The sequence below is a fragment of the Natrononativus sp. DTA114 genome (assembly GCF_059736515.1).
On the sequence record NZ_JCASSN010000001.1, the window covers coordinates 329,024 to 385,653 of the forward strand.

The 56,630-nt window shown below is 64.2% G+C and carries 51 protein-coding genes, 1 tRNA gene and 1 pseudogene (2 of these 53 running past the window's edge); 27 read left to right on the forward strand and 26 right to left on the reverse strand.

Going from position 1 to position 56,630, the window contains the following annotated elements; translation table 11 throughout:
• The 5 genes from AC6I6S_RS01755 to AC6I6S_RS01775 form a co-directional block, all read left to right on the forward strand.
• A protein-coding gene (locus AC6I6S_RS01755; protein WP_497947996.1) for a PrkA family serine protein kinase crosses the window boundary here: on the forward strand, nt 1-1,077 show its 3' portion. 996 nt of this gene lie to the left of the window's left edge; 1,077 of the gene's 2,073 nt are visible here — the last part of the coding sequence; its start codon lies off the left edge, out of view; the stop codon is at nt 1,075-1,077.
• Between the two features lies 1 nt (nt 1,078).
• The gene (locus AC6I6S_RS01760) at nt 1,079-3,361 is read left to right on the forward strand and encodes a PrkA family serine protein kinase (RefSeq protein ID WP_497947997.1); all 2,283 of its coding nucleotides are present in this window, start codon (nt 1,079-1,081) and stop codon (nt 3,359-3,361) included.
• Entirely contained in the window at nt 3,352-4,677 is a 1,326-nt protein-coding gene (locus tag AC6I6S_RS01765; protein WP_497947998.1) for a YeaH/YhbH family protein, read from the forward strand. The genes AC6I6S_RS01760 and AC6I6S_RS01765 overlap by 10 nt, the downstream gene beginning before the upstream one ends.
• Entirely contained in the window at nt 4,670-6,733 is a 2,064-nt protein-coding gene (locus AC6I6S_RS01770; protein WP_497947999.1) for a SpoVR family protein, read from the forward strand. The genes AC6I6S_RS01765 and AC6I6S_RS01770 overlap by 8 nt, the downstream gene beginning before the upstream one ends.
• A gap of 118 nt (nt 6,734-6,851) precedes the next feature.
• The gene (locus AC6I6S_RS01775; RefSeq protein WP_497948000.1) at nt 6,852-7,415 is read left to right on the forward strand and encodes a hypothetical protein; all 564 of its coding nucleotides are present in this window, start codon (nt 6,852-6,854) and stop codon (nt 7,413-7,415) included.
• A gap of 62 nt (nt 7,416-7,477) precedes the next feature.
• On the opposite strand, the gene AC6I6S_RS01780 is transcribed toward AC6I6S_RS01775, so the two are convergent.
• Nucleotides 7,478-8,095: an OsmC family protein gene (locus tag AC6I6S_RS01780; RefSeq protein ID WP_497948001.1), complete on the reverse strand. Its 618-nt coding sequence runs from the start codon at nt 8,093-8,095 to the stop codon at nt 7,478-7,480.
• A 110-nt stretch (nt 8,096-8,205) separates the two neighbouring features.
• The gene (locus tag AC6I6S_RS01785; RefSeq protein WP_497948002.1) at nt 8,206-8,865 is read right to left on the reverse strand and encodes a glycerophosphodiester phosphodiesterase; all 660 of its coding nucleotides are present in this window, start codon (nt 8,863-8,865) and stop codon (nt 8,206-8,208) included.
• Between the two features lie 120 nt (nt 8,866-8,985).
• On the opposite strand from AC6I6S_RS01785, the gene AC6I6S_RS01790 reads away from it, so the two are divergent.
• Nucleotides 8,986-9,942, forward strand: a complete 957-nt coding sequence (locus AC6I6S_RS01790; protein WP_497949282.1) for an NADPH:quinone reductase — start codon at nt 8,986-8,988, stop codon at nt 9,940-9,942.
• Between the two features lie 65 nt (nt 9,943-10,007).
• A complete protein-coding gene (locus tag AC6I6S_RS01795) occupies nt 10,008-10,724 on the forward strand; it encodes an SDR family oxidoreductase (protein ID WP_497948003.1) in 717 nt (238 codons plus the stop codon).
• Between the two features lie 19 nt (nt 10,725-10,743).
• On the opposite strand, the pseudogene AC6I6S_RS01800 reads toward AC6I6S_RS01795, so the two are convergent.
• Nucleotides 10,744-12,119: pseudogene (locus tag AC6I6S_RS01800) on the reverse strand (sodium-dependent transporter).
• Nucleotides 12,120-12,517: 398 nt separating this feature from the next.
• Here AC6I6S_RS01800 and AC6I6S_RS01805 point away from each other — a divergent pair.
• From AC6I6S_RS01805 to AC6I6S_RS01820, 4 genes are read left to right on the forward strand one after another with little or no spacing between them, the layout of a single operon-like run.
• Complete coding sequence (locus AC6I6S_RS01805; RefSeq protein ID WP_497948004.1) at nt 12,518-13,657, forward strand: branched-chain amino acid ABC transporter permease; 1,140 nt, start codon at nt 12,518-12,520, stop codon at nt 13,655-13,657.
• Nucleotides 13,654-14,958: a branched-chain amino acid ABC transporter permease gene (locus AC6I6S_RS01810; RefSeq protein WP_497948005.1), complete on the forward strand. Its 1,305-nt coding sequence runs from the start codon at nt 13,654-13,656 to the stop codon at nt 14,956-14,958. Before AC6I6S_RS01805 ends, AC6I6S_RS01810 begins: the two co-directional genes overlap by 4 nt.
• A gap of 35 nt (nt 14,959-14,993) precedes the next feature.
• Nucleotides 14,994-15,785, forward strand: coding sequence for an ABC transporter ATP-binding protein (locus AC6I6S_RS01815; RefSeq protein ID WP_497949283.1), 792 nt, complete (start codon nt 14,994-14,996; stop codon nt 15,783-15,785).
• A complete protein-coding gene (locus AC6I6S_RS01820) occupies nt 15,785-16,489 on the forward strand; it encodes an ABC transporter ATP-binding protein (protein ID WP_497948006.1) in 705 nt (234 codons plus the stop codon). Before AC6I6S_RS01815 ends, AC6I6S_RS01820 begins: the two co-directional genes overlap by 1 nt.
• Nucleotides 16,490-16,635: 146 nt before the next feature.
• Here AC6I6S_RS01820 and AC6I6S_RS01825 read toward each other — a convergent pair whose 3' ends face one another.
• Nucleotides 16,636-17,940, reverse strand: coding sequence for an ABC transporter substrate-binding protein (locus tag AC6I6S_RS01825; RefSeq protein WP_497948007.1), 1,305 nt, complete (start codon nt 17,938-17,940; stop codon nt 16,636-16,638).
• 231 nt (nt 17,941-18,171) lie between these two features.
• Here AC6I6S_RS01825 and AC6I6S_RS01830 point away from each other — a divergent pair, with 231 nt between their 5' ends.
• The 5 genes from AC6I6S_RS01830 to AC6I6S_RS01850 all read left to right on the forward strand — a co-directional run bounded on the left by AC6I6S_RS01830 (nt 18,172) and on the right by AC6I6S_RS01850 (nt 24,174).
• Complete coding sequence (locus AC6I6S_RS01830) at nt 18,172-19,716, forward strand: acyl-CoA carboxylase subunit beta (RefSeq protein ID WP_497949284.1); 1,545 nt, start codon at nt 18,172-18,174, stop codon at nt 19,714-19,716.
• Nucleotides 19,716-20,018, forward strand: a complete 303-nt coding sequence (locus AC6I6S_RS01835) for a DUF8022 family protein (RefSeq protein ID WP_497948008.1) — start codon at nt 19,716-19,718, stop codon at nt 20,016-20,018. The genes AC6I6S_RS01830 and AC6I6S_RS01835 overlap by 1 nt, the downstream gene beginning before the upstream one ends.
• Nucleotides 20,019-20,128: 110 nt before the next feature.
• Complete coding sequence (locus AC6I6S_RS01840) at nt 20,129-21,925, forward strand: acetyl-CoA carboxylase biotin carboxylase subunit (protein WP_497948009.1); 1,797 nt, start codon at nt 20,129-20,131, stop codon at nt 21,923-21,925.
• 103 nt (nt 21,926-22,028) lie between these two features.
• Nucleotides 22,029-23,432 (forward strand): APC family permease, encoded by a 1,404-nt coding sequence (locus AC6I6S_RS01845; RefSeq protein ID WP_497948010.1) that lies wholly within the window; start codon nt 22,029-22,031, stop codon nt 23,430-23,432.
• On the forward strand, nt 23,425-24,174 hold the full coding sequence (locus AC6I6S_RS01850) for a universal stress protein (protein ID WP_497948011.1): 750 nt from the start codon (nt 23,425-23,427) through the stop codon (nt 24,172-24,174). The genes AC6I6S_RS01845 and AC6I6S_RS01850 overlap by 8 nt, the downstream gene beginning before the upstream one ends.
• An 11-nt stretch (nt 24,175-24,185) precedes the next feature.
• Here AC6I6S_RS01850 and AC6I6S_RS01855 read toward each other — a convergent pair whose 3' ends face one another.
• Nucleotides 24,186-25,427 carry a hypothetical protein gene (locus AC6I6S_RS01855; RefSeq protein WP_497948012.1) on the reverse strand — a complete coding sequence of 414 codons (1,242 nt, stop codon included), beginning with the start codon at nt 25,425-25,427 and terminating at the stop codon, nt 24,186-24,188.
• Between the two features lie 185 nt (nt 25,428-25,612).
• The gene (locus AC6I6S_RS01860; protein ID WP_497948013.1) at nt 25,613-27,043 is read right to left on the reverse strand and encodes an O-antigen ligase family protein; all 1,431 of its coding nucleotides are present in this window, start codon (nt 27,041-27,043) and stop codon (nt 25,613-25,615) included.
• A gap of 308 nt (nt 27,044-27,351) precedes the next feature.
• Between AC6I6S_RS01860 and AC6I6S_RS01865 the strand changes: the two genes are divergently transcribed.
• The 4 genes from AC6I6S_RS01865 (at nt 27,352) to AC6I6S_RS01880 (ending at nt 32,972) form a co-directional block, all read left to right on the forward strand.
• Nucleotides 27,352-28,854 carry a sugar transferase gene (locus AC6I6S_RS01865; RefSeq protein WP_497948014.1) on the forward strand — a complete coding sequence of 501 codons (1,503 nt, stop codon included), beginning with the start codon at nt 27,352-27,354 and terminating at the stop codon, nt 28,852-28,854.
• A 103-nt stretch (nt 28,855-28,957) separates the two neighbouring features.
• Nucleotides 28,958-29,821, forward strand: coding sequence for a glycosyltransferase (locus AC6I6S_RS01870; RefSeq protein ID WP_497948015.1), 864 nt, complete (start codon nt 28,958-28,960; stop codon nt 29,819-29,821).
• 238 nt (nt 29,822-30,059) lie between these two features.
• Nucleotides 30,060-31,157, forward strand: a complete 1,098-nt coding sequence (locus AC6I6S_RS01875) for an O-antigen ligase family protein (RefSeq protein ID WP_497948016.1) — start codon at nt 30,060-30,062, stop codon at nt 31,155-31,157.
• Nucleotides 31,158-31,301: 144 nt separating this feature from the next.
• Complete coding sequence (locus AC6I6S_RS01880; RefSeq protein ID WP_497948017.1) at nt 31,302-32,972, forward strand: asparagine synthase-related protein; 1,671 nt, start codon at nt 31,302-31,304, stop codon at nt 32,970-32,972.
• Here AC6I6S_RS01880 and AC6I6S_RS01885 read toward each other — a convergent pair.
• The 4 genes from AC6I6S_RS01885 to AC6I6S_RS01900 all read right to left on the reverse strand — a co-directional run bounded on the left by AC6I6S_RS01885 (nt 32,907) and on the right by AC6I6S_RS01900 (nt 37,103).
• Nucleotides 32,907-33,821: a glycosyltransferase family 2 protein gene (locus AC6I6S_RS01885; RefSeq protein ID WP_497948018.1), complete on the reverse strand. Its 915-nt coding sequence runs from the start codon at nt 33,819-33,821 to the stop codon at nt 32,907-32,909. The genes AC6I6S_RS01880 and AC6I6S_RS01885 overlap by 66 nt on opposite strands.
• A 77-nt stretch (nt 33,822-33,898) precedes the next feature.
• Nucleotides 33,899-34,810: a glycosyltransferase family 2 protein gene (locus tag AC6I6S_RS01890; RefSeq protein WP_497948019.1), complete on the reverse strand. Its 912-nt coding sequence runs from the start codon at nt 34,808-34,810 to the stop codon at nt 33,899-33,901.
• A 79-nt stretch (nt 34,811-34,889) separates the two neighbouring features.
• Nucleotides 34,890-35,672 (reverse strand): AAA family ATPase, encoded by a 783-nt coding sequence (locus AC6I6S_RS01895; RefSeq protein ID WP_497948020.1) that lies wholly within the window; start codon nt 35,670-35,672, stop codon nt 34,890-34,892.
• A 12-nt stretch (nt 35,673-35,684) separates the two neighbouring features.
• Nucleotides 35,685-37,103 (reverse strand): flippase, encoded by a 1,419-nt coding sequence (locus AC6I6S_RS01900; protein ID WP_497948021.1) that lies wholly within the window; start codon nt 37,101-37,103, stop codon nt 35,685-35,687.
• 319 nt (nt 37,104-37,422) lie between these two features.
• On the opposite strand from AC6I6S_RS01900, the gene AC6I6S_RS01905 reads away from it, so the two are divergent.
• Nucleotides 37,423-37,764 (forward strand): hypothetical protein, encoded by a 342-nt coding sequence (locus tag AC6I6S_RS01905; RefSeq protein WP_497948022.1) that lies wholly within the window; start codon nt 37,423-37,425, stop codon nt 37,762-37,764.
• A gap of 350 nt (nt 37,765-38,114) precedes the next feature.
• On the opposite strand, the gene AC6I6S_RS01910 is transcribed toward AC6I6S_RS01905, so the two are convergent.
• The 3 genes from AC6I6S_RS01910 to AC6I6S_RS01920 all read right to left on the reverse strand — a co-directional run bounded on the left by AC6I6S_RS01910 (nt 38,115) and on the right by AC6I6S_RS01920 (nt 40,828).
• Nucleotides 38,115-38,189, reverse strand: a tRNA-Glu gene (locus tag AC6I6S_RS01910).
• A gap of 207 nt (nt 38,190-38,396) precedes the next feature.
• The gene (locus AC6I6S_RS01915) at nt 38,397-39,617 is read right to left on the reverse strand and encodes a helix-turn-helix transcriptional regulator (protein ID WP_497948023.1); all 1,221 of its coding nucleotides are present in this window, start codon (nt 39,615-39,617) and stop codon (nt 38,397-38,399) included.
• Nucleotides 39,618-39,676: 59 nt separating this feature from the next.
• The gene (locus AC6I6S_RS01920) at nt 39,677-40,828 is read right to left on the reverse strand and encodes a metal-dependent hydrolase family protein (RefSeq protein WP_497948024.1); all 1,152 of its coding nucleotides are present in this window, start codon (nt 40,826-40,828) and stop codon (nt 39,677-39,679) included.
• 112 nt (nt 40,829-40,940) lie between these two features.
• Between AC6I6S_RS01920 and AC6I6S_RS01925 the strand changes: the two genes are divergently transcribed.
• The gene (locus AC6I6S_RS01925) at nt 40,941-41,519 is read left to right on the forward strand and encodes an MBL fold metallo-hydrolase (protein ID WP_497949285.1); all 579 of its coding nucleotides are present in this window, start codon (nt 40,941-40,943) and stop codon (nt 41,517-41,519) included.
• Between the two features lie 3 nt (nt 41,520-41,522).
• Here AC6I6S_RS01925 and AC6I6S_RS01930 read toward each other — a convergent pair whose 3' ends face one another.
• From AC6I6S_RS01930 to rpl7ae, 8 genes are all read right to left on the reverse strand, one after another.
• Complete coding sequence (locus AC6I6S_RS01930) at nt 41,523-42,347, reverse strand: ATPase (protein WP_497948026.1); 825 nt, start codon at nt 42,345-42,347, stop codon at nt 41,523-41,525.
• On the reverse strand, nt 42,344-42,616 hold the full coding sequence (locus AC6I6S_RS01935; protein ID WP_497948027.1) for a DUF5827 family protein: 273 nt from the start codon (nt 42,614-42,616) through the stop codon (nt 42,344-42,346). Before AC6I6S_RS01935 ends, AC6I6S_RS01930 begins: the two co-directional genes overlap by 4 nt.
• Before the next feature lie 114 nt (nt 42,617-42,730).
• Nucleotides 42,731-43,333, reverse strand: coding sequence for a superoxide dismutase [Mn] (gene sod, locus AC6I6S_RS01940; RefSeq protein WP_497948028.1), 603 nt, complete (start codon nt 43,331-43,333; stop codon nt 42,731-42,733).
• Between the two features lie 145 nt (nt 43,334-43,478).
• Complete coding sequence (locus AC6I6S_RS01945) at nt 43,479-43,847, reverse strand: DUF7344 domain-containing protein (RefSeq protein WP_497948029.1); 369 nt, start codon at nt 43,845-43,847, stop codon at nt 43,479-43,481.
• Nucleotides 43,848-43,992: 145 nt separating this feature from the next.
• Nucleotides 43,993-44,457 carry a nucleoside-diphosphate kinase gene (gene ndk, locus AC6I6S_RS01950; RefSeq protein ID WP_497948030.1) on the reverse strand — a complete coding sequence of 155 codons (465 nt, stop codon included), beginning with the start codon at nt 44,455-44,457 and terminating at the stop codon, nt 43,993-43,995.
• Nucleotides 44,454-44,834: a 50S ribosomal protein L24e gene (locus AC6I6S_RS01955; protein WP_497948031.1), complete on the reverse strand. Its 381-nt coding sequence runs from the start codon at nt 44,832-44,834 to the stop codon at nt 44,454-44,456. Before AC6I6S_RS01955 ends, ndk begins: the two co-directional genes overlap by 4 nt.
• Before the next feature lies 1 nt (nt 44,835).
• Nucleotides 44,836-45,060 carry a 30S ribosomal protein S28e gene (locus AC6I6S_RS01960; RefSeq protein ID WP_255167422.1) on the reverse strand — a complete coding sequence of 75 codons (225 nt, stop codon included), beginning with the start codon at nt 45,058-45,060 and terminating at the stop codon, nt 44,836-44,838.
• An 11-nt stretch (nt 45,061-45,071) separates the two neighbouring features.
• A complete protein-coding gene (gene rpl7ae, locus AC6I6S_RS01965; protein WP_497948032.1) occupies nt 45,072-45,434 on the reverse strand; it encodes a 50S ribosomal protein L7Ae in 363 nt (120 codons plus the stop codon).
• A 319-nt stretch (nt 45,435-45,753) separates the two neighbouring features.
• Between rpl7ae and tmcA the strand changes: the two genes are divergently transcribed.
• Nucleotides 45,754-48,045: a tRNA(Met) cytidine acetyltransferase TmcA gene (gene tmcA, locus AC6I6S_RS01970; RefSeq protein WP_497948033.1), complete on the forward strand. Its 2,292-nt coding sequence runs from the start codon at nt 45,754-45,756 to the stop codon at nt 48,043-48,045.
• Nucleotides 48,046-48,075: 30 nt separating this feature from the next.
• Here the strand turns inward: tmcA and AC6I6S_RS01975 are convergent, their stop codons facing one another.
• Entirely contained in the window at nt 48,076-48,816 is a 741-nt protein-coding gene (locus AC6I6S_RS01975; RefSeq protein ID WP_497948034.1) for an SDR family NAD(P)-dependent oxidoreductase, read from the reverse strand.
• A 112-nt stretch (nt 48,817-48,928) separates the two neighbouring features.
• Between AC6I6S_RS01975 and AC6I6S_RS01980 the strand changes: the two genes are divergently transcribed.
• The gene (locus AC6I6S_RS01980; RefSeq protein WP_497948035.1) at nt 48,929-49,414 is read left to right on the forward strand and encodes a DUF456 domain-containing protein; all 486 of its coding nucleotides are present in this window, start codon (nt 48,929-48,931) and stop codon (nt 49,412-49,414) included.
• Nucleotides 49,415-49,494: 80 nt separating this feature from the next.
• Here the strand turns inward: AC6I6S_RS01980 and AC6I6S_RS01985 are convergent, their stop codons facing one another.
• Nucleotides 49,495-50,118, reverse strand: coding sequence for a class I SAM-dependent methyltransferase (locus AC6I6S_RS01985; protein WP_497948036.1), 624 nt, complete (start codon nt 50,116-50,118; stop codon nt 49,495-49,497).
• Between the two features lie 344 nt (nt 50,119-50,462).
• Between AC6I6S_RS01985 and AC6I6S_RS01990 the strand changes: the two genes are divergently transcribed.
• Complete coding sequence (locus AC6I6S_RS01990) at nt 50,463-50,639, forward strand: DUF8014 family protein (RefSeq protein WP_497948037.1); 177 nt, start codon at nt 50,463-50,465, stop codon at nt 50,637-50,639.
• 34 nt (nt 50,640-50,673) lie between these two features.
• On the opposite strand, the gene AC6I6S_RS01995 is transcribed toward AC6I6S_RS01990, so the two are convergent.
• Nucleotides 50,674-52,500 (reverse strand): glutamate--tRNA ligase, encoded by a 1,827-nt coding sequence (locus AC6I6S_RS01995; protein WP_497948038.1) that lies wholly within the window; start codon nt 52,498-52,500, stop codon nt 50,674-50,676.
• Nucleotides 52,501-52,697: 197 nt separating this feature from the next.
• Between AC6I6S_RS01995 and AC6I6S_RS02000 the strand changes: the two genes are divergently transcribed.
• Nucleotides 52,698-53,144 (forward strand): twin-arginine translocation signal domain-containing protein, encoded by a 447-nt coding sequence (locus AC6I6S_RS02000; RefSeq protein ID WP_497948040.1) that lies wholly within the window; start codon nt 52,698-52,700, stop codon nt 53,142-53,144.
• Nucleotides 53,145-53,319: 175 nt separating this feature from the next.
• On the opposite strand, the gene idsA3 is transcribed toward AC6I6S_RS02000, so the two are convergent.
• Both idsA3 and AC6I6S_RS02010 read right to left on the reverse strand, forming a co-directional pair.
• Entirely contained in the window at nt 53,320-54,396 is a 1,077-nt protein-coding gene (gene idsA3 / locus AC6I6S_RS02005; protein WP_497948042.1) for a geranylfarnesyl diphosphate synthase, read from the reverse strand.
• Between the two features lies 1 nt (nt 54,397).
• Nucleotides 54,398-55,747, reverse strand: coding sequence for an RNase J family beta-CASP ribonuclease (locus AC6I6S_RS02010; protein WP_497948043.1), 1,350 nt, complete (start codon nt 55,745-55,747; stop codon nt 54,398-54,400).
• A gap of 429 nt (nt 55,748-56,176) precedes the next feature.
• On the opposite strand from AC6I6S_RS02010, the gene AC6I6S_RS02015 reads away from it, so the two are divergent.
• Nucleotides 56,177-56,630, forward strand: partial view of an amino acid permease gene (locus AC6I6S_RS02015; RefSeq protein ID WP_497948044.1) — the beginning only. It continues 1,769 nt past the right edge of the window; the window shows 454 of its 2,223 coding nt (coding positions 1-454); the start codon lies at nt 56,177-56,179; its stop codon lies off the right edge, out of view.

A 56,630-nucleotide genomic window follows, 5' to 3' on the forward strand; every position in this document is an offset into this window, starting at 1 on the left:
CGGATCGACATCGACCAGGTGATCGTCGGGCGGACGAACATGCCCGAATACAAGGATAAGAAGGGCGACGAGAAGATGGAGGCGTTCAACGACCGCACGAAGCGGATCGACTTCCCGTACGTCCTCTCCTACGAGGACGAGGCGTTGATCTACCAGAAGATGCTGAACAACGCCGACGTTCCGGACATCAACGTCGAACCGCACACCTTAGAGATGGCTGGACTGTTCGGCGTCCTCACGCGCGTCGAAGAGCCCGACAACGAGACCGTCGACCTGCTCTCGAAGGTGAAAGCGTACAACGGCGAGATCGACGAGGGCGACGACATCGACGTGAAGAAGCTCCGGGAAGAGGCGGCCATCAAAGCCGAGATCGGTGAGGGGATGGTCGGGGTCTCCCCCCGTTTTATCGGCGACGAGATCGCCGAAGCGATCATGGACTCGAAACACCGCCAGCGCGGCTTCCTCTCGCCGCTGACGGTGTTCAACTTCTTCGAGGAGAACTTAGAGCACCACGGCTCGATCCCCGAGGAGAACTTCGAGCGCTACTACCGCTACCTCGAACTCGTCCGCGAGGAGTACCGCGAGCGCGCCATCGAGGACGTGCGCCACGCGCTGGCCTACGACCTAGACGAGATTCAGCGCCAGGGCGAGAAGTACATGGACCACGTGATGGCCTACATCGACGACGACACGATCGAGGACTCCCTGACCGGACGGGAACAGGAGCCCGACGAGACGTTCCTCAGGTCGGTCGAGGAGAAGCTGGACGTTCCCGAGGACCGCAAGGACGACTTCCGCCAGGAGGTATCGAACTGGGTCTCCCGCCGGGCCCGCGAGGGGACGACGTTCAACCCCCAGGACAACGAACGCCTGCGCCGCGCGCTCGAGCGCAAGCTCTGGGAGGACAAGAAACACAACATCAACTTCTCCGCGCTGGTGAGCGCCAACGAGTTCGACGACGACGAGCGCAGCGCCTGGATCGACGCGCTGATGGAACAGGGCTACTCCGAAGCCGGCGCGAAGGAGGTGCTCGAGTTCGCCGGCGCGGAGGTCGCCAAGGCGGAAATCGAAGACTAACATGACCAGAGGAGACGAGTACGTCCGCGACGCCGACCGCGCCCTCGCCGAGACCTACGAGGAGCCGATGAGCCTCGGCGCGTACGTCGACCGGCTGTTCGAGTCGCCGACGATCGGCTCGCACGCCTCGAAGTACCTGCTCGAGGCGATCGAGGCCGCGGGGACGCGAACCGTTATCGAGGAAGGCGAGGAGAGGCGGCGCTACCGCTTCTTCGACGACCCGTACAACGACGGGGAGCACGCCATCCTGGGTAACACCGGGGTGTTGAACGGGTTCGTCGCCGACCTCCGATCGATCGCCGCCGGCCGAGGGAAAGACGAGAAGATCGTCTGGTTCGAGGGGCCGACCGCGACCGGGAAATCCGAACTCAAGCGCTGTCTGGTCAACGGGCTCCGGGAGTACTCGAAGACGCCCGAGGGCCGCCGGTACACCGTCGAGTGGAACGTAAACACCGTCGACGCCGACAGCCGCGGGTTGAGCTACGGCGGCGACGTCACCGCCGGCGACGACGAAAACTGGTACGAGAGCCCCGTACAGGCACACCCGCTCTCGGTGTTCCCTCCCTCGGTTCGCGAGGAACTGCTCTCCGCGCTCGACGACGAAACGCACGTCCCCACCCGCGTCGAAGGGCGACTCGACCCGTTCTCGCGGGAGGCGTACGACTTCCTGGAAGAGCGCTACCGGCGGGAGGGCACCGATGGGCTGTTCTCGGCGATCACTGACGGCAACCACCTGCGGGTGAAAAATTACGTCGTCGACGTCGGCCAGGGCGTCGGCGTCCTCCACAGCGAGGACGACGGCTCGCCCAAGGAGCGGCTGGTCGGCTCGTGGATGCACGGCATGCTCCAGGAACTGGACTCGCGCGGGCGCAAGAACCCGCAGGCCTTTTCCTACGACGGGGTGCTCTCGCAGGGCAACGGCGTGCTCACCATCGTCGAGGACGCCGCCCAGCACGCCGATCTGCTCCAGAAGCTGCTCAACGTCCCCGACGAGCAGTCGGTGAAACTGGACAAAGGGATCGGGATGGACATCGATACGCAGCTCCTGATCATCTCGAACCCCGACCTCGAGGCGCAGCTCAACCAGCACGCCGACAGAAACGGGATGGACCCGCTGAAGGCGCTCAAGCGCCGGCTGGACAAACACGAGTTCGGCTACCTGACGAACTGCAGCCTCGAAGCCGAACTGATTCACCGAGAACTCACCAACGAGACGACGATCTGGGAGTCGGAGGCTGGCAGTGGGCTGGTTGATCGCATCCGTGAACCGGTGGTCGTGCCGGTCAAAGACGGCGACGGAACGGTGAGAGAGCGCGAGTTCGCACCACACGCCATCGAGGCGGCCGCCCTGTACGCGGTCGTCACTCGCCTCGACGAGGAGGATCTCCCGAACGGTCTGGACCTGGTCGACAAGGCGCTGATCTTCGACCAGGGCTACCTCCAGGAGGGTGATACCCGACGCCAGAAAGACGAGTTCGAATTCGCCGAGGAGACGCACGACGGCGAGCACGGCATCCCGGTCACCTACACTCGAGACACGCTCGCCGAGTTGCTACAGGCCGACCGTGATCGCCACCATCCCGACCTCCCCGTCGAGGACGTCATCATGCCGCGAGACGTCCTGAACGAGATGGCGAGCGGGCTGGCCGACGCCCCGGTCTTCTCGACGGGTGAACGCTCGGAGTTCGAAAATCGCGTGGTACCCGTGAAAAACCACATCTTCGACCAGCAGGAGTCCGACGTCATCGAGGCGATCATGCACGACAAACGCGTCGACGAGGACACCGTCGCGGAGTACGTCGAACACGTCTACGCGTGGGAAACCGGCGAGGCGTTGTACAACGACCGCGGCGAGGAGATCGAACCCGACCCGCTGAAGATGAAACTGTTCGAGGTCGAACACCTCGGCCGGTTCAGCGAGGAGTCCTACGAGAACAACCTCCCGCGCGAGAGCGTCCACCGCTTCCGCCGTGAGAAGGTCATCACCGCACTGAACCGCCACGCCTGGGAGCACCGCGACGACGACTTCTCGGTTTCGGACGTCGATCTGGCTGCTATCCCGATCATCCGGACGGTCCTCGAGAGCCACGACTGGGACGACGTTCGACGCACGTTCGAGGATCTCGACCCTCGCCAGTGGGACGACCCGCCGGGCGGAACCGAAACGGAGCGGGTCAAAGCCGAAACGATCGAAACGCTGGTCGATCTCTTCGGCTACTCGCCGGCGTCGGCCGAGTTGACCAGCAGACACGTCATGGGGCAGGTGAGTTACCGATGGGACTGAGAGACGATCTGGATCGGTTCCGCGAGGTCGGCGAGGAGCGACGCGAGGACCTGGCGGAGTTCATCCAGTACGGCGATCTCGGCGGGAGCCGACCCGACGAGATCCGGATCCCGGTGAAGATCGTCTCCCTCCCCTCCTTCGAGTACGACCAGCGCGACAAGGGCGGCGTCGGCCAGGGCGACGGCGACACCCCCGACGTCGGCCAGCCGGTCGGTCAGCCACAACCCCAACCGGGCGACGGTGAGGACGGCGACGAACCCGGCGAGGAGGGCGGCGGCGAGCACGAGTACTACGAGATGGACCCCGAGGAGTTCGCCCAGGAACTCGACGAGGAACTCGGCCTCGACCTCGAGCCGAAGGGGAAGAAGGTAATCGAAGAGAAAGAAGGCCCCTACACCGACCTCACCCGGAGCGGCCCCGACAGCACGCTCGACTTCGAACGGATGTTCAAAGAGGGGCTCAAGCGCAAACTCTCGATGGCCTTCGACGAGGAGTTCCTGCGCGAACTCTGCAAGGTCGAGGGAATCACGCCCCGAGAGGTGTTCGAATGGGCCCGCGAGGAGAGTCTCCCGGTCTCGATGGCCTGGGTCGAGGAGGCCCACGACGAGGTGGCCGACGAACGCGGTGTCTGGCCGTCGATCGAAGCGGTCGAGGCGAACGTCGAACGCGAAACCGTCCAGCAGCGCATTCGCCGAGAGGGAATCAAACACGTCCCCTTCCGCCGGGAGGACGAGCGCTACCGCTACCCCGAGATCGTCGAGGAGAAAGAGAAGAACGTCGTGGTGGTCAACATCCGGGACGTCTCGGGCTCGATGCGCGAGAAGAAACGCGAACTGGTCGAGCGCACGTTCACGCCGCTGGACTGGTACCTGACCGGGAAGTACGACAACGCTGAGTTCGTCTACATCGCCCACGACGCCGACGCCTGGCGGGTCGAGCGCGAGGACTTCTTCGGCATCCGAAGCGGTGGCGGGACGAAGATCTCGAGCGCGTACGAACTCGCCGCGGAACTGTTAGAGGAGTACCCCTGGAGCGACTGGAACCGCTACGTCTTCGCCGCGGGGGACTCCGAGAACTCGAGCAACGACACCGAAGAGCGGGTGATCCCGCTGATGGAGGCGATTCCGGCGAATCTTCACGCCTACGTGGAAACCCAGCCCAGCGGTAACGCGATCAACGCGACCCACGCCGAGGAACTCGAACGCCACTTCGGCGAAGGTTCCGAGGACGTGGCGGTCGCCTACGTCAACGGCGAAGAGGACGTTACCGACGCCATCTACCGGATCCTCTCGACGGAGAGTGAAACCAATGAGTAACGCAGACAGATTCCGCAAACAGGCGATCGCGACCGATCTCGAGGAACCGGTCCTGGAGGCGAGAAACCTGGCACAGAAGCTGGGACTCGAGCCCTACCCGGTGAACTACTGGATCGTCGACTACGACGAGATGAACGAACTCATCGCCTACGGCGGGTTCCAGTCGCGGTACCCCCACTGGCGGTGGGGGATGGCCTACGACCGCCAGCAGAAACAGGGCCAGTACGGCGGCGGAAAAGCCTTCGAGATCGTCAACAACGACAACCCGGCCCACGCGTTCCTCCAGGAGTCGAATACGCTGGCCGACCAGAAGGCGGTCATCACGCACGTCGAGGCCCACTCCGATTTCTTCGCGAACAACGAGTGGTTCGGCCTGTTCACGAGCGACCGGATCGACCAGGATGCGGTCGACGCGGCGGCGATGCTCGAGCGCCACGCGCGAGCGATCGGCGAGTACATGCAGGACCCCGAGATCGACCGCGCGGAGGTCGAGAAGTGGGTCGACCACTGTCTCACGCTCGAGGACACCATCGACCAGCACCAGGTGTTCACCCATCGGTACGACGCCGAGGGAACGACGCGTGAGATCGACGACGACCTCGCGGCCAAACTCGACGAACTCGGTCTCTCCGAGGAGGTCAAAGGAGAGGTGTTCGACGAGGAGTGGCTCGAGGCCGTCGAGGGCGACGACGGAACGGCGACGTTCCCCGAAACGCCCCAGAAGGACGTGCTCGCGTTCGTTCGCGAACACGGCAAGCAGTACGACCCCGAGAGCGGACGGGCCGTCGAGATGGAGCCCTGGCAGCGCGACGTCCTCGATATGATGCGCGCGGAGGCGTACTACTTCGCCGCCCAGAAGATGACGAAGGTGATGAACGAGGGGTGGGCTGCCTACTGGGAGTCGACGATGATGGCCGACGAGGCGTTCGCCGGCGACGACGAGTTCATGAACTACGCCGATCACATGGCGAAGGTGCTCGCCTCGCCGGGGCTCAACCCCTACAGCCTCGGCCTCGAACTCTGGCAGTACGTCGAGAACACCGCGAACCGACAGGAGGTGCTAGAGCACCTGCTCCGGATCGAGGGCGTTTCCTGGCGGAACCTCACCGACGTCATCGACTTCGACGAGGTGCTCGACCATCTCGAGGTGCCGCCGGCGCTCGACCGCATCGCGGCTGATTCCCTCGACGATCTCGAGGGGCTTCCCGACGAGTGGATCGACCGCGAGGCGCTCGAGGCCGCCCGGGCGGATGAGATCGACGAGGCGGCTGCAGCCGCCAGTCCAGAACGGGCCAGCGGGCCCGTGGACGTGGATCGGTACCCCTGGAAGGTGCTCACCTACGAGGGGCTGGCGCGGCGTCACTACTCGCTGGTCAAGCGCCAGCACCGCGGGTTCCTCTCGAGAGTGAGCCAGAACGAACTCGAGCGGATCGGCCGCTATCTCTTCGACGACGCTCGCTACGCGTCAGTCGAGGAAGCGCTCGACGAGGTCGAGTTCACTGCCGGCTGGGACCGGATGTTCGACGTCCGCGAGAGTCACAACGACGTCACCTTCCTCGATGAGTTCCTCACCACGGAGTTCATCAGCGAGAACAACTACTTCACCTACGAGCACTCGAAGGCGACGGGCCAGTTCCACGTCGCCAGCGACGCCGCCGAGGACGTCAAAAAGAAGCTACTGTTGCGGTTTACCAACTTCGGCAAACCGACGATCGCTGTCTACGACGGCAACTACGACAACGCGAACGAACTGCTGCTGGGCCACCAGTACAACGGGGTCATGCTGGATCTGAGCAAGGCCAGGGGGACCCTCGAGCGCGTGTTCGAACTCTGGGGTCGCCCGGTGAACCTGCTCACGATCGTCAAGGAGGTCGACGACCACGACGTCGAAGTGGCAAAGCGTCGGAACCGCGAGCCCGAACCCGAAGAACGGGGAAAACTGCTCCGCTACGACGGGAACGACCTTACGATAGAGGACGTCCCGTGGGAGGACGTCGAGCACCTCTCGGCGGACGACGTCGATTACGACACCAAACCCGACGAGTGGCTCGCCTGATCCCCCGAAGATCGTTCGAACCGCCACGGATACACGGAGCCGTCCCGGTCGCTGACGCCCGTCGTTTCCGACGACGGCCAGAACTCCTATAGTACAGCGCTCAGTCGTAACCGACTGGATGAGGGGAGGGGAACGGCGCCTGGACGGGGGAACGGACGCTGCCGAAAGCGGAGTCTCCGAGTTCGACGTTCCGGCAGTTCTCGCCAAACTCGATGCCGAGGAGCGGGCGACGCGCCAGGAGGGAGTCGCGGCGGTTCATCGGGTTCTCGAGAACGAGCCGGGCAGGGCGATTCCAACGGTCCCGAAACTCCGCTCGTTGCTCGACGACGGATCGTGTCAGTGCCAGGGTCTCGTCGCCGCCAGCCTCGCCGAACTGGCCGCCGAGTCGGCGGACGACGTCGCGCCCTCCGTCGACGTGATCGCCTCGTTCGTCCGGTCGCAGGGCGGCGCCGACCGACCGGCGGCAACGGCGGACGCGCTCCGGTGTCTGACGTACGTCGCCAGGGAACGTCCGGACGCCGTGGTCGATCACGTCGACGACGTCGCCCGCGGACTCGGGGCGAGCGAACAGTCGACGAAGTGGGGTCGGGAAACGCTTGCGGCCGTCTCCGCGGCGTATCCCGAGCGCGTCGACGCAGCCGTCCCGGAGCGGGCACGGGGGTCAAAGCGCGACCACGAGTAGAACCCGGGCGTTCTCGCGGATCGAATCGGTACAGAACGGGTCGAAAGAACCGTCGGCCGGAACTACGCCGCCGCGTGGAAGTCGACGGTCGGTCTGTTCGGCTGCTCGAGCGTCACGAGCGTGTAGACGGGCGATCGCTTGGGGAACTCGCGAACCATCGACTTCTCTTCGGGGGTGAGGTCACCGGTCACCTCGACATCGATCTCGAGTTCGCCGTACATCTCGTGGGCCCGATCGACGCCGTGGATGCCGAACAGCATCCGGAGATCGACGGGCGCGCGAACCGTCGTCGTCACGTCCTCGACGTCGATCCCCTCGCGGAGCGCGTTGTAGGCGACCGTCCCGTTGATACAGGCGGTCAGTCCGGCCAGCGCGCCCTCGATCGCCTCGTAGCGGTCCATCGATTCGATATACCCCATCGCTCCCTCGAGTTCCGGCGGGAGGCCGAACTCGAGGGTGTGTTCGCGATCGTCGCCCATCTCCTCGCCGCCGAGCGCCCAGCCGCCGATCGTCGCCGTCGTCCGGTTTGCGGTCTCCTCCGCGACACCCGACGCGCGGAACTCGAGGGCTCCGTCCTCGGGGTGTTCCTCGAGCCACTCGATAAACTCGAGGTGATCGCCGACGCCGACACCGTGTTCGACGTCGTCCACCCGCCGGTCTCGTCGCTGTGTTGCTGTCATCTGTGCTCCCTCGGGAGTACGTAGGTCGCCAGCGGGCGTAAACACGTATTGCGACTATCGCCGACTGTCCGCCTTCCTGCCCGCACTCGAGGATCGCCGAACTCGCCCGTTTACACCCGAATATATCGGTCGGCCGAGATACAGTCGACGCCGCGCCAGCCGAGCAGCTTCGCGACCGCGCGACGCTCGATCGACCAGGCGTGGACCTCGAGGTCGACCGCCTTCGCCCGGGGCGCCAGTTGGGTGGAGAGACAGCGCCAGTAGTTCGCCCCGATGACGTCGCAGTCCAGTTCGATCGCGGTCGTTACCGGCGTCTCGAGGCGACGGCTCGCGAGCAGTCCCGTCGGCTGGTCGCGGTCGAGTTCCCGAATCGCACGCAGTTCCGGCTCGAGAAACGAGGTCGTCACGACCCTGTTGTCGACATCCCCGATGGCGTCGAGGACGTCGGCCGCGATGCCGAGTTCCTTCATCTCGAGGTTGACTTCAACGTCCGGCGGGAGGGCCTCGAGCATCTGCTCGAGGGTGGGGATGCACTCACCGGATTCGAGAACCGTCTGTGTTTTGAGTTCCTCGAGCGTGCTGTCGGCGACGGCGCCGACGCCCCCGGTGACCCGATCGATCGTCTCGTCGTGGATGACGACCAGTTCGCCCGAACCACACCGACGGACGTCGAACTCGACGGCGTCGGCGCACTGAGCGGCCGATCGGATGGCGGCGATCGTGTTCTCCGGGGCCGTCGCGGCGAACCCGCGGTGGGCGATGAGTCGCATTTCTCGGAGGAGAGACGCGCGACGCTCTTAATCGTGGCGTTGGGCGCCGAGCCGATTCCGACGCCGGGGCCCGGGGTGCGACCGTGTGGAGCTATGACACTCGAGCGAGAACGGACCGGTATGCGAGCCGTTCGCTACCACGACCACGGCGGACCGGAGGTACTGCAGCGAGAGGAGATCGACCGACCCGAGCCGGGACCGGGCGAGGTGCGAATCGCCGTTGAGGCCGCGGCGATCAACCCCGTCGACACCTACTTTCGTGAGGGGGCCTACGAGCCCGCGGAACTCCCGTGGATTCCCGGCTCCGACGCCGCCGGCGTCGTCGACGCCGTTGGCGAGAACGTCTCGGACTACGAGGCCGGCGACCGAGTCTTTGCGACCGGCCTCGGCAAGAGCCACCAGGGAACCTGCGCGGAGTACGTCGCCGTCCCGACCGACCTGCTCGCGCCGCTTCCCGAGGGCGTTGGCTTCGACGTCGGTGCCGCCCTCGGCGTCGCCGGCGTCACCTCCTGGCTGGCGCTGATCGAGTACGCCGGCCTCGAGCCAGCCGAGCGGTGTCTGATTCACGGCGGGAGCGGCGGCGTCGGCCACGTCGCGGTCCAGGTCGCCGCGGCGGCAGGCGCGGAGGTGACGACGACGACGAACCCCGACTACCGCGACCGACTCGAGGAACTCGGCGCGGAGACGGTTCTCGACTACGGCCGTGACGACCTCGCAGACGCCGTCCGGGAGGCCGGCGAGCCAGACGTGATCCTCGATCACCGGCTCGACGACTACCTCCAGTTCGACGCGGACGTCGCCGCCCAGGGTGCCCGGATCGTCGGCATCGGAAACACCGAGTCAGCCGCGGGCTTCTCGAACGTCCCTGCGGCGCGGGCGAAGGAGCTTCAGTACCGGTTCATGGTGATGTACAACTCGGATCGGATCGCGGCGAGTCTCGAGCGACTCGGCCGCCTCGCCGGACGTGGCGACCTCACCGCCGCAATCGCTCGAACGTACGACCTCGAGGAGGTGGCGGAAGCACAGCGGGCGGTACTCGAAGACAGCTTCCTCGGGAAGCTGATCGTCGAACCCTGAGACTCGACCGGTGCGGCGTCTTCGGCGACCCGCAAGTTGATTTTCCCCGCCGGTGGAGAGCCGGTATGGCGAAGACGACCACGTTCGATTTTGAGGGGACCGTCGCCGTAATCACCGGTGCGAGCGGCGCACTCGGCAGTGCCGCCGTCGACCGCTTTCGAGAGGCAGGCGCGACAGTCTGTGCCGTCGACGTCGTTTCACCGGACGACGAGGACGCGCTGCTCGAGCCGGACGAGAACACACAGTTCTACCGGGCCGATATGACCGACGAGGACGCCGTCGCCGACGTCTTCGAGGAAATCGTCGACGATCACGGCCGGATCGATCACCTGCTGAACATCGCCGGCACCTGGCGCGGGGGCGATCCGATCGAGGAAACCGACCTCGAGGAGTTCGAGTTTTTGCTGAACGTGAACCTAAAATCGGCGTTTCTCGCCTCGAAGCACGCTCTGTCGGCGCTGCACGAGTCGTCGGGTTCGATCGTCAGCGTGAGCGCGCGCTCGTCGCTCGAGGGCGGCGAGGGCGACGGCCCCTACCGAATCACGAAGGCGGGTATCCGGCTCCTGACGGAAACCCTGGCCGAGGAGAACAAGGGGACGGTACGGGCGAACTGCGTGATGCCGAGCGTGATCGATACGCCGATGAATCGGGAAATGATGCCCGACGCGGATCACGACTCGTGGGTCGCTCCCTCGGAAATCGCGGAGGTGATGGCGTTTCTCTGTAGCGACGGCGCGTCGGTTACGAGCGGCGCGGCTGTGCCAGTGTACGGCGAAGCCTAAAAGCGCTACCGCGGATGGTCTAGGGGTTCTCCTCGAACCAGCCGGCGAAGTCGGTCTGCAGGAACTCGACGTACTCGATGATGCCGAGGTACAGCGAAATCGCCAGCACGACGATGATCGGTACTCTGACCGCCCAGATCCAGGCAGTTCCGAGGCCGTTCAGCGGGCCGATCCCCTTCTCGAGTTCGTTGATCGCGACCTGTGGGACGACCCAGCCGACGAGGATCATGAGCATCATCCCGCCGAAGACGAGCAGGATGGCGTCGGCGAACCCGTCGAGCAGGTCGAGGAAGATGAGGTCCCACGTCACGGGAACGCCAAGAAGGTAGATCGTTCCACCCATTCCGAGCGCGGCCTTCCAGCGTTCGACGCCCTTCTCGTCGATGACATAGGCGGTGACGACCTCGAGCAGAGAGATCGCACTCGAGAGCGCGGCGATGGCGACGGTGCCGAAGAACAGCAGGCCGATGAGCTGCCCGCCACCTATTTCCGCGAACGCCTGCGTCAGCGCGACGAAGATCTCACCGGGGCCACCCTCGCCTGGCTCAGTCAGGTCACCGGCCCACATGATCGGGAAGACGACCAGTCCAGTGATAAACGCGATTCCGGTGTCGAAGCCGATGATCGCGGTTCCGTCTTTCGCGAGGTTACGATCTTCACCGAGATAGGATGCGTAGGTGATCATCGCCCCCATCCCGAGCGAGAGAGTGAAAAACGCCTGCCCCGCAGCGGCCGGCAGAAGCTCCATCCAGTTGCCGGCGATCACGCCGAAGTCCGGTGAGAGGTAGTACTCGTAGCCGCCCCCGGCCTCGGGGAGCGTCGCAGCCCAGACGGCCAGTCCGAGGAGCAAGACGATGATCGCCGGAACCATCACTTTCACCGCGAGTTCGATCCCCCGCCGGATGCCGAGTGCGACGATTCCGACCGTCAGCGCCATGAACACGGTGTGGAAAACGAACGCGTCGAGGCCGGTCGCAAGCTCACCGAACATCGCCGCGGGTCGCCCCCGCCGATCGTGTCGATGTGGCCGCCGTAGCTGTCGGTAAAGCCCAGCAGGAAGTACCTGATAAACCAGCCAGCGACGACGCTGTAGTACGAGAGGATGACGAATCCGGTGACGATGAAGATCCCACCGACGTACTTCCAGGCGTCTCCACCTAACTCGAGTAACGCGCCGACCGGGTTGCGCTCGGTTCGTCGGCCGACGACGAACTCGGCGAGGATCGCTGGAAATCCGATGAGCGCGACGAACAGGAGGTATACGAGCAGGAACGCAGATCCTCCCCCCTCCCCGGTTACGAACGGAAACCGCCAGATGTTACCTAGACCAACTGCACTCCCGACCGCTGCGAGGATGAATCCCGTCCTCGTGGCCCACGTTTCTCGTTGTGCCATATCACGGCATACATAATCTCCCTATATATACCTACTGTGACGGAGCGGCGATTTGCCGTGTGTTCCCCGTTCTTGCTAGCGAATTGTCGAAATTACGCATCAGCGGTTTGACGTGGAGCGACACCCGACATCCGCAGGGATGACACGTCTGGCCACCCCGCTGAACCGTCGCCTTTCTCGAGTTACTCGCATGCAAATACTGCGTTGCTGACACCCGTGTAGCAGTTGTTAATCTGTACCCACGTTCCATGGCGTCTAGTGTGAACCGGCGAGTACGCGTCTCGTGAAAACACGGACCGTGTCTCCAGGCCGACACGAGGCTGCTGATTGGTAGTATGGCTCACCGCAACATATAACACATACTCGCGGAAATAGCTCGTTGGCACGGAGGTTTATGAATGTCTACAGTAGATGAAGTGGTTAATCGGGGTCGTGAACTGACCAACGAGCAAATCTTCATGCTCGTCGTCGGATTCGGGGGGCTCCTCCTTCTCGCGGATCTGGTCATCGGGATCGCACAGGGGCGATACGGTCTCGCCCAGGTCGGTCGGTATCTCTGGCAGGGACTGATGTACGGGTTGATCATCGGTCTCGCCGGGATCGGCCTCTCGATGACGTACAGCATACTGAACTTCGCGAACTTCGCTCACGGGGATTACGTTACCTCGGGCGCGTTCATCGGCTGGGGGGTCACGTACCTCGTCGCCGGCTGGGGTGCTCTCGGGCTGAGCGGAGTGCTGGAGAACGTCGGACACCTGGCGCTCGTTGGACCCCAGCGCGGTATTGGCGGTGCACAACTCGACATCGCAATCGCGTCGACGCCGTTTGCAATTCTCGCGGGACTCGTCCTCGCGGGCGTCGGCACCGCCGCATTCGTACTGCTGATCGACCGATTCGTCTACAAACCGATGCGTGGCTCGGGCGGCATTCCGCTGTTGATCGCCAGCATCGGGGTCGCGTTCGCGCTCCGATACATCATCGTCTTCGTCTACTCCTCGCGTACGCGCGGGACGACGGCGGGTAGCGAGGTGCCGTCCACGTCGGTGTTGCTCGTCGACGGCTGGGTACAGATCAACGCACACGACGTCACGCTACTGGTCGCCGTCGTCGGACTCATGCTTGGCGTGCATCTCCTCCTCCAGCGGACGAAACTGGGGAAAGCGATGCGGGCGATGTCCGACAACCGCGATCTGGCGCTCGTGACGGGGATCCCGACCGAGCGAGTGATCCGGTGGACGTGGATCATCGGCGGCGGTCTCGCCGGCTCGGCCGGCTACCTCATGGTTCTCTGGACCGGAACGATCAACTGGCAGTTCGGCTGGCTCCTGTTGCTGTTGATCTTCGCCGCGGTGATCCTCGGTGGCATCGGATCGATCTACGGCGCGATCGTCGGCGGGCTGGTTATCGGGCTCACGATGCAGCTCTCGATGGTCTGGATGCCGAGCGCTGACTTCACGACGATCACGGCGTTCCTGATCATGATTCTCGTACTGCTGATCAAACCGTCCGGACTGTTCGGAGGGAAGACGACAGCATGAGCACCACCAACACTCGAGAACGGATGGACAAACTCTGGGAGCACGACGCGGTGAAAATCCTCGCGGTCCTCGGGGCGATCTACGTCGCCTACGCCCTCATCGGGCTGGCGCTTGGGTACTCGGTCGACGGCATCGTCAACACGCTGCGTCGACTGACCTACCTCATCGCACTGTACAGCATGGTGGTCCTGGCGTTGAACCTCCACTGGGGGTACACGGGACTGTTCAACATCGGCGTCGCGGGATTCATGGCGATCGGACTGTACGTCACGATGATGCTGGCGAAACCCGCCGATCCGACGGGTGCAGCCCAGTACGCCGGGCTCGGCCTACCGATCCCGATCGCGATGGCCGGCGGCGTGATCGCCGCGGGTCTCGCGGGGTTGATCGTCGCGATACCAGCGCTTCGACTGCGTGCGGACTATCTCGCGATCACGACCATCGCGTTCGCCGAAATCGTTCGCCTCTCGCTGACCTCGTCGGCGTTCCAGGAGTTTACGATTCTGGGGCAGTCGATGGGAACCGGCGGCGGTCGCGGCCTCATTCGCAACTACGACGATCCGATGAACGTCATCTTCCAGCTCGATGCGTTCACCAGCTTCGTCGAGCTGACCGAGAGTCTGTTCGGGTTCGGTCCCGTCCAGGCGCGGGCGCTCGCGTACTCGATGGTTCTGGTGATCGTCCTGATGGGCTTTTACTGGCTGATTCAGCGGACCAGCCGGTCGCCGTTCGGCCGCGTTCTCAAGGCGATTCGCGAGGACGAGGAGGCCGCCCAGTCGCTCGGCAAGGACACTCAGATGTTCAAGATCAAGGTGTTCGTGCTCGGCTGTGCGCTGATGGGACTCGCCGGCATCCTCTGGCGGTTCCGCCGAACGGGCGTGACGCCCGAGGCGTTCCGCCCGCACGTGACGTTCTACATCTGGATCGCGCTGATCATCGGCGGCGCCGGCTCGAACACCGGCAGCGTCCTCGGTTCCGGTCTGTTCATCGCGGTGCTGTTCGAAGGGCCGCGCTACGTCCGCCGGCTCATCGAATCGGCGATCGACGTGGGCGGTGCACCCAACACGTTCGACGGTGCGGTCGCGCCCCTCCTCTCGGCCGACCCGTTCCCCTTCCTTCGGTACGCGTTCGACGAGTTGCTGACGCTGCAGTTCGTCCTTATGGGGGTGGCGCTGATCCTCCTGATGCAACGACGCCCGCAAGGGCTGCTCGGCCATCGTGAGGAGACGGCGGCGGCGATACCGTTGATGGGGCGCCCGCCGGAGAATACCGGCGGAAAGCACGGGGGTGAGCAGTCGTGAGCGACACTACCTCCGAGACGCAGGCGACGGACGTCGTGACGACCTCCGAACCCGCGACTGACACCGAACTCGCCGTCGAGAACCTCAGAAAGAACTTCGGCGGGATCACGGCCGTCGACGGCGCGTCCTTCGAAGTGGCTTCCGGCTCGCTCACCGGCCTCATCGGTCCGAACGGCGCCGGAAAGTCGACGACGTTCAACCTGATCACGGGAATTCACCGACCCGACGCCGGAGCCGTTCGATTCCAGGGGACTGACATCACCGGCATCAAGCCCAATCAGTGCGTCGACTACGGCCTCGTCCGGACGTTCCAGATCGCCCGCGAAATGTCCGAGATGACGGTTCTCGAGAACCTGATGCTCCCCGCGAAAGATCAGTTGGGAGAGGCACTCTGGCGGTCCGTTACGCCCATCGCGAGACGCGAAGTCGAGGAACAGGAGTACGAACTGCTCGAGCGCGTCTGGGACACCCTCGAGTTCTTCGAGATCGAACACATCGCCGAGGAGAAGGCGGGGAATCTCTCGGGGGGCCAGCGGAAACTGCTCGAGATGGCCCGCGCACTGATGACCGACCCCGAGATGCTCCTGCTCGACGAGCCGTTTGCGGGGGTCAACCCCACCCTCGAGAAGAAGCTCCTGGCACACATCCACGAACTCCGCGAGGAAGGATACACGTTTCTCATCGTCGAACACGACATGGATCTCATCATGGAACACTGCGAGCACGTGATCGTCATGCACCAGGGACAGGTCCTCGCGGAGGGGACGCCCGAAGCGGTTACCTCCGACGAACAGGTGATCGAGGCCTACCTCGGGGGTGACGTCTGATGGCGATGCTCGACGTTCACGACCTGGACGCGGGCTACGGCGACCTGCAGATCCTGACCGAGGTGGACCTCGAGGTCGCGGACGAGGAGTACGTCGTGATCGTCGGTCCCAACGGCGCCGGGAAGTCGACGGCGATGAAGTCGGTGTTCGGTCTGACGACGTACATGGGCGGCACGGTCGCGTTCCAGGAGCGAGACATCACCGGTCGCTCGCCCGACGAGATCATTCACGAAGGGATCGGCTACGTCCCGCAGAACGACAACGTCTTCCCCTCGCTGACGGTCGAAGAGAACCTCGAGATGGGTGCGTACATTCTCGACGAGGTCCCCGAAGACGCTCTCGAGGCCGTCTTCGAGCAGTTCCCGGTGCTCAGGGAGCGCCGCGACCAGAAGGCAGGGACGATGAGCGGCGGCCAGCAGCAGATGGTCGCGATGGGACGGGCGCTGATGCTCGACCCCGAGTTACTGTTGCTCGACGAGCCGAGCGCCGGACTCGCGCCCGACCTGGTCGACGAGATGTTCGACCACATCGACACGATCAACGAACACGGGACCGCGGTGCTCGTCGTCGAACAGAACGCCAAGGAGGCGCTGCGACGGTGCGATCGCGGCTACGTGCTCGTCCAGGGACAGAACCGATACGTCGACACCGGCGACGCGCTGCTGAACGACGAGCAGGTTCGGCGGGACTTCCTCGGCGGATAGCGCCGGCCGATTTTTCGCGCCCAGACGGTACTGATCCTTTGTGTTGCCCGATTCACTCACGTCTCACTCGAGCGACGGACCGACGATTCTCGAACGCAGGGCTAACTGGGGGCTGTGACGCTCGAAAAAGCGGCTCCGGTCGATGCTCAGTCGGAGAGCGCCGACTCGAGTTCGCCGGTGTACGATCCCTGCTCCGGTTCGAACGAGACTTCCTGGAGGACCTCGCCTCCGTTCTCCTCGAAGGACTCCGCGAACTGCTCGGAGAGTTGCTGGCCGTAGTCGTTGTTGACGTACAGCGTCGCTGCGGTCCCCGCACCGAGTTCGTCGGACGACACGTCCGCCATGACCTGTCCCTGGAGGAGGTCACTGGGAGCGGTCCGGAAGAAGTAGCCGTCGTCTTCGATGTTCGAGAGGCTGAGTGCCGTACTCGCCGGCGAACACTGGACGACGTTCGCGCCGCTGGTGACGCCGGTCAGCGGAACCGAGTTCCCGGAGGAGGCGGCCCCGATGATCGACGGGTAACCGGCGTCGATGAGCGACTCGCCCGCGCTGATCGTCGTGTCCTCGTCGGTCTGGGTGTCCTCGACCGCGAGGTCGATGTCGAAGACGCCCTCGAACTGGTCGACGGCGAGTTCGCCGGCCTGGATCATCAGACTCCCGAGTTCGCCGAGGTCGCCCGTCTGCGGGAGCAGAATGCTGACGCTCACTTCGTCGCGGTCGGTACCACCGGTGACCTCGTCGGCCGCCTCGCCGCCCGGCTCCTGGCCCTCGAACTCCAGCGTATCGGAGGTTTCGGTGCCGTCGTCGGTGAAGTTCCAGATGTCATAGGCGGCCTCTGCGGGGTCGCCGACGTCGTCGAAGTCGACGGCGCTCGAGGCGCCCTGGTAGTTGATCGACTCGCCGTCGGCGACGGCTTCGGCAGCTTCTTCGAGTTCCCCCGGACCGTACTCGTCGCCGTTGGGATTGGCGATGTTACGCACCTGCATCTTGAGCGCCTCGCCGTCGTTGTCGCCCGCGGCGATGTTCGCGAGGATGCACACCGCGACGGCGTCGAACGTGTGTGAGTTGAAGACGCCAGCAGTCTGCCCGTACTCGTCCTCGTACAGTTCCTCGAAGGCGTCTTCGTTCGGTCCGGCCGAGGAGGGTGCCGTTCCGGTGACGTTCCCCATGTCCTGACCGACTTCCCCCGGCAGCGCATCGTCGCGAAGGCCGTCCGGAACGATGATCTCCGTCCCGGTGTCGTAATTGGAGTAGAAGTCACGGAAGATCTGGACGCCACTCTGTGGGTAACCGATGATGTTCAACACGTCGGGTCCATCCCCACCCCCGTTCCCATCCCCCGTTTCGTCGTCGTCGACCTCTCCCTCGTCACCGATACAGCCGGCGAGGGACATCGCACCGACTGCGGCCATACCCTTCACCACTGTTCGACGGTTGGTCTGCGATACCATACTCCTAAGAGTTGGCTTCTCATATATAAACGCAGTGCAGAATATCGGTTTGTTTTTATTGGATCGACGACGGATCATGATCGCTACCGGTCGATCATCCTCGCGCCACCGGCTCAAGTCCAGACCCGGCTCCGTGTCGGGGCGACCGAGCATACCAGTTGCAGAACGTTTTTCCTCCCCGTTGCCGTTGTGCCCGCCAATGACTCACCACGGGAGGGCGACGCGATGACGATGGAGGACCGCATCGAGGAACTCGAGGAACTCCGTGAGGAGGCGTTGCTCGGGGGCGGCGAGGACCGGATCGAGCGCCAGCACGAGAAGGGGAAGATGACCGCCCGCGAGCGGGTCGAGTACTTCCTCGACGAGGACACGTTCACCGAGTTCGACCAGCTTCGGACCCACCAGACGAACAACTTCGGGATGGAAGAACGGAAGATCCTCGGCGACGGGGTCGTTACCGGTTACGGCGAGGTCAATGGCCGCACCGTCTTCGTCTTCGCCCACGACTTCACGGTCTTCGGGGGCTCCCTGGGCGAGGTGTTCGCCGAGAAGATCACCAAGGTGATGGATATGGCGATGGAGGTCGGCGCGCCGATCGTCGGTCTCAACGACTCCGCGGGGGCGCGAATTCAGGAGGGCGTGAAATCGCTCGCCGGCTTCACCGAAATCTTCCGTCGGAACCAGGAAGCGAGCGGCGTCGTTCCCCAGATCTCGGCGATCATGGGCCCCTGTGCCGGCGGTGCGGTCTACTCACCGTCGATCACGGACTTCATCTTCATGGTGAAGGACACGAGCCACATGTACATCACCGGTCCCGGCGTCACGAAGACCGTCACCGGCGAGGACGTCACCCACGAGGAACTCGGCGGAGCGATGACCCACGCCGGCAAGACCGGCGTCGCCCAGTTCGCCTGCCAGTCGGAGGAGCAGGCGCTCGACGATATCAAACGGCTCCTGTCGTACCTGCCACAGAACAACGTCGAGGACCCGCCGCGGGTCGATCCCTGGGACGACCCTGATCGGCGCGACGACGAGTTAAAATCGATCGTTCCGGACAGCCCCCAGAAACCGTACGATATGACGGACGTTATCGATAGCGTGGTCGACGAGGGCTCTTTCTTCGAGGTCGCCGACAACTTCGCGAAGAACATCGTCGTCGGCTTCGGCCGGCTCGACGGCCGCTCGGTGGGGCTCGTGGCGAACCAGCCGCGGGTCAACGCCGGCACGCTGACCGTCGACGCCTCGATGAAGGGCTCGAGATTCGTCCGCTTCTGTGACTCGTTTAATATCCCGATCGTCACCTTCGTCGACGTCCCCGGCTACATGCCCGGCACCGACCAGGAACACAGCGGGATCATCCGTCACGGCGCAAAGTTGCTCTACGCCTACTCCGAAGCGACGGTACCCTTGCTGACGGTCATCACGCGTAAGGCCTACGGCGGCGCCTACTGTGTCATGGCCTCGAAGAACCTCGGCGCGGACGTCAACTACGCCTGGCCGACCGCCGAGATCGCCGTCATGGGGCCCCAGGGGGCGGTCAACATCCTCTACCGCGAGGAACTCGCAGAGTCCGACGACCCAGACGCGCTCCGGGACGAACTCATCGAGGAGTACCGCGAAGAGTTCGCGAACCCGTACACCGCGACCGACAAAGGCTTTCTCGACGACGTTATCCACCCCACCGAAACCCGGCTTCGGCTGATCGACGACCTCGAGATGCTCGAGACGAAGCGCGAACAGAACCCCGACAAGAAACACGGCAACATCCCCCTCTGATGGCCCGACAGACGGAGACACCCGACGCGGAGTCGGCGGTGGTCGAACGCGAGGCGGTCAGCCTCGAGATTCCCGACGACGCAGACGACGACGAGGCGGCCGCCATCGTCGCCGCCATCGGTGCGCACGTCCGCGACCTCGAACTCGCGGCTGCCGCGGCCGAGGACGAGGAGGACGGCTGGGATGGCAAACGCTGGGCGTACGCCGGTCGACTCCGGGCGCAGCAACGACGCAGCGCGCGCGTTCCGACGACGGCACCCACGGATCCGTGGACTGCGGCGGGTCGGACGGACCGGTTCTGAGTCAGGCGATACCCGTGGGGCGGCGCGGGCGTCAACTCCTGTCTGCAACTCGGTTGACAATCCTCGTTACGAAAAAGTAAGGTAGGGCGCCACTGACGATTCGAACAGGAATGTTCCGGAAGGTTCTCGTAGCCAATCGCGGCGAGATCGCTGTCAGAGTGATGCGAGCGTGCGAAGAGTTGAACGTCGGTACCGTTGCGGTCTACTCCGAAGCGGACTCCGAGTCGGGACACGTGCGGTACGCCGACGAGGCGTACAACATCGGTCCGGCGCGGGCGGCCGACTCGTATCTCGACCACGACGCCGTTATCGAGGCCGCACGGAAGGCCGACGCCGACGCGATCCATCCCGGTTACGGCTTCCTCGCGGAGAACGCCGCGTTCGCCGCGAAAGTCGAGGCCGAAGACGGGATCACGTGGATTGGCCCCTCGAGCGAGTCGATGGAAACCCTCGGCGAGAAAACGAAGGCCCGCCGGGTTATGAACGACGCCGACGTCCCCATCGTCCCCGGGACCACGGACCCGGTCACCGATCCAGACGAGGTTCGGGCGTTCGGCGAGGAACACGGCTATCCCATCGCGATCAAGGCAGAGGGCGGTGGCGGCGGCCGCGGAATGAAGGTCGTCGAGGACGAGAGCGAGGTCGCGGATCAACTCGAGAGCGCCCAGCGGGAGGGTGAGGCGTACTTCGACAACGACTCCGTGTACCTCGAGCGCTACCTCGAAGCGCCGCGTCACATCGAGGTCCAGATCATCGCCGACCGGCAGGGGAACGTCCGCCACCTCGGGGAGCGGGACTGTTCGCTCCAGCGCCGCCACCAGAAGGTGATCGAGGAGGGTCCCTCGCCGGCGCTCGACGACGACATGCGCGAGCGGATCGGCGAGGCCGCCCGCCGCGGGGTCAAAGCCTCCGATTACGTCAACGCCGGCACCGTCGAATTCCTCGTCGAGGGGGGCGAGTTCTACTTCCTCGAGGTCAACACCCGGATCCAGGTCGAACACTGCGTCACCGAGGAGATCACGGGCATCGACATCGTGAAGTGGCAGATCCGGGTCGCGGCGGGCGAAGAACTCGCCTTCAGCCAGGAGGACGTCGAGATCGACGGCCACGCGATGGAGTTCCGGATCAACGCCGAGAACGCGGCCAAGGAGTTCCAGCCGGCACCCGGCGGAAAACTCACGACGTACGATCCGCCGGGCGGCGTCGGCGTCCGTCTCGACGACGCCCTGCGCCAGGGCGATACGATCGTCACGGACTACGACTCGATGATCGCGAAGCTCATCGTTCACGGCGAGGACCGCAGCGAGTGTATCGCCCGCTCGCTACGCGCGCTTCGCGAGTACGATATCGAGGGCGTGACGACGATCGTCCCGTTCCACCGACTGATGCTCTCGGACGAGACGTTCGTCGCCGGCGAACACACCACGAAGTACCTGGACGAGGAACTCGATCGAAGCCGGATCGAGGAAGCTCAGGCCCAGTGGGGAACCGAAGAGGCGGCGGCTGGCGACGACGAGGAGGTCGTCGAGCGAGAGTTCACCGTCGAGGTCAACGGCAAGCGCTTCGAGGTCAACTTAGAAGAGCGCGGTGCGGCGACGCTGCCGACCGCCAGCGGTGGAAACAGCGGGAGCGGTGGGCGCCCGGAACCCGCCGGTGGCGACTCCGGCAGCGCCGAGGCCGCAATCGAGGGCGACGGCGAGCGCGTCACCGCCGAGATGCAGGGGACGATCCTCTCGGTCGAGGTCGAAGAGGGCCAGGAGGTCGCCGCCGGCGACGTGCTGGTCGTCCTCGAGGCGATGAAGATGGAGAACGACGTCGTCGCCTCCCGCGGCGGAACGGTGAGCCAGATCGCCGTCGCGGAAGGCGAAAGCGTCGACATGGGCGATCCGTTGGTCGTCCTCGAGTAACGGCGACGGCAAACCGACTCCCGGCGTCGGGAATCCGTAGAATACCATCCTGGCTTCTGTTTTCCGGGTGCAACCATTTGAGTCTCGACGGTGAACTGACGGTATGGCTGACACCAGTGGACCGTCCTCCGAGGTATCCGTCACCGACGACGCGACGCGTCACGAGGGTGGGACGGAACTCGAGCGGACGATCGGACTGAAGGGCGGACTCTCGATCGGTGTCGGGACGATGATCGGCGCGGGTATCTTCGTCTTTCCCGGTCTCGCGGCGGGACAGGCGGGCCCGGCCGCCGCCCTGTCGTTCGCACTCGGCGCCGTCATCGCTCTCCTGGTCGCGTTGCCGACCTCGGAACTGGCGACGGCGATGCCCCGAAGCGGCGGCGGTTACTACTTCATCTCCCGCGGGCTGGGGCCGCTGCTCGGCGCGGTCGTGGGAATCAGCCTCTGGCTGGGGCTGGTGTTCGCCTCGGCGTTCTACCTCGTCGGCTTCGGCGAGTACGCGCTGGCCGTTCTCATCGAGGCCGGCGTCCCGCTGGGCGGTTGGGGACCGATTGTCCCGGTCCTCGGCGTGTTCGGCGGCGTCGTCCTGACGGCGATGAGCGTCGGCGGCACCGAGAACACGACCGCACTCCAGAACGCCATCGTCGGGCTGTTGCTCGTCATCCTCACGCTGTTTCTCGCCTACGGCGGCCTCGATTCACTCGGCGTCGTCGGCGGCGAAACGGTCCCCGAGCAGTTCGCACCCTACGGCGCGTTTCCGATCCTGACGACGGCCGCGCTGGTGTTCACATCGTACCTCGGCTTCGCACAGGTCGCGACCGTCGCCGGCGAAATCACCGACCCTGGACGCAATCTTCCCCTCGCCATGGTCGGATCGGTCGTCGTCGTCGGCGTCTTTTACGTCGCCACGATCTTCGTCGCGACCAGTGCGCTGGGCAGCGAAGCACTCGAGGCGGCGGGCGAAACGGCGATCGTCGAGGTCGCCCGCGAGTTCTTCGGTCTCCCCGGCGCGATCGCAATTCTCCTCGCGGGACTGCTCGCGACCGTCTCCTCTGCGAACGCCTCGATCCTGTCGGCCTCGCGGGCGCTGTACGCGACGAGCCGGGATGCGCTGGTCCCGCCACAGGCCAGTCGCGTCAATCTACGGTACGGGACGCCTCACATCGCGCTGATGCTCGTCGGCGGCCCCGTCGTCGTGCTCGTCGCGACCGGCCAGACGGAACTGCTCGCGGAGGTCGCCTCGTTTCTCCACCTCGTTATGTACGGGCTGATCTGCGTGACGCTGCTCGTCGTGCGCCGTCGTGATCCGGACTGGTACCGGCCAAGTTTCACCGTTCCGGGATACCCGGTCGTTCCGATCGTGGGCGCGCTCGCGAGTTTCGGTCTGATCGCCTTTATGCAACCGCTCTCGATGATCATCGGTATCGGAGTGGTCGCCGGCGCCGTCGGCTGGTACAGCTATTACGCTCGAGACGTAACGTTCGAGGAAGGTGTCTCAGATGAGTGAGGACGACGGCAACAGGGTGTTGATCCCCGTCGAGATCCTTCGCGGACAGACGATACCCGATGCCGTCATCGAGACGTTCGCGTCGATTCCGGTCGTCCTGCTCGGCTACCACAAGATTCCCGAGCAGACCGCGCCCGGCCAGGCCCGTCTCCAGTTCGAATCGAAGGCCCAGACCGAACTGGCCGAACTCGAGTCGGTGTTCGAGGACGAAGGCGGCGACGTCACGACTCGACTCGTATTCACTCACAAACCGATGAAGACGTTCGAGCGGATCGCCGTCGAACTCGAGTGCGATTCGATCCTCCTGCTCAACCCGGCACCCAGACTCGAACGCGTCCTGGTCCCGATCCGCGGCGACGTCAACGTCGAGAACATCGCCCGTCTCGTCGGTCAGGTGATGGCCGGCACGCACGCGGAGGTGACGCTCCTGCACGTCGCCCCGGACGACGACCATCGGCAGTCAGGGGACGAACTTCTCGAGAGCGCAGGGCAGGTCCTGCAAGACACCGGGGTTCCGGAGCCCTGGATCGAGCAGGAGGTCGTCGTCGACGACGACCCGCTCGAGGTGATTCTGGAGGCGGCCGACGACCACGACATGGTCGTCCTGGGCGAGGACCGACCCTCGGTCCGGAACCTGGTCTTCGGCGACACCTCCGAACGGATCGCCGACAGCGCCGTCTGCCCGGTGCTGGTGGTTCGCCGTCACTACCTCGAGACCGACTCGTCGGCTCCGGAGGAGTAGCGCCCGGGCGGTTACACCCGTTCTCGGAGCGCCCAGACGTCCTCGGTCGGCTCGAGACGGTGCGGTTCACGCCCGCGCCGGGTGAGAATTCCCGTGTGGTACAGCATCGCCTTCAGCTGGAACACCGTCGGCGCGTGGTAGATCTCCCCGTTCTCGAGCGCCTCGGGACGAAGTTCGCCGTCGGAGTCGAGAACGCGACGCCGAACTGCCTCGTCTCCCCGAACGAACAGTTCGACGGTGAACGCCGGGTGAAGCACGTGAAGGTACTCGACGAGGTCGACCAGCGTCGGTTCGGGAACCCCGTCCTCGTTGAGCGCCTCGAGTTCCTCGACCAGCAGCGTCGTTGCAGGGTAAGCGAAGACGACTCGTCGGGCGAGTTCGCCCCACGCCGGTGCGAGGTCCACGAACCGCTTTCGGGAGCGGTACCAGTCGGCAAACGTCTCCAGGGCTGCCCGCGGCGAGCCGTGGTTACGAATTCCGAACCGGACGATTTCTCGCCCGAGCGGGGTCAGCGAGAGACCGCTCGCGCTCTCTTCGACGAGTCCGAGAAACGCCGCCCCGCGGCGGGCCTCGTCGACAGCACCGACGACCCGGTGCTCTGTCAGGACGTCTCCCGTCGGTTCGTCGACGACGTGGGCCAGCGGGTAGCCGAGGTAGTTCTTCGGATGATTGAGCCCGAACGACTGGTCCGTGACCCCCTGCGCACTCGCCTGAAACCGGATCGCGTTCGCGTCGCTCGTCGACCGGGCGCCGACGACCCGTGGCGTCTCCAGAGCCGACACCCGTCCCCCCGCCGAGACGCCGAGAACGCCGACGTTGAGTTCTCGAGCGAGGCTTCGATCGGTCTGTGAGATCGCCTCGTGCGGTGCTGCGAGATACGCCGCGTTTGCCTCGCCGAGCCGGTCGTACGCCTGGACGATTCCCCGGTGAGTGTCGACGCCCGCCCCCGTGGTGTACCCCTTCGCCTCGACGGCGACCAGCGGCGGGGAGTCGCCGAGCCGGTCGACGGCGAGAAGCTCCGAATCGAGCGTTCCTACGCCGACCAGGTCGGGGTAGCCGCCGCCGAGTTGGACGCGGTTGAACGGCGCGAGCGCCTCGCGGACGGACTCTGCGATCGGTTCCGCCTCGAGCCAGCGGTCGGTTGCGAACTGCGTGTCGACGACCGCGTACGTCCCCGTCGCACTCGACTCGGGAAACAGGCGCCGCTTCGCGTGTGCGAGAACGTGTGGCTCCGACAGCGCCGCAGCGGACATACGTTCAGATTCGGGAACAGTCCCTTGAACGTTCAGGTTTCGCCCCCGGTTTCCGGTCGAAGGGTCTCTGCAAACCCGTGGTTCGGTCGTCGCGCGACCGCCACCTGTACTCCAAAAACGGTACATCGGGACTGGCTAGATCGTTCCAACGAACCTGATTGAATCCCCCGATATCGTGGAAGCGGCTATTCGCGGCCGAATAGCAGGTAGCCGACGGCGAGCGTGGCCAGCACCGATCCGATCGACCACTGAAAGAGGGTGTAGGCCTCGAACAGCTGGTGAACCGCCCAGCCGATCGCGAACGCGAGCATTCCGACGTTGACCTCCCGGTAGCGAATCGTCCCGAGGACGGTGCTGCCGACGACCAGGGCGAGATATGCGAGACCGGCGACGAGCCCGCCGCGGAGGAAGATGGAGAGATAGGAGTTGTGTGGACTCCACGTCCTGTCGCCCGGCATGTACGGTTCGATGAGCAACGCTGGGTCGACGGTTCCGGCACCGAGCAACACGGGACCGTCGCGGAACGCCTGGACGCTCGCCCACCAGAGATCGAACCGATTGTTCGCGTCGATGCCGATGAGTTCGAAGTACATCGTCAAGAGAAACGCACCAAGTCCTGCGAGCAGCGTGACGACCGCGACAGGGACCGCGATTCGACCGACGGCGGCGTAGGCTGCGTAGATCCCCAGACAGATCATCGACGCCAGCATCGCCGCTCGAGCGTTCGAGAGAAAGACACCAACACCGTTGAGTACGGCGAGGACTCCAAACACTGCCGCCAACCCCACGTAACCGTCTCTGAACGTTCGGTGGAACTCGATCGCCGCACCCGTGAGTCCGGCGAAGGCGACCAGTCCGAGTGCGTTGGGGTTCACGAAGAACGACTGCATCGTGTTCACCTCGAGTTCCAGCCCCGGAACGGACGGGGAACCGTGCCACTGCTGGACCTCGAGAAACCACAGCGAGTACTCGCCGATGGCGTAGGTCAGCAAGCCGAGAACGACGGTGACCGCCGAGAGCCAGCTCATCAACCAGAGAAAGACTCGTTCCGGGACGAGCCGGGGGATCAACAGAAGGTTGCCGCCCATGATCACCGCAGCCCAGATCGGCCACCGGGCACGGGCGCTCGTGGGGTATGCAGCCAGCGTGTGGTAGAGGAAGACGCCGACGATCACGAGAAAGCAGCCGACAGCCGCCCACTCGAGCGGTGAGTAGCGTTCGGCCGCTCCGCAGGTGATGAAGAAGGCGGCGATTGCAAGAAAGACAACGAGGATCTCGAGGGAGCGACTGGGGCCGAGCCCGAGCGCGTCGGCTCGACTCTGATAGAGGATCGCCATGAGTAGAAACGCCAATCCGACGACCGTAAGAAAGGCGATCTGTAACCGGCCGGTCGTTTCGTCTCCGTCGACCAGTTGCCGCCAGCCAAGAAGCCCGACTCCCAGCAGGACGTATCCCGTTGCGATCTGCCAGGGATGGACGTTTCCAGTCGCGTGCGAAACGAACACACCGGTGAGATAGAGGGAGAAGAGGAGATATGCCGCCCCATTAATGACTTGATCGGCCTGCCAGTTCGAAAAGATTCCCCCGGTTGTAGGTGTACGTTCGATTCCGCCCATTGTCACACCCAACAGCGTTCACTCCAATAAACATTGGTTTAGAGACATTCCATCGAAACCAAAACGTTGGGGCCCACGGAGCGGTGATCGGGAGAGAGGTCGGGTTTCGCCCTGGTGGCCTGTTGCCAGTCCGAGTTATGCCCATCCTATGTACGTCGGCACCCGGTTGGCTGCTGGTCGACGGTCGAACGGAGGGGGCGCCGCCGTTCGACAGGGGGCTGCCGATTCGAAAGCCACACGTTTTAGTTGCGATCTAAATTCGTGGACTGTAACAGCTCTTATGAGACGGGGGCTGTAATCCGGGATTAATGCTGACTGGGTGGCGCTATCGGATCTTTGGTGCAACCGGAGCGGTGCTGATAGTCGTTGCTGCGGTGTTACTGGCAAATCAGGAGGCGACGCAGGTGTTGTTCACGACGTACGTTCCGGTTTTTAACCGCCTCGACCCGGAACTTCTCGAGGGGCGGGAGCTCGCGTGGGCCGTACTGCTCAGCGTGCTGGCGATGGGGCTGAGCCTGATCCCGCTGTATAAACCCCAGCCGCGGCGGTTCCTGGACACGGTCTTTATCACCCAACAGCGCGTCGTCACCGGCGGTTTCGCACTGGCTACGCTGGGCTACTTCAACTGGTCGTACCGACTTCCGCGTGCGACGCTCACGATGACCGTCGCCTCTCTCGTCGTCGCGTTGCCGACCTGGTTCGTCTGGATTCGGCTCAGACCCTCGCCATCGATGGGGCGCACGCTGATCGTCGGTAACGACATGGAACAGCTTCAGCGGGTCGTTCCCGAAATCGAGACGCCGGTGATCGGCTACCTCTGTCCGACGATCGCGGAGCCGAAGACTCACGATCCCGAGTCCGCCCCACTCACGGACGGTGGAAGCACGACCGGCGGACTGGACGCCGGAGAACATGATCTCGAGACGATAACCGACGAGATCGACGAACTCGGGCGGATCGGCGCGCTTCCCCGCCTCGGCGGGCTCTCACGGCTCGAGGACACGCTCGTCCAGTACGACGTCGATACGGCCGTACTCGCGTTCAGCCGGGCCGATCGCGCGGAGTTCTTCGGCGCGCTCGATGCCTGCCACGAACACGGGGTTAACGCCAAGGTCCACCGCGATTACGCCGACAGCGTGCTGGTTTCGGAGGGTGCAGTCGGTGAACTCGTCGACGTGGACCTCGAGCCCTGGGATCCACAGGATCACCTGTTCAAGCGGCTGTTCGACGTCGTCTTTGCCGTGTGTGGACTGATTGCGCTCGCGCCGCTGATGGCCGCTATTGCCGTTGCAATCAAACTCGATAGCCCCGGCCCGGTGCTCTACAGCCAGAAACGAACCGCCGGCTTCGGTGAGACGTTCCCCATCTACAAGTTCCGGTCGATGGTTCCGGACGGTGAATCGGCGGCTCCGACTGAAGACGAAGAGAACGATCGGATCACGCGTGTCGGACGGATTCTGCGAAAGACGCATCTGGACGAACTCCCGCAACTGTGGTCGATCTTCGTCGGCGATATGAGCGTCGTGGGTCCGCGCGCGGCCTGGACCGACGAGGAGTTGCTGCTCGAGCAGGAGGCCAGTTCGTGGCGAAAGCGGTGGTTCGTCAAACCCGGGTTGACGGGCCTGGCACAGATCAACGACGCCAAGAGTACGAACCCGGAGGCGAAGCTTCGATACGATCTCGAGTACATCGCTACTCAGTCGTTCTGGTTCGATATGAAACTCGTGATCAGACAGCTCTGGAAGGTCGCCGTCGATGTCGCGATCCTCCTTCGATCGAAAAACGAGGACTATTCCGAGGACGCTGAGTAAAATCGAGCCTTCGCAGTTGGGTGTGTCAGAGGCACAGACACAGAAGCGAGAAACACAGCGCTAATATGACCGAATCGAATGACGGAGTAGTACGGAGGCCCAGGTGACATCCGCCGATCTCTCTCGCGACGACGCCGACCGACGTCCACCAGTGTCGGCTCTCCTCTCTGTCTACGGCGGTGACGACCCGGATCACGTCGACGCTGCCCTCGAGAGTATGTTTGAGCAGACGTATGGCCCCACCGAACTCGTCGTGGTAAAGGACGGGCCGGTTGGTGCCACACTCGACCGGACGATCGATCGGTGGGCGGATGCGTACCCCGCCGTCGTTACGATCATCGCACTCGAGGAAAATCGCGGCCTCGGAACGGCGCTGCAGGTCGGCCTCGAGCACTGCTCGTACGAACTCGTCGCTCGGATGGACGCCGACGATATCGCTGTTCCGGAACGTCTCGAGACACAGGTACAGTTCCTGCTCGAGAATCCGGAGATCGACGTTCTCGGCGGCTACGTTGCCGAATTCGATGAGGACCCCGGCTGCACAAATGGGGTTCGGAAGGTTCCGTGTGAGCCAGCCAGTATCGCGCGCCTCTCCCCGTACAAGTGTCCGCTGAACCATCCGACGGTCATGTTCCGGAAATCGTCGATCGCCGCCGTCGGAAGCTACTCGAGTCGGCGTTCCATGCAGGATTACGAGCTCTGGATGCGGTTGATCGACCGAGGGTACACCATCGCGAATCTTCCCGAAGTGCTAGTGAACGTCCGCGCGGGCGATGACTTCTACACCCGACGAGGCGGACTCGAGTACGCGAAAACCGAGTTCCGCCTCCAGTGGCAGTTCCGTCGGCAACGCTACATCGGAACCGTGGCGTTCCTCGTGAACCTGCTCTTTCGAATCCCGATCCGGCTGGCACCACAGCGTGTCAGGGGTGCGATCTACTCCTGCGTGTTGAGGGATTCCGCATGACGAACGGCACGCGTCGAAAACCAGAGCGCGGACGCGAACCGGGACGGACGGGGGGTGTCTGGACGTGGCTCTGACGGTTCCGGACCGATCCGAGGTCGCGCGTCATGTGTTCTCACTCGAGTGTGTCCTCGTCCTACTGGTCTGTTACGAGATCTACGTCTCGGCGGAATACTTTGGCGGTGTACTCGAAGCGCTCCCGACCAACTACCTGTTTCTCTTGGCTATCGGGACTGCGGCAATGCTGGCGTTGTACCGATCCCCGCCTCGTGGAAACAGATTCCTTTTGATCGTCCTCTTCGGCCTGTTTACGGCCTTCTACGCGGGGTCGCTTCTGTGGGCGACGGGCGGCACGTACGCGCAGTGGAAGCTTCTGCGACTCCTCGTCGTGGTCCCGATCCTGTTTTTCGGAGGGATCGCTCTTTTCGCGGGCTCCCCGGAACGAACACACCGATTTTTCGTGCTGTTCGGTGTTGCGGCGGTCCTTCTCAGCACAGAGGTGCTCTACTCGCGACTGCTCGTCGGACGGGCCGCACACTGGCAACTGAACGTCAACTACATTCTCATCTCCCGTGTCCTCGGTGTTGGCGTTCTCGTCTGTACGTACCTGTGGCTTCGGTCGACGACCACGCGCGATCGTCTCCTGTACGGACTGTGCGCGCTATTCGTCTTCACCGCCATGCTCCAGACCGGCGGTCGAGGGCCGATAATTGCGCTCGCCGGCGGGCTGCTCGTCTACGGTGGCTGGGTGGTGATCCGAAGCGACTGGACGGTTCCGACCCACCACCTCGTCGCAGGCTCACTGGTCGGCGTGATCGGTGCCGGGACCGCAGCGTGGCTCTTCCGTGACTCGAGAACCGTCGAACGGCTTACCAGCCTGCTCGCCTGGCACGATGAACAGAGCGCGAGCAGTCGTGTCGACTACCTCTTTCGCAGCCTCGAGTACTGGCGCGAACGCCCCCTTCTCGGCCACGGCCTCGGCGAGTTTCCGCGGCTGTACTACGGTGAGGATATCCGGTACTATCCGCACAACGTCGTCCTCGAGATCGGCGTCGAAGCGGGAGTCGTCGGCATCATCTTGTTCGTCGCACTCCTCGGTTATGCCCTGTACGCTTCGGTTCGAACGAAGTCGGATCGGCCATTTCTTCACGGGCTGGTGATCGCGTTTTTCACCTACGTCCTCGCGAACGCGATGGTCACCGGCGATCTCTCGACGAACCGGCTCCTCTTCGTGACGATCGGACTGCTCCTGTTCGTCGACGACACTCCCGAAGCAGCGGTTGGCAGTCCTCTCGAGTCGATCGCCTGGCTACACTCGAGACGCCAGCCCCCGTCGTGACCGGCAACGTCTGTCCGGATCGGTAGGTAGTTACGGACACCCGGTGGCCGTAGTTAGTGAATGAGGGCCGTCGAGCTACACTGTTCGTCCGATTGGGTGTCCGTCGGCAGGACCTGGGTATCGACGCCACACGAGCCGACCGACGTGGCAACGCGAGCCAACGCGACGACCACGCGACGGGAGCTTCAGGAGCTAGCCGCGAAACTGCCCCATCCGTTCGCCCTGGTCGTCGTCCGAGGCGGGGTCGTTCACTGCCTGACCGATCACCTGCGGTCGATACCGGTGTATTACACGGTCGACGACGACGCAGTCCGGATCGGAGACGACGCTCACGCGCTGCTCGAAGGTCCCTCGAGCGCCGACGCGTCGTTTCGGAGCTACGCCGAGTTTCTCGCCACCGGTTATGTCCACGACGACCGGACTCTGTATCCGGAGATTCGACAGGTCAGGGCGGCGGAGTTTCTGACCGTCGATCGCGAAACCGGCGAGTCATGCAGCGAGCAGACCTATGAGTACAGTGTGGAGCCGCAGAGTCGATCCGATCGCGAGCTTCGAACCCAGCTGGCCGAAACCCTCGATGACATCGTCGAACGGCTGATCCGGGATGCGAACGGTCGACAACTGGTAGTTCCGCTCAGTGGCGGATACGACTCGCGACTTCTCCTCCTATTGCTGGTCAAACACGGCTACGAGAACGTCCTCACGTACTCACACGGCCGGCCAGGAAACGCGGAAGCGAAGACTGCACGGACACTCGCCGAGAACCTCTCGGTTCCGTGGATTCCCGTCGACTACCGGTCGGCGGACTGGCGGACGCTCGTCGAACAACCAGACTACCGGCGCTACGTCGCAACCGCGTTCAACGGGGACCGACTTCCGGGACTCGTCCACATGAACTGGCTGGCGGTCCGGCGGCTCACCCGTCGCGGGATCGTCGACGACGACTGCATCTTCCTGCCCGGCCACACCGTGGCCACGATGGCGGAGCACGTGCCGGCAGCGTACGCCGAGAACGCCCACGTCTCGCGAGAGCGCGTCGTCGACGACCTCGCCGAGTTGAACGTCTGGCTGTGGGATGTCGACGACGACCTGGCGACCGCCTTCGACGGCTGGCTCGACGATGCGCTCTGTATCGATGGCGACCGACTGACGCCGACGAAGGCAACGACGGCCTACGAACGCTGGGAGTGGCGCGAACGGGAGTCGAAGTGGATTCACGCGGATCTGGACGTCTATCGCCACTTCGGCGTCGAGTATCGGGTTCCGCTCTGGGATCGAGCGCTCGTCGACTTCTGGCAGACGGTTCCGCTCGCGGCGCGGATCGACAAACGTCTCGTCAAGGCGTACACGGACGAGCTGTACATGGAGTACGGCGGGGTCAACGAGGCGGACGCTACCAGTACGGAACTGGACTCGATCGTCCGGCGGGGCTACTACACCCTCCGTGACACGCCGGTGTTCGACCTGATCCGTCCGTTCAACAGCTACCTCCGGTACCGGAAGGACCCCTCGGGGTGGCCGGCAGCGCTCCCGGAAGACGTCTTCGCTGCGATCTACACCGGTACCGAGAACCGCCACTCGTTTTTCACCCTCGAGATGCTGGGACTGCTCGATTTCGAATCCGGTGAGACGCGGCTGGTCCCGACCGACGGCTCCATCGACCGCGCGTTCGTCGATCGGGCGCGGTCGGTCGCCGACCCGACGACAGTCTGGACCCGCTGGCAGCGACCGAACACCGAGAGCCAGGGGTCAGGAGAGCCGCGACCGGAGTCGAACCAGCGCCGAACGTGGGAGCAACCGGCTGAGCGCCGTTAGCGTGGGGTAAGAAGCGAGGCTGCGAGCGACGTAGGGGAGGCGCTTGAGTGAGCCGGCTCGAGCGTACTTGTCGGCGATGGCGCTATAGCGGTACGCCCGGATCCGTCGGCGCGTCCGCGCGTCGAGGGCGGCGAGTTCGTCCTCGTGTTTCGCCTCGAGGAGCGAGATCGCACGGACGTACCGATCGGGCTCGCCCGTCATCTGGTCGCCGGGGTCGGCGTGGGTCGTCCACTCAACCGTGTGCTCGGGGTCGAACCCGACGGTCGTCTCCTGGCAGAGCCGAATCCACAGCTCCCAGTCCTGCAGCGCCGGCATCTCCGGGTCGAAGCCGCCGACCGCGTCGAACAGCGGCGCACGGACGGCGACGCCGGAGGTGGTCCCGATGTAGTTCCGGACGAGGATTCGCTCTTCGAGATGCCCGCGCTCGGTCGCGTCGATCCGGTACAGCTCCTGGCCATCGTCGTCAACGGCCGTTCGTCCCGAGTAGACGAGCCCGACCTCCGGATTTTCCGCAAAGACTTCGAGCTGGCCTTCGATCTTCCGCGGCCGCCATCGGTCGTCGTCGTCGAGGAACATGTACACCGAGCCGGTCGCTGCTTCGGCGCCGACGTTTCGCGCCCGTGCAGCCCCGCCCGAACTCGAACACTCGACGTAGTTGAACTCGAAGGGATCCGTCGGTAGCTGGTCGAGGACCGCACCGTAATCGACGCTCGAGCCGTCGTTGACGACCACAACCTCCGTCGGCGTCACGGTCTGGGCTGCGACGCTTCGGACGGCCCCCAGGAGACGATCAGGTCGGTTGTGCGTCGGAATAACGACGGACGTCTCCGGCCAGTCGGCATCGGACATATCGTAACTGCACCCGGTTCGGCGTCAAATAGCTGCCGTCCTCGCCTCACGAACCGTCGTCGAGCGGCTCCGGTCGCTCAGCGGGAACTGCCGGTCGCTCCGCGGCGGTTCCGCCGGTCCCGTCGCTCGAGGAGTCGCCCTGCGAGGAGGTGGAGTTTGTAGGCGTACGAGAGCAGGTAAAACGAGAGGAGTCGAGCCAGTGAGTGCGAGCCGGAGAGCCGGTCCCGGAAGTTCCCCGGATGTGGCGGCAACACGTTTCTGGGGTCGGTCAGGGGCCTGGCGTCGCCGTGTTCGGGGTCGGTTTCTGCCAGCTGTTCGTGGCCGCGGCCGACCCGAATCGCCTTCGCCCGAAGGTCACCGAGTCTGGTACGGGCAGGGTGATACACCGTGATTTCACTCGCGAACAGCTGTGTGTAGCCCGCCGCGGCGACACGCTGGCCGAACTCGCGGTCGCCGCTGGAGACGAGGTCGGCGTCGAACGGACCGACGTCGTCGATGACGGCTCGTCGGACGGCCAGACAGCAGGTCGGCGCGAACCGCTGCTCGGTGAGGTAGTACTCGATCGGAAATCCGGTCGCGACGTTGTACTCGCCGACGACCGTTTCCCGGCCCTCGACGTACAGTTCGACGTTGCAGCCGACGTAGTCGGCCTCGTGGTCAGCGAAGACAGCGACGAGGTCCGCGAGCCAGGTCGGTGGGACGGTCATATCCGCGTCGACGAACGCAACGATGTCGCCGGTGGCGTGTTCGATCCCGGTGTTGCGGGCCGCATAGGAGCTCTGAACGTCGGTTTCCTCGTGCACGAAGACGTTCTTCGTCTCGGCTGCGACCGCAGCGGCAGTCTGTCGCGTATGGTCGGTCGACCCGTTGTCGACGACGAGAACCTCGTAGTCGGCCGTCGAGTACGTCTGCGTTCTGAGAGAGCGGAGCGTCTCGACGACGCCGGCCGGATCGTTGTAGACGGGGATAACGACTGAGACGGAGGTCACGGTCCTCGGTTCGCCGTCCGTGCTGTTAAACGTGGCTCAATGGCTCTCACACACCCATACACTGGTTCGGGTCGTCGCGCTACGGTCGTCGGAGTCTCGAGTCGACGAAGCGGTCGACCGCCGCGGACGTCTCCTGTAATTCAGCGGCGGTGTCGAACTCGACGACCTCGACATCGGAATCGGCCAGAACCGACCGTATCGCCCCCAGGCAGCGCTCGGCCCGATCGAGATACCGGTCGAAGGCGTCGTCGCTCAGATGAGCGTACTGGCCTGGTCGACCCTTCTCGCGGGCAGCCATGCGTCGTTTCCGAAGATCCCTCGGCGCCGAGACGACCAGACACGTCTCCGGGAGCGGTACCGACTCGAGGTACCCCTCGAGGTCGGCCCTCGACACGGGGGCCGTGGGCTCCGGGGGGCAGAACAGCGAGAGCGCGTAGTGGACGAACCCCTCGTCGAACAGGATCGCTTCCGACGACCGGAGACGCCGCTGTGCGCTCTGGTAGTTCGCCTGGAGCTCGAGGGCCTTCCGCGTTAGCCAGCTCTGCCGGTCGAGGTCAGAGGTGTACGCGGATATCAACTCCCCCATTCGCTCGTGGGCCTGTGGTCGGTTCAACTGGAAAGCGAGTTGCATCTCGGCTCGCCAGCCGCTCCACCGGGAGCCGGAACGGATCAGCCTCGGGGGTAGCCGCCGCCCGACCGGCACCGCTGCATCGGGAAGATATGCGCGCAAAACGCACGTTTCGTACGCCTCTCGATCGTCGTACACCGTCACGTGGTTGGTTCCCGTCGCCTCCCGGATCATCGCCGAAAGCGTCGATTTGCCGCTTCCAGGCGGGCCGACGAGTTCGATATGTGTATTCATGGTCTTCTCCTGTTAGCCGCTACTGGCCAGTTTCTTGAGTTGCTCGACGTCGATCACGTTTGCGTAGATCCCGAGGAGTCCGTAAGTTACGGCCCCGGTCGCGACGACGAGCAGCAGTGTCGCGAGTCCGCTTACCAGGGACAGCAAGCCGAACACGACGAGCGCCATCAGCACCGAGAGCGGAACCACTTTCGCGCCCATCGACACGAGCTCCGTGAGTTCGATCGAAAGGAGCCGGCACATCATGTACACGTTCCCGGCAGCGTAGATACCGTACGTCAGGACGGTCGGAATCGCCGCACCTAGCACGCCGATCTCCGGAATCAACAGCACGCCGAGACCCGCGTTCGCGATCGCCATCGTTCCCTTCAGTAAGCCTCGGAACTTGGCTTTCCCCAGGTAATCTAGTCCGCTCCCGGTTACGTTCGTGATCGAATCCGCGAGGAGGTAGATCGACAGCACCTGGACGACCGGGACCGCGCCCATGTACTCTTCGCCGAAGAGGTATCGGATCGTGGGCTCCGCGACGAGGATCAGACCGACCATCGCCGGCACGTAGAGGATCAACATCGATCGGAGCGCTCGTTTGTACAGTTCCGCGGCGCGTGAGACGTTCCCCGACGCGTACTGCTCGGAGTAGTGCGGTGACACCGAAAATCCGAGCGAACTCGAGGGGTTTGCGGCGAAACTGATGAGTTGCTTGCTGACGGTGTAGTAGCCAACTGCGACCGGGGTCATGAAGAATCCGATGAGTACGATATCGACGCGCTTCAGCAGGATGTTACTGCTGCTGGTCACCGTCAGCGGGAGACTGTACTCGAAAATACGTCGGCGAAGCCCCGGTTCGATCGGTGACGCCGTATACTGTCTGGCTGCCAGATACAGCATGACCGCACCGACCGCCGAGGCCAGCGCCAGCCCTGCTACGTAGCCGACCAGCGCCCCCGTCACCTCGTAGCCGAGCAGCACCAGACCGATCGCGGCGACAAACTTAGACACCGTGAAAATACCGGGGAGCGAGGCGCTCCATTCGACCCGCTTGAACCCCTGCAGGAACCGGCGACACAGCTCCATCGTATTCTCGAAGATCACGTAGAGGATTCCCACGATCAACAGGGCCTCGAGCGCCGGTTCACCGAACCACGCGGCGATCCGTCCACGGAGAACGAACAGCAGCGTGATACCGATGCCGATCGTGATGACGTTGATTCCGAGCGCGGTTCTGAGAATGTTCGGAATCTGTCCGGGATCCGTCTCCTCGTACTCCGTAATGTATCGGGCACCGGCTCTCGGAATTCCGAGATTGCAGAGCAGGACGACGATCGAGCAGAGATAGATCGTTAGATGGAGTACCCCGTACTGTGCTGCTGTAAGGAGGCGCGCGAGGACGACGATGAGAAGCCCGCCGGCGAGGATTTTGAGCAACCGCATCGCGAACTCGGCTTTGAATCCTGAAACGACTCGTTGCTCAACACCCATCGTTTTCCTCGATTCGACCTGCAAGTACGGCCATATCTGTCCGCGAGATGGCCGATACTACTCCCGCTCGTCCATAAAACTCGTTCGATCTGCACGCTCGGATCGACTCGACTGCCCCCACTGTGACCCTGGCGGTATCGTGGCAATGCTTTGCCGGGCTACCCGACTCGAGTTTACCACCCGGAGAGCGACGCGGCACGATCACCTATAACTAACCATCTGTTGAACCAGTATATCTACATAGAACGTTCACGTACACGAGCACATCGAGATGAGTGACTCCAACGCTATCGAACTCGAGTTGTCGACGTGTGTCTGGTGTACTAACACGCTTCACGCAGCCGAGCAGTCCGTTACCGTCTCCCCGCCGCGGGGAACCGAGTCGTCGTTTCACGAGTGGGAACTCCACCTCGAGTGCGCACGCGAATGGATCGAAGCGGTCGACAGAGTCGGTCGGTTGAAACAACTCGGGGCGGGCGCGACGTTGCTCACCGCGGCGGAACACGACGGGATCGAGGCATTGCTCTCCGAGGGAGACCTCGAATTACTCAGTGAGGAGCCCCAGGAGCAACGAGACAGAACCGAGTCGATAGAGAGCGACCCGACACATTGAACCGGCCGATTCGAGAGCGATGGTTTCGTCGACAGCGGGACGGTCGGATCTCTTCCGAGTTCTTCGGATTCCGGGATCGAAAAAGCTGGGAATAGGGGCATATTCCCAACCAGTGCATGCGATTGCGGGGAGCTGGTACGAAGCGGACGCACCGTGAGTGGAGTACCCCGCTACACAGCAGTCAGCACGCATTTGGCATGAACTTTGTGGTATGTTAACTTTATACATACAGTGTGCATGGAGTATCCGGTTCGTGGGTCGTATCTATCGTGACTGGTCGCTGTCCTCACCGAGCCCTGGTATACACTGAATCCGGATGCCAGTGACTAAGGGAGTTGTTCGCCGAGAAGTGCTCCGTCAGGGATTCGAACCCTGGTCATTGCCGTGAGAGGGCAATATGATTGGCCGGACTACACTAACGGAGCGGTCCGATGTGTGCATTCTCTCGTTGCGCCCTGTACCGTTTAAGGATTCCGTTTCGACTCGAGAGTGGCCCGTTTTCACACGGTATAGTAGTTGTCGAAACGAGTTACACCCGGTCACAGCTGAGCGGCCAGCCTCGTCGCTGAGAACGAGGCTGGCCGTCGATGATCGTGACTCGGGTGTGCACTGACTCTCAACGCCTACGATAACTACTCGTCGAACGGGGACTTGGTCGCTTCCGGCTCGAATCCCTCGAGGCTGATGATGTTCTCTCGACCGACACGGAGTTTACTGACGAGTCCCTCCTCCTCCATATCCGACAGCAGCATGCTCACCTTCGATTTCGACCAGCCGGTTTCGTCGACGATGTTCACCTGTTTCATACGGCCACCGTTGTTTCGGATGAGCTTCACGACGCGGTCTTCGTCGGTCAGTAGATCCTCATCGGGAACGGGCTCTGGTTCGGGTTCTGTCGCCCCTCCGGCCGCTGGCCCACTGATCGTCGACTGCGGGTCGGCGCTATCGCCCGCCTGATCGGTGGACGATTCACTCGAGGTCCGTCCGAACCGGTACCAGACGAACGCGCCGCCGAGGCCGAGCGCCGCGACGAGCAGGGCGGCGATGACGAGCCACGAGGTCGATTCTTCCTCTGGTTCCGCCGGTTCCGGCTCTTCATCGGAGTTTTCGTCGACCGAGCTCTCTTCGGTCGGGTGCTCGAAGACGATGTGTGGTTGACCGTCGAGGAACTCCCGTTCGCCGCTCCAGGAGACGGAATCGCTCTCCTCGAGCGACGCCCCCGTGTACTGGCCCTCGGGGTCGACCTCGCTGAACACGAGATCGTCCCCGGGGCTGATGACGAGGGTCTGATCGGAGCCGATGTAGAGCCCGCCATCGAACACGTCTCCGACGGTGACGGTCCCGTTCTCGTCGACTTCCGCGAACCCGGTCCACGTGAACGTCATTTCGACGACGCCGATCGAGTTGAGTTGGTGTTCGATACCGGCCGACCGCTGGAAGTTCGTCGCCTCCATCTCCCGGTCGGTTTCGTCGCTCCCGATATCCGTCAGCGCCTGTGCTTGCTCGGTAAAGCGTACGTAGAGGTCCGTTTCCTCCTCCTCGAACTCTTCTGCAAACTCCTCGAACTCCGCTTCTTCGGCACTGCTCGAGAGCATCCGGTCGTGGCGGAACGTCCACGTCGCGGTTCCGTTTTCGTAGACAGTGATGTCGAACGTCGTGCTATCGAACTCCTGTGACGAGGAGCCGCTGAAGTTTTCCGACTGGGTAGCGTCTACAGTGTTCGTGGCTCCCTGGCCATCGAACTGGTGAGACTGAGCGGCCACATCTGCGCTCGTCCCACCGGCAGTAATCGATCCGCTCACCCCGGCGAGCGCGACGAGGACGACGAGGACGACGAGAACCGACCGATTCATTCGTCTATCACTACGTGCGCCTGTTAAAAGAGTTTGTGAATGGAATCGCTCAGGTGGATTCAGACGACTGTCCCGTCCGAAACGACGTGGACGGCTCGCTGCCAGGCCGTCGGATCCGAGAGCGGATCGTCCTCGAGAACGAGCAGGTCCGCACGATACCCCGGTTCGACGAGGCCGAGATCGTCGAACCCGAGCAGTGACGCGGAGCCGACGGTCGCCGCCTCGAGCGCCGCTTCTGGGGTGAGCCCGTGGTCGACCAAGCGACCGAGTTCGGTGGGGATGTCGGCGAACGCGTTGAACGGCGTTCCGGCGTCGGTGCCCATCGCGACGGAAACGTCGGCGGCGAGCGCGTGGTCGAAGGCGTCGTCGAACGACTCGAGCGCATCCGCCGCCTTCGCGACCGTCTCCGCCGGGATTCCGCCGTCGACACCCGCGTCGGTGATTCCGTGGACGGCGTTCGCGGTCGGCACCCAGTAAGTGTCACGCTCGGCCATCCGTTCTGCGACCCCGCGGTCCATGAACGTCCCGTGTTCGATGCTGTCGAATCCGGCCTCGACGGCGTTTTCGATCCCGTCGCGTCCGTGGGCGTGGGCGGCGACGGGTCGACCTGCCGCGTGGGCGACGTCCACAGCGGCTTCGAGTTCGTCTTTCAGGAGTTCGGGAACGCCCGTCTGCGTGCCCTCGGTGAGTACGCCGCCGGTTGCGATACACTTGATGACGCCGGCACCCTGTTTGAGCTGTTCGCGCGCGGCCGCTCGAACCGCGTCGGGACCGTCGGCTTCCCGGCCGAGCCAGTGGCCGTGGCCGCCGGTCATGGTGATCGCCTCTCCCGCGGCGACGACGCGTGGGCCTGCGATGGTCCCCTCCTCGACGGCACGGGCCGCGTCGATCGCCATCGTCCCGGGTGAGCCCAGATCGCGGACCGTCGTGACGCCGGCCTCGAGGGCCGCCTGCAAGTTTTCCACGGCCCGGTAGGCGCTGTCGTACGTGTTCTCGAGGCGCAGCGTCGAGATGTCGGGCCGTCCGTCGAGTCCAAGGTGAACGTGCGCATCGACCAGTCCGGGGGTAACGAACTGGCCGGAAACGTCGAGTTCGTCCCCATACTCACCACTGACCTCCCCGACGGCGGCGATTCGTCCGCTCTCGACGGCGATGTCGGCTTCTCGGACCCCCGTTGCATCGATAACCGTCCCCCCGGTAAGTACAACCATAGAGACTGTCGTCACGGAGCGGGTATTAATCTCGCGGCTGCGTCTGCAGCGAGCGTCGCCACGTCGGCGGTCGGTCGACATGCACAAACCGACCGCGCTCGTATCGCGCGTCATGATCGTCAATCTCACAGAGGGGGTACAGGCGTTCACCAGCAACGCCTTTCTCGTCACCGGCGAGCGGACGGTGGTGGTCGACCCGGGTGCGAACTTCGACGTCGTCGAGCGAATTCGTGAACACACTGATGAACTCGACGCAGTCGTCTTGACACACACCCACCCCGACCACGTCGGGAACCTCGAGGCGGTGAAGACGGCTTTCGACGTCGAAGCCTGGGGCTACGATACCTCGATCGAGGGCGTCGATCACCCGCTCGAAGACGGCGATACCGTCCGCATGGGCGATCACGAGTACGTCGCGTTGCACACGCCGGGGCACAAGGACGACCACCTCTGTTTTCTCGCCGAGGAGCCCGGGATCTGTTTCGCCGGCGATCTCGTATTCCAGAACGGCAGTTTCGGCCGGACCGACCTCCCCGAGGGCGACCGCGCGACGCTGATCGAGAGCATCGATCGCCTGAACGAGCGCATCGACGACGATCTCGTGGCGCTGCACACGGGCCACGGACCGAGTATCACGCGGTCGCCCGCAGACCACGTCGAACTCGCCGGCGAGATGGCGAGACAGGTGTAGCGGCTACCGGTCCCGTGCCGCCTCGAGGAGTGCGTCGTACGCCCGTTCGTAGGCCGCCGCGGTCAGGGCCGGATCCTCTCGCTCCCTTCCGGAAAGCGGCGGTAGCGAGACGCGGGCAACCGGCTCCAGTGGCTCGATCACGTCCGGGACGCGCTTTTCGAGCCGGCCGTCTTGCGGACTCGAGCGCGCGACCTCACAGGCTCGAGCGTACCGGTCGCCGCGGTAGATCCGGGCCCGCCGGGGTTCGACGACCGCGACGGCTGCGATTCTCGCCGGGTCGAGCGACTGGAGCGGCCGAGCGACGTCGCCGTAGGATTCGACGACCGCGAGATCGGTCGCTTCGATTTCGTCGGTGATCGCCTCGAACGCCGGCAGGTACGCCGTCTCCATCACCTCGTTGAGTGCATCGACGGTTTCGACGACCGTCGCCGCCTCGAGCGGCAGCTTTTCGGCGATCGTGTCCGGCACGTCGGCCGTCCCGTTGACGACGTACGACGGCTCTCCGGTTCCGACCCGATCGACGACGAACTCCCGGTCGCGCCGGCCGAGAAGTCCCGTGGCGCCGTCCGGAGCGGGCTGCCACAGTCGGTGAACCGGATTGAGGGACTCCGGGCGTCGACCCCACCCCTCCGCCTCGGCGAGACGCGCCGCGTCCTTCCCGTAGAGCCGCCCCGACGAGAGCGCGGTCAGACAGTCGTCGTGGTCGAACCAGAAATCGTTCCCGGCGCGGGGCTTGTAGCCGACGCCGCCGGTTCGTTCGAGGAACCCACTCGAGAAGGTGGTCTTCCCCGCATCGACGCGGTCCCCGCCGACGACGAGACAGATCATTCGGCCGATTTCAGCCCGTAGTAGCCGGGTTCCTCGTCGCTTCGCGGTTCGCCGATCACCAGCTCGTCGGCGTTGCTCATCACCCAGGGGATCGCCCAGTCGAGCAGGATGTCCTCCGTCCCTCGGTCGATGTCGGCGTCGACGGAAAGCCCCTGAAGCAGTCGGGCGATCTCGTAGATCGTGTACATCTGATCCTCCTCGAGGAGCTCCTCGGGGGTGTAGAAGTCACACGGCGGCAGTCGATCGAACTCGTCTTTCGGAACTGGCATACTACTCGTAGCGCCGTCACGGCCTAAACAGTGTGGATTCGACGACTTCCGAGCGGATGCTGTTACTCCCGAAGGAAGCGCGCAAAAAACGATGTGGATGTACGGAGTCGTCGCTTACTCGAAGTGCTCGAGGCACTTCTCGTACTCTTCGTCAACCTTGTCCCAGTTGACGACGTCGAAGAAGCCGTCGATGAAGCTGCCGCGGTCCGGGCCGTAGTCGTAGTAGTACGAGTGCTCCCAGACGTCACACGCGAGGATGGGGTGGGCGCCCCACAGCGCGTGGAGGTCGTGCTTGTCGACCGCGAGATTGCGCAGTTGCTTCGCGACGGGGTCGTAGACCAGCAGCGCCCAGCCACCGGCGGCGGAGGCGGCGGCCTCGAACTCGCCCTTCCAGGCGTCGTAGGAGCCGAAGTCCTCCTCGATGCGGTCGGCGAGATCGCCCTCGGGTTCGCCACCGCCGTTCGGCGACATGTTCTCCCAGAACAGCGTGTGGAGGTAGTGTCCACAGCCATTGTGGGTGACGTTCTTCATCGCACCGGCAGAGGAGCCGTAGTCGCCGGACTCGCGGTTCTCGGCGAGGGTTTCTTCGGCACTGTTGAGGCCGTTGACGTAGCCCTGGTGGTGCGTGTCGTGATGCCAGGTGACGACCTGTTCTGAGATCGCTGGCTCGAGTGCGTCGTAATCGTATGGAAGTTCCGGAAGTTCGTGGTCAGTCATAATTGAACACCTATGTCTCGTATTGACCGCTCTCCTGTTAAATTTTGAGGAAGGGAATGATACTGCAACGCATACCGGTTCGCCTCCCCACAGAGTGAGCCACGGTGACGCCGGTGTTAAACCTTTCAGCGACCGCGTCCGAAGCCTACCGCTCGGGAAGCTCCTTGTGCTGGGCGTGTTCGAGCCACTCTTCGAGCGTCGGCTGTTTCCAGTAGCGGACCGTCTCGCTGCGTGAGTCGTACTCGATGAGCCCCAGATCCTCAAGCTTCGGCAAATGGACGTGCTGGAGCGTCGTTTTCACGCGCCGATGGTGCTCTTCCGGGGCGTCAGCGGACTCCTCTCTGGCGAGGACGTAGCCGCAGATGTCCTCGATCGTTGCGACACCGTCCGTGACGCCGTGGAGATAGTAGAGGACGTACCGTCGTCGTCGATCCGAAAGCGCGTCGAACACCATATCCAGTGATGGCGACGACTCTTTGCTCAACGCCGCCGACCGCCGGTCGGTTTCACGCATCCATTAACCACCTACCATTCGTTACCATTCGAAACCACCAGGGAACTCTACTACAGCCGTCACATTAGATGTTGCGTCTGTCTATCACAATACATGTCTGCAACCAACTACGTGTCTGACAGAACGGACGGCGACGAACGGCGAGCTACTCGTAGAGCCAGCCCGCGTCGTGCTGCTCGTAGTCGATCAGTTCGTCCTCATCGAAGTGAATAGCGATCTCGCGTTCGTTTGCGCCGTCGTCCTCGTGGTCGGCTGCGTGAACGACGTTCCGGCCGAGGTCGAGTGCGTAGTCGCCGCGAATCGTTCCGGGGGCTGCCTCGAGCGGATCGGTATCGCCGATCATCTGGCGGACCTGCCGCGTGGCGTCCTGACCTTCCCAGACCATCGGGACGACCGGGCCCGCGGTGATGAAGTCGATCAGGCCGTCGAAAAAGGGCTTGTCCTCGTGTTCGCTGTAGTGCTCTTTGGCCCGCTCCTCGGGCATGTTGATCACTTTGATACCGACGAGTTTGAGGCCGCGTTCCTCGAGTCGGGAGACGACCTCGCCGACGAGCCCACGCGCGAACGCGTCGGGCTTGACCATCACGAAGGTTCGCTCGTGGTCGCTCATTCTTCGTCGTCCTCGCTCTCCTCGTCGGCTGATTCCTCGTCCTGCGGTTCGGTCTCGGCTTCGACCTGATCCGACGTTGCGGGGTCGTCGTCCTCGTCGACCTCGGTCTCCTCGACGAGGTCCTCGTCCTCGTCCGCGGTGACGGTCTCCCCGGTCTCCTCGGACTCCTCGGCGGGCGTCTCCGCGTGCGCGGGCGTCTTGCCGCGACGACCTTCCGCGGTCCACTCGAGGTCGCGGGGCTCACGACCGAGCTTGTAGTTCTTCTCCGCCTTCGAGTCGACGAAGTGGAGCACGGTGCCGTCGTTGCGGACGTACATGATGCCCGTACCGGGCTCGATATCTTCGCCGGTGTAGTCGCAGGTTCGCTTCTCGACCATCTTACTGTCCTCCGATGGAGTCGGCCTCGCGGGCGGTCTCGCGCAGCTGGAGGATGTCCCCCTCGCGAACCGGCCCGAGGCAGTTTCGCGTGATGATTCGGCCTTGATTCTCGCCTTCTTTGATCCGGCACTTGACCTGCATGGCTTCGCCGTGCATGCCGGTCTTGCCGACGACCTCGATGACTTCAGCGGGGGTCGAGCCGCTTTCTCCCTCTTCAGCGCTCATCTTCGGTCACCTCAGCTCAGGTCCTCGACCTTGCTCGCGATGTCCTCGACGTCGTCTCCCGCCTCGCCGGCGTCGACGATGGCGGCGGCCGCGGAGCCGACCTCGAGGCCGGCGGCGTGGCCGACGTCGTCCTGAGTCTCGATGAAGACGACGGAGATTCCCTTCTCCTCTGCCAGCTCGGGGAGGTGCATCACGATCTCCTCGGGCGTAACGTCTTCGGCGACGTAGACCAGATCGGCGTTGCCGCGCTCGATCGCTTTGGTCGTTTCGTTGGTTCCTTTCTTTACGCTGCCTGTGTCTCGTGCGACCTCGAGGGCCTCGAGGGCGTCCTCGGCGAGGTCGGCTGGGGTTTCTGTAGTTACGTAAACTGCCATTGGTTGTTCACCTCTCCTACGCGTGGGCTCGCGCTCCCCTGCCGTCCGGAACGGTGTCCCGGGCCGGACTGTGTCCGGCGGAGATCCTGTGAGGCTAGGAGCATCATCAACCCCGCGTAGGGTGTACGACCCAGTAGCGGTGCCCTCCTTAAAAGCGTGTCCAAATGTGCGAGGGCGTGGGAGCCGGACACACGCGCTCGCTTGCGATGTCACTGGGGTTACGGGTTCGGGTCAGCGTCTCGAATCGTTCGCAGTCTCCCGGGCTCCGCGGTGGCGGAGAAACGGGCAATATTACGGCGGTGGTCCCGTAGAACGCGGTATGAACGTCGCCGAACTCGCGGTCGCGCTTCGACAGGAGGCGACCGTCACCAACGAACGCCGAGGGATCGTCCTCGCCGGCGACCGGGAGCGCGCCTACGAGCGCCTGGAATCCGCCCTCTCGTCCCTCGACGTTCCCATCTCGGCGACGACCCTCGTCGGTCCCGACGACCGCCTCCGCTGTGAACACCTTCCCCAGTCCAACGCGGGTCGGCTGCTCGGAACCACCCGCGAGGTGATCGTGATCGACGCCCACGAGGAACTGCGCCCGAACGCCCTGGGGAAAGTTGTCGGTGCCGTCGACGGCGGCGGTCTGCTCGTTTTGCTCACCCCCTCCCTCGAGTCCTGGCCCGATCGTCGCGACGGCTTCGACGAGTCGCTCGCGGTCCCGCCGTTCACGCTCGAGGACGTCTCCGGTCGGTTCCGGAAGCGCCTGGTCGACACCGTCCGCGCTCATCGCGGTATCGCCGTCGTCGACCTCGAGACAGACACCGTCGAAGACGACGGGTTGACCGATCCCGCTCCGGTTTATCGACGCGAACCCGCACCGGTCGCTGGCCCGGGTGGAGACCACCGGTTCCCGCCGGCCGCCTACGACGCGTGTTACACGGGCGACCAGGCCGACGCGGTCGCCGTCCTCGAGCGCCTGTCAGAGCCTGGAACCGACGCTCGGGCGGTGGTTCTCGAGTCCGACCGCGGCCGCGGCAAGTCGAGCGCGGCGGGGTTGGCCGCGGGTGCGCTCGCCGCCGCCGGACGAGGGGTCCTCGTGACAGCCCCCAGCGTACGCAACGTCAGCGAACTGTTCGCCCGCGCTCGAGAACTCCTCGAGACCCTCGGGATCGACCTGTCAGTCGGGGAACGAACGCACGCGCCGACTCTCGAGACGGCGACGGGCGGATCGGTCCGCTTTCTCGACCCCGCGACGGCCGCCGAACTGCTGGCGGAACGCGACGGCGACTCGGGCGGTGATACCGTCCTCATCGTCGACGAGGCCGCCGCGCTGCCGGTTCGCGTCCTCGAGTCGCTGCTCGTGGCGCCGCGGGTCGCCTTCGCCACGACAGTACACGGCTACGAGGGTGCGGGCCGCGGGTTCTCCGTCCGCTTTCGGGATCGACTCACGGCGAGCGATCACGACGTCTCGGAGGTCACGCTCACCGAGCCGATCCGGTACGCCGGCGGCGATCCCCTCGAGGTGTGGGCCTTTCGCGCCCTCCTACTGGATGCTCGCCCGCCCGTCGACTCGCTCGTCGCCGACGCCACGCCCGACTCCGTCGCCTACCGACGCCTCGAGCCGGACGACCTGCTCGCCGACGAGACCTTCCTTCGCGAAGCGTTCGGCCTGCTCGTCCTGGCTCACTACCGGACCGAACCAGCCGACCTCGCGCGACTGCTCGACGCGCCCAATCTCGAGGCCCGCGCGCTCTGTCACGACGGCCGGGTCGCGAGCGTCGCCCTGCTGGCTCGCGAGGGGAACCTCTCCCCAGAGGATCGTGCGATGATGTACGAGGGTGGGCGCATCCGCGGGAATATGCTCCCCGACGTGCTCACGAGCCAGTTGCGCGACGAAGCGGCGGGCGAACCCGCGGGACTGCGGGTGGTCCGGATCGCGACCCACCACGCGATCCGCTCGCGCGGGCTCGGCTCGCGACTGCTCGAGGAGGTCGCCGAGGAGTACGGCCCCGCCCTCGACTGGCTGGGAACCGGCTTCGGTGCGACCCCCGGTCTGGTCGAATTCTGGCGCGAAAACGGCTACTCGTCGGTGCACGTCTCGACGACCCGCAACGACGCAAGCGGCGAGTACTCCGTCCTCATGCTCCGGCCGACCGGCGACGCCGGTCGCGCCCTCGCGCAGCGCCACGCGAGGTGGTTCTGCGAGCGATTCGCCGCCGTCTGCTCGGACGCGCTCTCGGATCTCGAGCCCGACGTCGCCCGCGCGGTGCTCCGGAGCGTCGACGCGACGCCGCCGCTGTCGCTGTCGAACCGGGAGTGGCGGGTCGTCGCCGGAGCGGCGTACGGCCCCGGCCTGTTCGACGTCGATCCGGGACCGTTTCGCCGGCTGATCGTCCGCTATCTCGCCGAACGACCGCCGAAAATCGACCTCACCGACCGCGAGGAGCGACTGCTCGTGGCCCGCGGCCTGCAGGGGCGGCCGTGGCCCGCCGTCGCGAGCGCACTCGAGTACCACTCCGCGGGCCAGTGCATGCGGTCGTTCGGCGACGCACTCGTTCCGCTCGTGGATCGCTATGGCGACGAGGTTGCTCGAGCGGAGCGCGACCGCTTTTTTGACGACTGATTCCGCCCGGATCGCCTGCCGAGACCGAAACTACGTAAACAATCGCCGGAGGACTCGCTCGGGCAACAGCGCGAGCAGCCACGCCACGAACCGCCAGCGCCGGGTGACGTAGACGTGCTCTCGCCGTTCCCGAATCGCCCGGACGATCTGTTCGGCCGCCGTCTCGGGTGAACACATCCAGAACTCGCCCGCCGCGAGCGCCGTGTCGACGTAGCCCGGTTCGACCGTTGTGATCGTCACCTCGGTCCCGCGGCCGGCCTGGCGGTAGCGAAGCCCCTCGAGGTACGTCGAGACGAACGCCTTCGAGGCGTTGTAGGCGGGGGCGACGCCGTTTCCGAACACCGAGGCCACCGAGGAGATCCCCACGAGGTGGCCCTCGCCCCGGCGCTCGAAGTGTGCGAGCGCGGCCGTCGCGATCGCCGCGAAGCCGCGAACGTTGACGGCCACCGTCTCCCGCTCTGGCTCCCACTCGAGGTCGCGGTTCGCGGGACCGACGGCGGCGCTGATGACGACGAGGTCGACCGAATCCATCGACTCGCAGAGCGCCGCGAACGTCTCTCGAGCCGCTGCGGTCGCCGTCACGTCCATCTCCGCGACGAAGGCATCCGTCGGGAGGTCGGCTGCGATCTCCCGTAGCCGTTCGACCCGGCGGGCGGTGAGCCCAACTGCGTAGCCGTCGGCGGCGAGCGTTCGCGCCACCGCTTCGCCGATGCCGGAGGAGGCCCCGACGACGATCGCACCCGGCCGTTCGGAGTTATTTCCGTCTCCCATATCTTCCCCGTTCACCGGGAGGGACGTAACGGTAGGGATCGAACCGGGGAGGAAGCGTTCCGCTTCTCGCGAAGGCGGTACGCATTTCCCGCGACCCGCCGTCGAGAGGCGTATGGTCGATGCGATCACGATACTCGCCGTCGCGTTGCTCGTCGGCGGCGTCGCCGGAACGCTGGTCCCGCTCGTTCCCGGCGGGTTGCTCTCCCTTTCGGGGGTCTACCTCTACTGGTGGCACTCCGGGTTCACGGAGCCGGGCCTGCTCGCGCTCGCCGTCTTCACCCTTCTCGGCGTGCTCACCGTCCTCACCGAACTCTTCGGCGGCGCGGCGTCGGCCCGATTCGGTGGCGCGTCCTGGCAGACGACCGCGATCGCTGTCGTCGTTGGCATCACACTCATGATCGTCACCGGGCCGCTCGGGCTGCTCGTTGGTCTCTTTGGAACGGTGTTCGCCCTCGAGATGGCTCGAGACGGCGACGTGAGCCGGAGCTCTCGATCTGCTGTGTACGCGACCGTCGGCGTCCTCGCCTCGACGGCCGCGCAGTTCCTGTTCACGGCGACGATTCTACTCGGATTCGTCGTCGTGGTTTTTTTCCTGTAAGCCGTCGTCTGCCCCCGACTACCGGTAGAGGTGGGAGGATTGTTTGTCTCCGAACGATCCGGACGAGAACGCGCTTCGGTTCACTCCTGGGTAGAACGAAACGTCCGTACGGTTCCCCGTTTGCCCGGCCTGGCATCGACCTCGACGAGGCCGGCCTCGGTGAAAACGCGGTTCCAGTTGCGGTAGTACAGGGGAAAATCGTCGTTGATGTAGGTCACTTCGCACCTGTCAGACTGTGACCGATCGTTCTCGCCTTCGTTCTCGATCGTGATGAGGAGGTCGTCGGTGATCCGTGCCAGCTCCTCGAGAACCCACTCGCTGTCCGGGTGAAGGTGCTGGAGCGTTTCCACCGAGTAGACCACGTCGAAGTGGTTATCGTCGAAGTCGTCGACGGTGTTCTCGATCGCGTCGATGTAGAACGTCCCATCGGCGGCGAGGCTGGGATAGGTCTCCTCCATCACGTCGAACGCGTCGCTGTTGACGTCGATTCCCACCAGATTCTCGAAACCGTGTTCGTAGAGGTGTGCGAGGTGACGGCCACAGCCACATCCGAGCTCGAGGACGGATGCGTCTCGGCCGACGAACTGATCCAGAATACCGTGGATCGTTTCGCTCATCTCATCCGACCCGTAATAGGCGTAGTACTCCGGTGAGTACTCTCCGGACCGCTCCTTCCATCGACGACAGACCGTCTTAGAATCCACGTTTCTCATTGCAGGCGAACACGTGAATAGCTTCGGGATCGATCCTCGGGGCGTTCTTCGACTCCGCTTGTAACCTCTCGCCGGACCCAGCCCAGTTCGTTCCGAGCACCGCACATCTGGGTTTCTACCTGGCTGCGACTCGAAGCCGACTCGGCCGAAACCGGGAGCGTTCGCGATACGCGGCCAGTTCAGTACGAACGAAGGGACAGACAGCGGCCGCCGTGTTGCAACGACCGCTGTCTCGAGCGACCGCCACCCCACACGGGTCGTTCGCTGAGTCGTGACGTGTTCGCACTGTCCGGGTGAACGAAAAGAGTGTTGCAGTCGACAGCGTTGTCCCTCCTATGGACTGTACGGAAGCAGACTGCGACCGTCCGGCCGCCGTCGAACTCCACATCCCGTGGGCCGACAACCGGTTCGTCTGTGCGGCCCACGCTCGAGTCCTCGGTCGTCAGGACGGCGTCGTCGCCGATCCGTTGCCGGACAGCGCCGACTCGTTACTCGAGCGCGATCCGGACTGAGTGTTCTCGCTCCGGCACCGCGGAGTCGGCCGCCTCAGGGGTGGGCGTAGTAGACGACCGTCTCGTCAGCCTCGGGACGGTCTCGCGGACGCTGTCCGCTCACGGCTTCACCGTTCGCTTTATCGAGGCTCTCACTTCGTTCGCGCCTCGCGCCGCTCGAGCGTTCCGTGGCGCGTGGCGCCACGCGGTCGACTCTGACGAACCCGATCCGCTCGAACTGCACGAGGTCGTCGGGTGCGAGGCCCGCTACCCCCGGTTCCGCGCGCCCGGAGACGTCGCCGTCCATCGTGCGCATCCGGACGGGGACGCTCTCTTCGGCGGGCACCCAGTGGACGACGTCGACGTCGCCCTCCCGAACGACGTCGATGTCGTCGCCGGTGTACTGGAGCGCGTCGCGGGTGTACAGGAAACAGCCGAGCCCCTTTAGCCAGATGCGCGATTCCCGCTGGGGGAGGTCGGCCTCCTCGAGCAACACGGCGTCGCCGACCGGAATCTCTCGCAGCCCTCGCTCCTCGTGGTTGGGGTGCAACGGTGGATTTGCCTCGTCCGGCGGGCTGCCCGCGAGGGGGACCTCGACGCCCTCGCGGACGAAAAAGCGCCGGTCGGTCTCCTCGTCCACGAGGTCGCGGTTGTTCGCGTAGATCGAACTCATCGCGAGGTCGACGTCGCTGGTCGAGGTACCGAGGCCGACCATCGATTCGGTGATCGCTTCGCCGCGGATGCCCCGCCGTTTGAGGCTCTTGATCGTCGGCGCTCGCGGATCGTCCCAATCGTCGAGTTCGCCGGCGTCGATTAACTCCTTGATCCGCGAAGTGCTCATCTTCACGTCGTACTCGTCGATCTGGACGTGGCCCCAGTGGACGACCTCCGGGTACTCCCAGCCGAAGTACTCGTAGAGAAAGCGCTGGCGCTTCGCCGAGTCCTGAAGGTCGATGCCGCGGATGATGTGGCTGACGTCGACGATGTGGTCGTCGATCCCCGACTGGAAGTCGAGCATCGGCCAGCACCGGAAGTCGGCGGCTTCCTCGCGGGGGTGGGGCGTGTCGATCATCCGGAAGGCGACCCAGTCCCGCAGCGCGGGGTTCTTGTGTTCGATGTCGGTCTTCACACGAAGCACCATATCGCCGCTGTCGTAGACGCCCGCGACCATGTCCTCGAACTCGTCGAGCACCGTCTCCGGGTCCTTCTCTCGGTGGGGACAGGCCTCGCCGCTGTTTTTCAGCTCCGAGAACTCCTCGCCCGGACACGAGCAGGTGTACGCCCCGCCGAGGTCGATCAGCTTCCGGGCGTGATCGTAGTAGATCTCGAGGCGGTCACTCGCCTTGAACGTCGCGTCGGCCTCGAAGCCGAGGTACTCCACGTCGGCCAGAATACCCTCGTACGCCTCGAGATCCGGCCGCTTCGTTTCGGGATCGGTGTCGTCGAAGCGGACGCAGAACCAGCCGTCGTACCGGTCCTTGTAGGTGCCGATCACCGCCGGCATCCGGGCGTGACCGATGTGCCACGGCCCGTTCGGGTTCGGCGCACAGCGCATCCGGATCTCGTCGTACTCCTCGGCGTTCGGCAGGGCCGGCAGATCGTGCTCGTCGCCCTCGTCTTCGGCCTCGAGGTCCGCCAACGCCTCGGGATCGAGCGTGGCCAGTCGCTCGCGTCGCTCGAGGTGATCCAGCCCGTTGACCTCGCTGACGACGCCGCCGACGACCCCCGGTACGGCGTCGGCGTGCTCTCGGAACTCGGGATTCTCGCCCATCAGCGGCCCCATGACGGCCCCGACGTTGGCGTCGCTCTCGTGTTTTACCGCGTTGAGCAGCGCGTGTTTCTCCGCCTCGCGCTCGATTTGTTCGCGTAACTCGTCGTTCATTGCCGAGAGCTTTTTCGCGCCCGTTCAAAACTGCCGCGGTGTCGGGCCGCCCGCCGACGCCAGGCCGTTCACGGCGTGAACAACCGTTCAGTAAGCTGTCGTGCGAACGACGTGTGTACAGTAGAAGCGGGGTGATCACCGTTCACCCAGTAATATAATGGACAATACTGCCATATACTCCACTCGGAGGTGTGCTAATGAAACACATGAATGAAAACGATCACGCCGTAACTACCCTCGAGCGCCGTGACGTACTGAAGCGCGCGGGTCTTGCAGCGGGCGTGCTCGCAGTCGGTGCGGGGTCCACCGCAGTGACTGCAACCGCACAGAACGACCAGACACTGGTGTTTGCCTACGACTTTCAGCCCAACGAGAGCTTCGACGTGATCGCACGATTGCAACAGGGAACGACAGTGAGCGTCCTGCAGATGGCAGACGGGGAGACGATCCCGGAAATCAGTCGACCGGACCAGTTTTCGGGTTACGTCATCCGGTACGACGTGGATACGGACAGTTCGACGGGAGTTACGACGTTCCTCTTCACCCGAAACAACCCGCTCGGGGCAGGGGACACGGGAACGTTCGGCGAGGACGCCTCGATGTACAGTTCACAGCTGAATCTCCTGTCGACGACGCTCGACTGATCGCAGATGGCCGCCCCTCCTATTTCGTTTTTGATTCGGTAACGGTTTCGGCTAGTGGTGTTTGTCCCGCCAGACCCAGCGGGGCCACAGAACGAGACACCGGGTATGAAAACGGAACGGCCCAGGCTCCACTCGACGCTCTCGAGATACGCCTCGAAAATCGACCGTCGCGGTCTCAGTAGCCGCGTTCGATCAGATAGTCCGCCAGATCGAGCAACAGGTCGTGGGCCTCGTTCTCCGGCAGCACCTCGAGTCGGTTCTTTCCGCGGTCGACCAACTCCCGTGCCGTTTCGTTGGCATACTCGATCGACCCGACGTCTTGGAGTTCGGCGACTGCCTCGTCGATCTCGGCCTCGGTCACCGCGTCGACGTCTTCCGTATCGACCAACCCCTCGATGTCGACGCCCTGCTCGCGGGCGTGGACGGTGATGAGGGTCTGTTTGTTCTCGACCAGGTCGCTGCCGCGCTGTTTCCCGAGTTTCTCGCTCGGGACGGTCAGATCGAGGACGTCGTCCTGGATCTGGAACGCGCGGCCGACATCGAGCCCGTAGCCGTAGAGGGCGTCGATCGTCTCCTCGTCGGCGCCCAGCAGGACTGCCGGCAGACAGGCCGAGGCGGCGTACAGGACGGCGGTCTTCTGTTCGACCATCTCGAGGTACTCATCGGGCGTGACGTCCTCGCGGCTCTCGAAGTCGACGTCCAGGGACTGTCCCTCACAGATCTTCGTACAGGTCGTCGCAAGGATGTCGAGGGCCTGGACCGTTCGATCGGAGTCGGCGCCGGTCTCGAGCATGATTTCGAACGCCTTCGAGTAGAGGGTGTCACCGGCGAGAATTGCGGTCTCGAGGTCGTACTCCCGGTGAACGGCAGGAACGCCGCGGCGAAGGTCGTCGTCGTCCATGATGTCGTCGTGGATCAGCGTGAACGACTGGATGACCTCGACGCTGACGGCGGCGGCCATCAGGTCGACTGCGTCGGGCGCTTGCGGTTGACCGTGTGCGCCGGTGGTGAGGGTGGGGAACTCGCGGTAGTTCTTCGAGAGTGGGTCGACGTCGACGAGTGCCTCCGCAGCCGTGAGCAGAACGGTCGGTCGGAGCCGCTTCCCGCCCGCGTCGAGCAGGTACCGTGAGGCCTCGTAGAGTCGTTCCGGCCGCTTGATCGGGAGTTCCTCCGGGATCGCCTCGTTGACGAACTCGCGGCGCTCGCGGACGGCCTCGAGTACTGCCTCCTCTCGTGCCTCAGGGGTCGTCATGTTAGTCGACAATCTGGATCAGGTTGCCGTTGCGCGAGACGTGGACGTCACGGCCCATTCGGTAGCCTTCGTTCTCGCAGAGGCTGACGTACCCCGACAGCCCCTTGAGGTCCTGGTGAGCCGGGATGACGTGCTGGGGCTGAAGCGCGTCGAGCATCGTGTAGTGGCCCTCCTGGTTCATGTGGCCGGAGACGTGGATGTCGTCGTAGATGCGGGCGCCCTGCATGCCGAGTAGCTTTTCGGCCTGGTAACGCTGGCCCTCGTTGGTCGGCTCCGGAATGACCCGGGCGGAGAAGACGACCTTGTCGCCGTCGTCCAGTTCGTACGGCGTCTCGCCGCGGGCCATTCGCGTGAGCATCGCGCGCGGTTCGCCCTGGTGACCAGTGACGACGGGCAGGAAGTTCTCCTTGCCCTCGTTCATGATGCGCTTGAACGTCCGGTCGACGGACTTTCGGTGGCCGAACATCCCGAGATCGCTCGGGAAGTCGACGAAGTCGAGTCGTTCGGCGGTGCCGGAGTACTTCTCCATCGAGCGACCGAGCAGGACGGGCTGGCGCCCGATGTCGTCGGCGAACTCGACGAGCGACTTCACGCGGGCGATGTGACTCGAGAACGTCGTCGCGACGATCCCGCCGTCGTAGTCCTGCATGCTGTAGAGGACGTCCCGGAGGTGCTCGCGGGCGACGTTTTCGGAGGGCGTTCGCCCCTTCTTGTTCGCGTTGGTACAGTCCTCGATGTAACACAGCACTCCGTTGTCCTCGCGGCCGATCTCACGGAAGCGCTTCATGTCGATGGGGTCGCCGAGAACCGGCGTGTGGTCCATGCGCTTGTCCAGCCCGTAGACGATGGCGCCCTCGGGCGTGTGGAGCACCGGGTTGATCGCGTCGATGATCGAGTGGGTGACGTTGACGAACTCGAGTTCGACGCCCTCGTTGCCGATCGTCATGGACTCGCCGGGGTCCATCTTGATCAGGTCGTTCTCGACGCCGAACTTCTGCTCGCCCTCGATCTGCTGTTTGACGAGTTCGATCGTAAACGGCGTTGCGACGATCGGTGCGTTGTACCGGTGGGCCAGTTTCGAGATGGCGCCGATGTGGTCGAGGTGGCCGTGGGTCGGGACGATCGCCTGCACGTCGCCCTCGAGGTCCGACATGATCCGGTCGTCCGGAATCGCGCCCATGTCGATCAGGTCCAGACTGTGCATCCGCTCTGTCTCGACGTTGTCGTGGATGAGAACCTGCGACAGGTTCAGCCCCATGTCGAAGATAACGACGTCGTTTCCGGCGCGAACGGCAGTCATCTGCCGCCCAACTTCCTCGTAACCGCCAATAGTTGCAATTTCGATTTCCATGATTGTAGCACTGAGTGCCGGTCGTGGCACTCGTCGAAACGGTCCGCGGACTCCCGGTTCGTCGGCCCCGACGTGACTGCGCGTTGGCCATCCCGCTATGCGCTCGAGGGCGTCCTACCCCACAGATCGACGACACCGTCGCCGATCACGAACACACTTGCCCGCGGGTTTCGCTAGGGCACCCTACACACCCGGGCGTTAAAAACGCAGTGGGTTGGGGATCTCCGAGGGAGTCTCACGCACGGAACGCGCGCGATCGCGCGCGCGATGAACGTTCCTCACTGGTACCAACGACGTCACCGGACAGAATACTACACTTGTTTACCTTTCTCTGGATTCGGAACCTGATCGTTTTTCAGCAGCCATATTTGCCGACACTCGAAGACGAAATCCGAACGTTTCTAACCCGTCGTCAGAAAGGGCGTAGTAATGGCCAAGGATCTCGAGCGCGACCTGGGGCTGTTCGCCGTTATCGCGATCAGTATGGGTGCGATGATCGGGAGTGGTATCTTCATCCTCCCCGGCCTCGCGATGGCCGAGGCCGGACCGGCCGTGATCCTCGCGTTCGTCATCGCTGCGGTCCTCGTCGTACCCGCCGCGCTGAGCATCGCGGAGCTCGGGACGGCGATGCCCGAGGCGGGCGGTGACTACGTCTTCATCGAACGCGGAATGGGTCCCGCCGTTGGAACGATCGCGGGGCTCGGAACGTGGCTCATGCTGATGTTCAAGGGCGCGCTCGCGCTCGTCGGCGGGATGTTCTACCTCGAGTTCGTGATCGCCCTGCCGAGTCTCACGGCGACAGCGGTCGTCATCGCCACCGTCCTCATCCTCGTCAACCTCTTCGGCGTCAAACAGACCGGGGGGCTCCAGCTGATCATGGTCA

Excerpts from the sequence above, each read along its gene's own strand:
- AC6I6S_RS01840 (WP_497948009.1), top strand. The coding sequence starts at position 20,129 with ATGTTCCGGAAGGTTCTCGTAGCCAATCGCGGCGAGATCGCTGTCAGA.
- AC6I6S_RS01915 (WP_497948023.1), bottom strand. The coding sequence starts at position 39,617 with ATGAATCGGTCGGTTCTCGTCGTCCTCGTCGTCCTCGTCGCGCTCGCC.
- sod (WP_497948028.1), bottom strand. The coding sequence starts at position 43,333 with ATGACTGACCACGAACTTCCGGAACTTCCATACGATTACGACGCACTC.
- ndk (WP_497948030.1), bottom strand. The coding sequence starts at position 44,457 with ATGAGCGACCACGAGCGAACCTTCGTGATGGTCAAGCCCGACGCGTTC.
- AC6I6S_RS01785 (WP_497948002.1), bottom strand. The coding sequence starts at position 8,865 with ATGCGACTCATCGCCCACCGCGGGTTCGCCGCGACGGCCCCGGAGAAC.
- AC6I6S_RS01885 (WP_497948018.1), bottom strand. The coding sequence starts at position 33,821 with ATGTCCGATGCCGACTGGCCGGAGACGTCCGTCGTTATTCCGACGCAC.
- AC6I6S_RS01760 (WP_497947997.1), top strand. The coding sequence starts at position 1,079 with ATGACCAGAGGAGACGAGTACGTCCGCGACGCCGACCGCGCCCTCGCC.
- AC6I6S_RS01995 (WP_497948038.1), bottom strand. The coding sequence starts at position 52,500 with ATGAACGACGAGTTACGCGAACAAATCGAGCGCGAGGCGGAGAAACAC.
- AC6I6S_RS01795 (WP_497948003.1), top strand. The coding sequence starts at position 10,008 with ATGGCGAAGACGACCACGTTCGATTTTGAGGGGACCGTCGCCGTAATC.
- AC6I6S_RS01845 (WP_497948010.1), top strand. The coding sequence starts at position 22,029 with ATGGCTGACACCAGTGGACCGTCCTCCGAGGTATCCGTCACCGACGAC.
- AC6I6S_RS01770 (WP_497947999.1), top strand. The coding sequence starts at position 4,670 with ATGAGTAACGCAGACAGATTCCGCAAACAGGCGATCGCGACCGATCTC.
- AC6I6S_RS01955 (WP_497948031.1), bottom strand. The coding sequence starts at position 44,834 with ATGGTCGAGAAGCGAACCTGCGACTACACCGGCGAAGATATCGAGCCC.
- rpl7ae (WP_497948032.1), bottom strand. The coding sequence starts at position 45,434 with ATGGCAGTTTACGTAACTACAGAAACCCCAGCCGACCTCGCCGAGGAC.
- AC6I6S_RS01765 (WP_497947998.1), top strand. The coding sequence starts at position 3,352 with ATGGGACTGAGAGACGATCTGGATCGGTTCCGCGAGGTCGGCGAGGAG.
- AC6I6S_RS01960 (WP_255167422.1), bottom strand. The coding sequence starts at position 45,060 with ATGAGCGCTGAAGAGGGAGAAAGCGGCTCGACCCCCGCTGAAGTCATC.
- AC6I6S_RS01835 (WP_497948008.1), top strand. The coding sequence starts at position 19,716 with ATGGCCCGACAGACGGAGACACCCGACGCGGAGTCGGCGGTGGTCGAA.
- AC6I6S_RS01825 (WP_497948007.1), bottom strand. The coding sequence starts at position 17,940 with ATGGTATCGCAGACCAACCGTCGAACAGTGGTGAAGGGTATGGCCGCA.
- AC6I6S_RS01850 (WP_497948011.1), top strand. The coding sequence starts at position 23,425 with ATGAGTGAGGACGACGGCAACAGGGTGTTGATCCCCGTCGAGATCCTT.
- AC6I6S_RS01895 (WP_497948020.1), bottom strand. The coding sequence starts at position 35,672 with ATGAATACACATATCGAACTCGTCGGCCCGCCTGGAAGCGGCAAATCG.
- AC6I6S_RS01855 (WP_497948012.1), bottom strand. The coding sequence starts at position 25,427 with ATGTCCGCTGCGGCGCTGTCGGAGCCACACGTTCTCGCACACGCGAAG.
- AC6I6S_RS02010 (WP_497948043.1), bottom strand. The coding sequence starts at position 55,747 with ATGGAAATCGAAATTGCAACTATTGGCGGTTACGAGGAAGTTGGGCGG.
- AC6I6S_RS01860 (WP_497948013.1), bottom strand. The coding sequence starts at position 27,043 with ATGGGCGGAATCGAACGTACACCTACAACCGGGGGAATCTTTTCGAAC.
- AC6I6S_RS01930 (WP_497948026.1), bottom strand. The coding sequence starts at position 42,347 with ATGATCTGTCTCGTCGTCGGCGGGGACCGCGTCGATGCGGGGAAGACC.
- AC6I6S_RS01820 (WP_497948006.1), top strand. The coding sequence starts at position 15,785 with ATGGCGATGCTCGACGTTCACGACCTGGACGCGGGCTACGGCGACCTG.
- AC6I6S_RS01790 (WP_497949282.1), top strand. The coding sequence starts at position 8,986 with ATGCGAGCCGTTCGCTACCACGACCACGGCGGACCGGAGGTACTGCAG.
- idsA3 (WP_497948042.1), bottom strand. The coding sequence starts at position 54,396 with ATGACGACCCCTGAGGCACGAGAGGAGGCAGTACTCGAGGCCGTCCGC.
- AC6I6S_RS01945 (WP_497948029.1), bottom strand. The coding sequence starts at position 43,847 with ATGCGTGAAACCGACCGGCGGTCGGCGGCGTTGAGCAAAGAGTCGTCG.
- AC6I6S_RS01900 (WP_497948021.1), bottom strand. The coding sequence starts at position 37,103 with ATGCGGTTGCTCAAAATCCTCGCCGGCGGGCTTCTCATCGTCGTCCTC.
- tmcA (WP_497948033.1), top strand. The coding sequence starts at position 45,754 with ATGAACGTCGCCGAACTCGCGGTCGCGCTTCGACAGGAGGCGACCGTC.
- AC6I6S_RS01920 (WP_497948024.1), bottom strand. The coding sequence starts at position 40,828 with ATGGTTGTACTTACCGGGGGGACGGTTATCGATGCAACGGGGGTCCGA.
- AC6I6S_RS01805 (WP_497948004.1), top strand. The coding sequence starts at position 12,518 with ATGTCTACAGTAGATGAAGTGGTTAATCGGGGTCGTGAACTGACCAAC.
- AC6I6S_RS02000 (WP_497948040.1), top strand. The coding sequence starts at position 52,698 with ATGAAACACATGAATGAAAACGATCACGCCGTAACTACCCTCGAGCGC.
- AC6I6S_RS01830 (WP_497949284.1), top strand. The coding sequence starts at position 18,172 with ATGGAGGACCGCATCGAGGAACTCGAGGAACTCCGTGAGGAGGCGTTG.
- AC6I6S_RS01925 (WP_497949285.1), top strand. The coding sequence starts at position 40,941 with ATGATCGTCAATCTCACAGAGGGGGTACAGGCGTTCACCAGCAACGCC.
- AC6I6S_RS01990 (WP_497948037.1), top strand. The coding sequence starts at position 50,463 with ATGGACTGTACGGAAGCAGACTGCGACCGTCCGGCCGCCGTCGAACTC.
- AC6I6S_RS01810 (WP_497948005.1), top strand. The coding sequence starts at position 13,654 with ATGAGCACCACCAACACTCGAGAACGGATGGACAAACTCTGGGAGCAC.
- AC6I6S_RS01975 (WP_497948034.1), bottom strand. The coding sequence starts at position 48,816 with ATGGGAGACGGAAATAACTCCGAACGGCCGGGTGCGATCGTCGTCGGG.
- AC6I6S_RS01775 (WP_497948000.1), top strand. The coding sequence starts at position 6,852 with ATGAGGGGAGGGGAACGGCGCCTGGACGGGGGAACGGACGCTGCCGAA.
- AC6I6S_RS01875 (WP_497948016.1), top strand. The coding sequence starts at position 30,060 with ATGCTGGCGTTGTACCGATCCCCGCCTCGTGGAAACAGATTCCTTTTG.
- AC6I6S_RS01865 (WP_497948014.1), top strand. The coding sequence starts at position 27,352 with ATGCTGACTGGGTGGCGCTATCGGATCTTTGGTGCAACCGGAGCGGTG.
- AC6I6S_RS01905 (WP_497948022.1), top strand. The coding sequence starts at position 37,423 with ATGAGTGACTCCAACGCTATCGAACTCGAGTTGTCGACGTGTGTCTGG.
- AC6I6S_RS01980 (WP_497948035.1), top strand. The coding sequence starts at position 48,929 with ATGGTCGATGCGATCACGATACTCGCCGTCGCGTTGCTCGTCGGCGGC.
- AC6I6S_RS01780 (WP_497948001.1), bottom strand. The coding sequence starts at position 8,095 with ATGACAGCAACACAGCGACGAGACCGGCGGGTGGACGACGTCGAACAC.
- AC6I6S_RS01935 (WP_497948027.1), bottom strand. The coding sequence starts at position 42,616 with ATGCCAGTTCCGAAAGACGAGTTCGATCGACTGCCGCCGTGTGACTTC.